Here is a 56,339-nt window from a genome sequence, read left to right on the forward strand (position 1 = left end):
TGACCCGTATCAGGCCCTGGCGGTCACTACGCCCGGCTTTGCACGCATCACCGCCGAGATTGCCCGGCTCGGGCTTCCCACCGTACTCGTGCAGGAAGGCGGCTATCTGTCAGAGGATCTCGGGCCAAACCTGTCCAGCGCCCTGCGCGGCTTCGTGAGCGCGGCATGAGTGCGGTCATCATTGCACCCGCCGAGTGTGGGCATGCAAAGGCCCCGGCATCGGCAGTGCTGAACGCCACCTCGCCCGCTGCGCCGCTGGAATGGGCGCATGCGTTGCTGGCGCGTCATTGGGGCATGTCGGGCGAATTGCGCGCACTGACAGGCGAGCGCGACCGCAACTTCCTGCTGACGCCGGCCGGCGATGCGGCGCAGCCGCGCTACATGCTAAAGATCTCCCACCCGGCCGAAACCCCGCTCGTGGCGGACTTTCAGACGCGGGCGCTACTGCATATCGAACGCAGCGACCACACCCTGCCAGTGCAGCGCGTCCTGCCGACAACCAGGGGCGAGGCCTCGGTGCTGGCCCAGGCGCCCGATGGCAGCATGCGAGTGACGCGTCTGTTCAGCTATCTGGAAGGCGAGCCGCTACCGAAGGCGCGACGGTCCACGGCGCAGGCCACGGCGTTGGCAACCACGCTGGCACGGCTGGATCTGGCGCTACGCGATTTCCGTCATCCGGCCGGCGCATTGGAGTTGCCGTGGGACATCCAGCGTGCCGACAGTGTCGCTCCGCTGCTTGACAGCATCGCCGATCCCGCGCGGCACGCGCTGGCGCAACGGGCACTGGACCGCTTCGTCAGGCATGTGAAGCCCCGGCTGCATGCCTTGCGCACACAGCCCGTCCACAACGACTTCAACATCTTCAACCTGCTGGTGGACCCGCACGATCACGATCGCATCGCGGGAATTCTCGATTTTGGCGACATGGTGCATGCGCCACTGGTCAACGACCTCGCGGTGGCTGCGGCCTATCAGGTTGATGCCGATGGCGACACGCTCGATGCGCTGTCGCGCTTTGTGGCCGCCTATCACGCGGTGTTGCCACTGGAGCCGCAGGAAGTGGAACTGCTGTTCGACCTGGTACAGGCGCGCCTGTTGATGGTGGTGGCCATCAGCGGCTGGCGCGCGGCGCGCGAACCGGCCAACGCCGATTACCTGCTGCGCAACAACGCCATCTCGTGGGCACGGCTGGCCGCCTGCGATGCAATCGACCGTCAACGCGCCATTGCGGCGCTTTTTGCGCGAGTGCGCGCCTGACCGAGGACCCGGGCATGTCCAACGATTCCCGCAACGAGACCCTGCAGGCACGTCGAGCTCGATTGCTCGGGCCGGCCTATCGGCTCTTCTACGAAGAACCACTGCACATCGTGCGCGGCGATGGGGCGTGGCTGCATGACGCCGACGGCCGCCGCTATCTCGACGCCTACAATAACGTGGCTGCCGTGGGCCATTGCCATCCGCATGTCGTGGATGCCATTTCGCGCCAGGCTGCCGTCCTCAATACGCATACGCGGTACCTGCACGAGGCCGTGCTGGACTACGCCGAGCGCCTGCTGGCGACGATGCCCCCTGATCTAGGGCATGCCATGTTCACCTGCACCGGCAGCGAGGCCAATGACCTGGCCATGCGTATCGCGCGTGCATGCACGGGGAACGACGGACTCATCGTCACGGGCTTTGCCTATCATGGCGTCACTGAATCAATCGCCGTGGCATCGCCGTCGCTGGGGCAGTACATCACGCTCGGCCGGCATGTGAGAACGGTACCCGCCCCCGATAGCTATCACGTGCCGCCCGAGCAAATCGGTGCGACGTTTGCAGCCGGGGTGCGCGCCGCGATCGACGATTTGCGCGCGAATGACATGCGCCCTGCGGCTTTGCTGGTTGACACTGTATTCTCCAGCGACGGCATCTACACCGACCCGCCCGGGTTTCTGCGCGATGCCGTGGATGCCGTGCGTGCGGCAGGCGGCCTGTTCATTGCTGACGAAGTGCAGCCCGGTCTGGGCCGTACCGGCGACGCATTCTGGGGATTCCAGCGACATAGTTTGGTGCCTGACATCGTGACCATGGGCAAGCCCCTGGGTAACGGTCATCCACTGGCCGGGCTTGCGGTACGCCCCGACGTGCTGGCACCCTTTGCACGTCAATGCCGCTACTTCAACACGTTCGGCGGCAACCCGGTATCCATGGCGGCAGGCATGGCTGTCCTGGACGTCATCGAGCGCGAGCAGCTTGGTGCCAACGTACGCAAGGTGGGGGAGCACCTACGCACACGTCTGCGGCAACTTGCCGAGCGCGACGCGCGCATTGGCGACGTCCGTGGTGCCGGCCTGTTCGTGGGAGTGGAACTGGTCGACGATACGCGAAAGACCCCGGCCACTGCGTTTGCGCAACGCGTGGTCAATACCATGCGGCGCGAGGGCGTTCTGCTAAACGCCACTGGCCCGCATGTGAACATTCTCAAGATCCGTCCACCGATGGTCTTCAGCGAGGCGCAGGCTGACCTGCTGACCGATACCCTGAGTAGGGCGCTGGAGTTGGCCTCGACCACCTCCTGATATCTACGGGGCAGTGGTGGTCAGATCTAGAAGTCTGCTCAGTCCAGGTTGGGATTCTGTCTGGTGCCTTTCTTGAAACGAGCGTCGGACGTACACGAACTCGTTCCGAACGCATCGCGCCATCCGAGAGGTAGATCGCCGATTACCACACCACGACTGCGGGCCATGCTGCGGTGCTTCCGCACGCTCGCGCCAATGAGATCGAGCCGGAGCATCCTTCATTGGCTGACAAACTCCGGCGTGCGACACCCCACTGGCTACGCCACACGCACGCGACCCAGCGCTCGTCCAGGGGTCATCGCTGACCACCGTACGCGACAATCTTCGACACGCGTCCATTACGACGACCACCCGTTATCTGTACGACGACGAAGTGCAACGCGCCGATCAACTCGAAAAAGTCCTTTCCCAGCGAAAGAGTATGGCCGTGCCAGTAGCGCATTGACGTCTCGCTCCACCCGAACTGCCCGCACCATGGCGGCCGGTTGGAGATGAGCGATTACTTCCAGAAGCCGGCGTGCGGGCGGGCGGCTTCGTCCTCCAGCATCGGACCCGCCACCTTCACCTTGCGTTGGCCGCGTTTGAACACTTCCCGGCAGGGCAGCGAGAACGTCGGATTTTCGGGGTGATCTCCGGTGAGGCCAAGGAGGGAATGCTCCGACAGTGCGTAGACAACGCGACCGATTCCTGTCCAGTAGATCGCGCCCGCACACATGCAGCACGGCTCCGCGCTCGTGTACAGCGTGCAGCGCGCGAGTTGTTCCGGCGTCAGCACGCGTGCCGCTGCGGCAGCAGCGGCCAGTTCGGCGTGCTGGGTCGGATCACCTTCCGGTGGCATCGAGTTGTTGCCTGCTGCCGCGATGATGTTGCCGTTCTCGTCGGCAACCAGCGCAGCGAAAGGATGGCGGCCGCGCTGTCTGGACGCATATGACTCGGCAATAGACCGGCGCAGCAGGTCGAGATCGAGCGCTGACACTTCTTGGGAAGCTTCTTCAATGTTCAAGGTGGTCATGTAGTTCCCCAGGGGAATAGGACGATAGGACTCTTCTTCAGGCGCGCTTCTTGGCATCGACTGCCACGGAAACCAGTACGGACAACTCGGTGGCTTCATCACGCTGCTCGTCCTCCTGCTGTGCCTTTCCATTGAGCAGCACGTTGAGGAGGATCGCGGTGATGCCTCCGAGGAATATGCCACGCTCGAGCACCACCTTCAGCGTTCCGCTGACGTGCTCGAACAGCGCTGGAAATGACATGGGCAGGACTCCGACGCTGATCGACACCGCGACGACATGCCGAAATCTGATGCACCGGGGTTTCCGCCACCGAGCCAGATCGCGGCCGCCGGCATCACCACCTTCAACGCACCAACAGAGGGCGCGGCATCACGCGACACCCGGTCTGTTGCCTGTAGGGGCATCGCTGCGGCATCATCCATCGAAGCTATCCCCAAAACAAATGAGCAACCATCGATTTTTTCGATGGAAATGGAACATGCGCTTTTCCCTGGAACAAATTCAGATGTTTATCGTGGTCGTGGAAGCCGGATCGTTTTCCGCAGCCGCCCGACGGCTGGGGAAAACGCAGTCGACGATCAGCAGCGCCATCGGGAATCTCGAAATCGACCTCGGCGTATCGCTATTCGATCGGACGAGCAAGATCCCCGTCGTCACGGAAGCGGGACGAACGCTGCTTGCAGAAGCCACCGCCGTGCTGGAGCGGTGCCGGTCGCTGGAGGCGCATGCGGCCAGCCTGGCTGACGCGAATCCAGGCGAACTGACGCTGGCGATCGAGATACCGTACAACACGGTCATGCCGGCGCTGATCGATTTCGAACGGGAGTTTCCATACGTCGACCTGACCATTCGCAACCCGGTCTATGGCGACGTCAGCGACCTGGTGCTCAAGGGTGAGGCGGCACTTGGCATCGCGTTTGCGCAACCAGACTACCCGCCTGAACTGGACTTCCTGCAGCTCGGCAAACTGATCATGGTGCATGTCGCCCATCCATCGCACCCGCTCGCGTCGCTGGACAGCGTGTCGTTCGCCGACCTGCATGCCTATCGGCGCCTTGCATTCAGCGCGCATGCCAACAAGCTTCCAACGACCGAGTACCTTCGCGCTACACGTACGTGGCTGGCGGAAAGCTATCTCGCCCTGATGGAGATGGTCGGCAGCGGTCTTGGCTGGGCGACATTACCCCGGCAATTGATACGCAACGAGCTGGACAAAGGCGAACTGGTCGAACTGCAATTGAGTGCCTACCCGCACACCGACTGGCTTGTCGGGGTCGATCTTCTTTGGAGGAAATCGGCCAGTCGCGGACGCGCCGATCGATGGCTGCACAATCGGCTGCAGCAGCACATGGTTTTCGAAGTCGGAAGAGGCGGACAACGGACAACGCGATAGCCGCCAAAAAGTAAGGGCAAGTGTCCGCCAACGGCGCAGCTTCGGTCATCTGGTTCACCAAAGCTGAGCGGCTGAATTGGGTTTGCGGACATCGCCGCTGCCTTCGGCGAGCCCTGGGGGGGCTCCGACCCCGGTTCGTTTATGTCAAAGGAACGACTATGAAGATAAGCCTTCTTATCACAATAGCATGGATGACTACGCGAACTGCGGCACGGTAATTTCAGTCTCGGCTGTTACCCGGGGCAAGGCGCCTGCCTCGCGGTTTCAGTCAAAGATTGTCGTGAATCCACTCACTGAACGAGAAAGCAACCCGAGCGTCTGCAATCAGGCGGTCCAGCATGCCGACGTCCGGGGCGACAGGCCGGGCTGCATCTCTTAGCATCGATTCCCAGCTGCCTGCGATCAAATTGGCTGTCACCTGAACCCACTCCCTGGCCGCCTCGGCATTCATGCCGAAATGGCTGGCGGCGTCAACCAACTGCCTCACCCCGGTTCGAGCGGATCCGTCCGCGCTAGTGGCCATGGAAAGGATGGGCCCATCGGCAAGCGGTTGCGGACCGACCGAGATGACAGGCGTGATATCAAATGCGGGAGCCAGGCGCCAGCCGCGCTGGCCCTTGCCTTCGTGCAGCAGCCCGTGGTTGAGGGGATGATCGTCGGTATTGCCGACCAACGCGTTGAACGCCATACGCCGCCACAATTCGCAAAGCTGGAGGCTCAAGTCCTCGCGCCCCTTGCACCAGATTCGCAACGCGTCACCAAAGTTCAGATACGAGCGACGCGGATCGCCTCGGACGGCGTCCAGCGGCAGTCTGAGCACCGTATGCGCACTTGCGAAAAGGCGCCGTTGCGGCCGATAAGGATCTCCGGTACGGTCGAATCGCTCGACGAGCAAAACCTGATGTGAACTGAACGTGTGCAGTACCACGGGAGCGGCATCGAGGCCTGCCATCTTGGCCAAGGTCATGGTGACGAACTCGCGAGCAGGCATGGCGATCCGGTCGCCACGATCCTGCATCTTCGCTAGCCACAGACGGCCAGCGTGCACGAGCGTCGCCTTTGGTCGCTCGCCCCCGGCGCTCGTATCGAGATCCTCGTTCAGACGCCGTAGCGCCCGACTTGCAGGCGCGATGTGATCCAACGCTTCTGCGAGCGGTTTAAGATCGTCTAATTCCTTTGGAACCCAAGCCAGCTTGCGCTCGATGTCCGCGCAGACCTCCAGCGCCCCCACACCATCCGGGACACCGCGTTCGAGTAGTTCAAGTGGGCTAAGGTCCTTTCCAGCGTGAGCGTTCAGCCTGTCTGCTCCATAGCCAGCAGGCTTGGCGTCCCTGATGACCCCGGGGAGCCCGTCTGCCGCAGACACGGCAATCCCACGCACGCTGCGCACGAGACGCAGCTGGACCGGATCGAGAGGGATGGCCTCCGGGTGATCCAGATACTCTTTTCGATAGTTGAACCTGGCGGCGCGCTCAATAGTGAGCTCGGCGATATGCGAGGGAGCGTCGTGGCCGGGGAGCCAGGCCCACACGGGTACGGTCGGCATCAGCGTCTGCCGACTTGTCGTTCGGCAAAGTTCACGGCTTCCGGGTCCAGCCGCGGATCGAGCAACCCCTCCATTTGCTCAAGCAGCTGCAGTCCCTGCAGCACTTTGAGAAAGTTGCCGATGGAAACGCCGTCGCTCCCGTCTTCCAAAGACCTCAGCGTTGACGGAGACACATCTGAAAGTGATGCGAGCTGCTCCTGAGTCATCTCCCGCAGCTTTCGCGCAATGATTAGGCGCTGGCCGAGGCGCTCAAGACAGCCTTTCACCAGGATGGGCGTGTGTTTAGGAGGACGACGTGGCGGCATGTCCCTACACTAGGGGTAATTCGCCATAATGTCAACAAAAAATGCCGACTAATCCTGATTCGTATGGCGCTAAGAAGGTTCGCTCGGCGGACCTGGAGGATTCAGGATATCGCCTGGGTGGTGCCGCGCCCTGCCCTGCGGTCCGATGCGGTGCGTTGCGGTGCGGGGCGGCGTCAAGCCTTGTGTTTGGGGAACTGAAGCGCGAATTCGGTGAACTCATGCTCGACCGAATGGCAGGAAATGGAAGCCCCCCAACTGCGCAAGACGTCCCTGCAAAAAGCCAGTCCGATACCCGTTCCCCGATGCGCGGGATAGGAAAAGAATGGCTGGAACATCCGGGCCAGGACATGCGCAGGAACCCCCGGCCCCGTATCCCGGAACAGGACGTAAACGTCGCTGCCTCGCATCTCACAGCGGATCAGAATCCTGCCCTTGCCTGCCCGCTTGATCGCCTCGAGCGCATTCTTGGTCAGATTGGTAATGACCAATTCGAACAGTTGAGCGTTGCCCAGCACGTGCAGAGGTGCAGACGCATCGATCGTGACGATATCGTGATGCGTAGGTTCGAACGGAAACCGGTCAATACTCTGGCGCACGGCGTGCACCAGGTCGAACACCTCCTGCCTGGCCGCCTTCGGGTCCTTGGAGTTCGCCACCAGCAGATCGATGCTGCTGCTGACATGCGCAAGATCGGCCTGCAAACGGCCAATGGCCTGCAGAAGCCCCTCACGATGCGCGGCCTGGGGATCCAGTGCCGCCGGCAACCGGCTCTTGAGTCCCGCAGCGGTCATCGTCAAACTCGTGAGCGGCGTGCGCAATTCATGCGCGACCGTTGCCAGGGCGACGGCCATCCCCCGTCGCTTTTCCTCGACCAGCAGTTGGCGATCCAGCTTGATCACGACGAGCACGGCGATGACGAACGCAATGATCGGCAGCTGCAAAAGCAAAGGTTGCCAGGGGATGCCTGCAATGGAGTGACCGGCGACCACAAACAATGCGAATGCGCCGGCCGCTCCCGAGAGCAAGGCCATCGTCGCAAACGCCGAACTAAAGTGGTATAGGACCACCACTGCGATGATGACCGACTCCGCCCATACCAGAGAGCCGTGGTTCTCAAGGTAGAAGAAGATAAAAGCGAAGGGCATCCCGACGGTGATGGCAAATAGCGCATAGGTCGGCAGCCATCGCTTGTGCGACAGTGCAGAGGCGAATAACAGCGGCACGAATAGCGCCGTGCAAATCAGTCGCAGCCACAGGTTTTCGTAAGCCTGGGGAAAGACATAGGACCAGATGACGTAGTAAAGCGGATGGCCGATGACCCCCAGCGCGCCCACCATCTGAATGCGACGCAGGCGCACGACGCTTTCCTCGTCGAGCAAGGTGGTCCGTGAGGCCGTTTCAAATACGGCACGCCGGGCATCCTTGACGAGCCGAATCCACAACGATTCGTGCCTTGATTGCGCTTGCGTGGCTTCCATCTCTAGCGTCTGACCCCTGCAAGATTATGGCGCTGTGCTGCCTGGTGAACAGGTACGGCCGCGCTGCGCGCGTCGCGTCGATGACCACTCCGCCAGCCGGACCTCGTCCCGAATCTTCGCGAGAACGTCGATCAGCCGGTCCGTGTCGGAGGGGGTGAGTTTCGCATGCAGCGTAAGGCGCATCAATGCCCTATTCTTGGGGGTAGCAGGCGAGCAAAATACGGCCCCGAAGATGCCATGCCGCTGCAGCGCGTTGCGCAGAACCATGACTTGGGGTTCCGTTCCAGCCTCCAATCCGATGATCTGCTCGCTCCCATCGCTGATGTTGTAGCCAAGTTCGGCGATGGCTGCGCGCGTGGTCCGGGTGATGGCATGCAGGCATTCCCTTCGATCATCTGCGCGCGCAATGAAATCTGTCGCGGCATCGAACCAGGCGATTTCATGGCGCAGCAGGCCGGAACTGAAAATGGCCGGGCGGGCCTCCACCGCGAAGAAATCCTTGAACTGGGTCGAACAGGCTACGAACCCCGCGCGGCCGGCGAACGCCTTGGCCAGCGAAGCGGTCCGGAAATGGACCCGTTCGGAAAGCCCGAGCGCCGGGACAAGTCCACCGCCCGCCGGTCCATGCGTACCCAACGAATGTGACTCATCAACCACCAAAACGCTGCCTGTCGCTTCCGCCATCTGTACGTACGCTTCCAATGGCGCCACGCTGCCAGTGGTGCTATAGACGGAATCCACCAGAATGACGCCTGGGCCAATACGCTCGATCTGGCGCGCGGCGTGAGCGAAGTCGTTGTGGCGCACTGGCACGGCCTGTGCCCCCGCCGCGCTGATGCCTTCCCATAGGGACGCATGACCGTTCATGTCGATGTAAACAGGCACCCCCGGCCCTGCAATGCATTGCACCAGTCCGACGTTCGCCGCCCATCCTGACTGGGCGATCAGGCCATCTTCTGCCTGCATAAGGGCGGCGAGCTTGCGTTCAACCTGGTATTGCGGCGTGTCGCCATGCCGAAACACGGAAGACATCAACAATTCAGGCGCCTCGTCGAGTAGCGCCCTCGCCTGCGCCTGGACTAGCGCCGATTCCCCCAACAGGCATAGATAGTCGTTACTGCTCAGGTGCAAGGCATCTGGCCCCGGAACACGTCCGTGCAGCAGGTGATTTCCGCCCCAGAGTTTTTCCATTCTGTCGACGAAATGGGTAGCCATCCGATCCGAGATCCACGCCGGTAACGGCGCGGATTGAAAGCGACTGACAGATTTTGTCGGTTGGGAATGAAGATTGGCGGGCGACATCGGTGTTCCTCCAAAGAAATGAGCGCCAAAATCAAAAGGGAATGACTCGAAAACTTGAGGCGTGCAGCGGGACGCCTGCCCGCAAAGGCATCACAGTTTGCGTCATCTATTCGACGCTGGTAGGAACGCCCGCGCTATTGCCGGATACCCAAAACCGACCGCCTCTGGCATGAGAAAGTCATGCCAGCGACTTTCTTGTGGCAACACGCCACCATTCGCAGTGTTAAGGAAATGGTGATGACGGCCGCGACGGAACGGCGTGCGCAACGATCCCAGAACGAATGGCGGAATCTAGGCTGTTTTTCCTGGCAACACGCGCAGCATTATTTTGGGCATGGCGAACGCAGTGATAAGGCTGCGGCCTCTCAACGCGCGAACGGTCGGCTCGGATGCCATCCAAGAGGCCGATATGCGCGTGGAACTGAATTGCGTATGAATCCTGACATCGCTCTGCCGAGCCAGCCGGCCGAGACTTATATGCATCGGAAGACACTAAGACTCCGTGACGCTTTTAATTCGTGGCGGTTAATTGTCTTTTGTGGGAAATGCGACGGCTAACCGCATATCCACGTGACTGGGACGAAGTGCGATAAAGCACTCAACGTGAGATTCCAGGACCAGGATACCTAGGTAAGTCTTTGTTTTTGCGACGTTTCTATTGGAAAGGCAGAATGCTTTATATTGATATGTTATTTATCAAGCACTTTTCGTAGTGAGGTCCGGGCCGCGCGTCAGCGGCCATCTTCGCAGGATTCAGGCGCGTCCCCACATTCGCCGGCCAAGTCGGGGGCGCGCCGGCAGGCGCGCAAGCCCCATCATCCAAAGACTTGGCCCATTTGACCCATTTGGCCCTGGCCAAGCCGTTGACTCGTCATTACCCTTGGCTCGGGTGTAGACATCTAGTTTTGCGCCCGCTCAGAACTGCTACCAACCCGCCCTGCCCCACAGCGGCGGGTTCTTTTTGGCGCTCGTCAAGAAGCGGCTGGCGCGAACGCTCACATTTGGGTGTCCGGCGGGCGTTAGATGAACACCGACGTTTCCGTCAAAAATCGCCAGCGTCAAGAACAATGCGGCCGTCGTTTGGCATGGCGCTTCGGCGGGCAGCCACGTTTCGTATCCGTTGCCAACCCCCGAGAAACGCCTCATGCAGCGCCGCGTCGCGCTGGTCTTCGTGGAGCCCAGTCACATTAAGGTTGAAGTGGACTTCCAACGCTTGCCGCGTCACCAGGAAAGCCTGGCTGCTGCCCGCAATCAAATAGTCGAACTGAATGCCAACATCGTCACCGATGTCAGCCACCCTGGGTCCGATAGGGTAGACCATCACTGTGCTCCGAAACGTTGTTTCGTCGGCACTAGGATACACGCGAAGCCACCCTGTGCTCTCCGTTGCTACGACCCGGGAGCTGCCCGTTGACGGCGGACATGGATGAAAGGGGCTGCCTTGAGCGGAACCATATGCCGTAGTGGCCCGGCACAGCTGCTCGGCGTTTTGTGCGTAGCGCCGGTTCCATTAAGATGGCCGTCGATTTTCCAACGCGTCGCAATTTCCGAGTTCTGTCATGGCCCGTCTCAAGCTTGATCTCCCGCTCCACCAACTTTGCTACTCGACCCATCTCACGGTACGTGTCACTGATATCAACTCGGCGAATCATCTTGCTAACGATTCCATGATCTCCATGATCTCGGAGGCGCGCGCCCGCTTCCTTTTCGAGCATGGCGGCGGGGAATTGATTGGTGGCGCCCGCATTATCGTGACGGACCTGGCTACCATGTATTGCAAAGAGGCCCACGCGCGCGACCACCTGTTGTTCGAAGCAGGGGTGATGGATTTCAACAAATACGGGGGTGACATCATCTTTCGCATCACGCGGCCGGCCGATGGCGCGCTGATCGCCATGGCCAAGTCAGGGTTCGTCTTCTTCGATTACGAGCGAAAGTGCGTAGTGCCGATGCCAGAGAGTTTCGCCGCCGCGTTTCCGGCGGTGAACTGGGTCAGTTGAACTTGAGCCCCCTCCCAAGAACATGCATACCGACGTGAATACGGTAAGCGTTCTGGCTGCGGATGTTCCCTACACGTGTCCTCGCGCGCTTTCTAGCAGGGTGGCTTCCGCAGCGCAAGGGTTAGCAGCGATAATGAGGCACAACTGACCGAATCAAGAGGCACAAGGAATGCATAAGCAGGGCTTTACGACCGCTATTGTTCACGGCGACAGAAACACAGGCACCGAGCATGGTGGCGTTCACCAGCCGATTCATACCTCTGTGCAGTATGGTTTCGATCGTGTCGAGGACCTGATTGGCGTATTCCAGGGCACGAAGAAAGGTGGCTTCAACTACGCCCGCCAGGGAACGCCAACGACCGCGGCGCTCGAGCGCAAGATCACGAGCCTGGAAGAAGGCATCGGCACGATCTGCTTCAGCACTGGCATGGCCGCGATCACGGCAACGTTTCTCACACTCTTGCGTGCCGGAGATCATCTCGTTGCGAGCCGTTACGTGTTCGGGAACACCAATAGCCTGTTCGGCACGCTGCGTACGCTCGGCATCGACGTCACGACTGTTGACGCGTGCAACGTCGAAGACGTCAAGCAGGCCATCCGTCCGAACACCCGTATGGTGTTCGTCGAAACCATTGCGAATCCCGGCACTCAAGTTCCTGATCTGCAAGGCATCGGAAACGTGTGCCGCGAGCACGGTATCGCATATGTCGTCGATAACACGATAACCTCGCCGGCGTTGTTCAGGCCGAAGGCGGTCGGGGCAAGCCTCGTCATTAACTCGCTGACGAAGACGATTGCCGGTCATGGCACAGCACTCGGGGGTGCCGTGACCGATACTGGATTGTTCGATTGGAGCGCATATCCCAACATTGCCGAGGAATATCGGCGTGCAGTGGCCAAGGAGCAGGGGCTGCTGCAAATCCGCAAGAAGGGCCTGCGCGACATGGGCGCGGCATTGTCGTCCGAGCAGGCGCATGCGATCGCCATCGGGGCCGAAACGCTCGCGCTGCGCGTGAAGCAAAGCAGCGACAACGCGCTAGCGCTCGCGCAGTTTCTGGAGCGGCATCCCGCTGTCGGAAGAGTGTTCTACCCTGGCCTGACGAGCCATCCGCAGTATGAAATCGCGCAATCGCTTTTTTCAGGCGCGTCGTGGCTCCTGTCGTTCGAACTGCAGAACGCGGACCGCATGATCGACGTCGTCAACGCGCTTGAGCTGCCAATCAAGGCAACCGGCCTTGGAGACACGCGTACGCTGATCATTCCCGTAGCCCCTACGATCTTCTTCGAAGCCGGCCCTGAGACCCGCAAGGCAATGGGGATTTCCGATGGCATGCTGCGGCTGTCGGCCGGCATTGAGGATATCGATGATCTGATCGCAGACTTCTCGCAGGCCCTGAAACTGGCCGCCTAAACGGCCGCCGCAGAGAAAGCGGCATCGCTCCTGCATGATGGGCGTTGCGTGATCGGTTCGGGCTCACCAAGCGGTGAGCCCCGGTGTCATCAACGTGCCCGGGCCTGCGGTCGGGCTTTTCCTCGTAGGCTCACCGGCCGAACCGCCATACGAGTTAGTTGAAGGGCGTCTGCAAGATGCCCATGACGGTCTGGATGCCATCGCGGTAGTTCCCAAGCCGCATGTTCTCGTCAAAGCTGTGCTGATTATTGTCGGCATTGACCAGCGGCACGATCACGAACGGGGACTTGAGCGCCTGCACCGCGGCGCCGGTGGGGACGGTTCCGCCCATCATCCGGATCTGCACCGGCGACTTCCCGTAGGTATCGTGCATCACGCCCTGCAGCCATTTGCTGATGGGCGCGTCCAGATCGGTACGCGCCGCCGAACTCGAAGCAGACACTTCGCCAGCCGTCAGCGAGGCCAGTTTCGGATAGCGCGCACGCTCTTCCGCCGACGGCTCGCCGTTCACCAGGTGGTAGCCTTGTTTCTCGATGTGCTTGCGCAGCAACGCCACCAGCGTCTCGGGCGGCGTCTCCGGTACCGTACGCAGATCGATGTCAGCGATGGCCACTTCAGGAATGATGGTCCGCGCCTTGGGGCCGACATCTCCTGCCACAATGCCGCGAACGTTCAGGCTGGGATACTGCATCGCCTCCTGGTAATTGGCGCCGACCTTTTCCGTGCTGGCAATGCCCAGCCGGCGCTTGAGCGCCGCCTCGTCGTCAGGCACCGCGGCCATGATCTTCCGGGCGCGCTCGTCAAACTTCACCGGCGTGTAATAGCCCGGGATGGTCACGCGGCCATTGTCGTCCTTCATCGACGCCAGCAAGCTCGCCATGCGTTGCACCGGATTGGCGGAATAGTTGCCATAGTGTCCGCTGTGCAGCCCCTGGCTTGCACCGAAGACTTTCAGCTGCACGAGCTGAATGCCCCGGTTACCGAATACCAGCGTCGGCTGGTTGCTTTGGTGCATCGGGCCATCGAAGATGACCATGCCGTCATTTCGCAACAGCGCAAGATTCTGGGCGATGACCTGTCCAAGCGAGGGTGAGCCCTTTTCTTCCTCGGAATCGAGCAGCACCTTGATGTTGACGCCTGGCTCCACACCCGCCGCCTTGAGCGCGTCGAAGGCTGCCAGGAACATCACGATCGGCCCCTTGTCGTCGGATGAGGATCGTGCGAACAGGCGCCACTCTGGGTCCACCTGGCCGCCGTACAGCTTGTCGAGCGGCAGGGTCTCCCATTTACCGTCGGCGGCGCGCGCCTTGAGTGTGGCTTCCCATGGACTCTTCTGCGCCCACTGGGACGGCGTCACGGACTGTCCATCCAGATGCATATAGAACAGTACGGTCTTGCGCTGCGCTGTCGCGCCTGCACCGGGCGCCGTGTACTCGGCGTACATCATCGGCTTGTCGCCATTGGCGAGCGCCCGCGCCTGGAATCCGCGTCGGGAGAAGGCCCTGGTAAGCCAGTCCACGTTCTTTTGAATATCGGCGGGCACAGTCGAATCGTTGGGAATCGCCAGCAGCTCCACCCATTCGCGATAGCTTGCTGCTGCCGCACGGCCTGCCGACTGCTCAAGCTGCGTGCGATCCAACGTGGCGGCGCTCACCGCAGTTCCGAACGCCAGGATAAGCGACGCGACAAGCGCCAGTCTGCGGGAACGACGGTGAATTGGCGAGCGGGTGCGCATGTCTTTTTTCTCTCTTCGTTGTATGACGACATGCATTATGACGGCAGGGCCGAATCACAGGCAAACCTGCAGCCAGTGAAACGGCGCGCAACATCTGCGCGACAGACAAGCCAACGAGGTGCCGGTTAACGCTTAACGCGTCCGCTGTGCAAGACGCTCTCTGGGCGTACCTCCCGCCGGCAACAGGAAAACGGCTCCGCTACTTGGCCAGTACCGAGGATCGCTTTTCGCCAAACCCGCCATTTCCACCGCATTCTCCTCATCGATGGCGGTCCAATTCAACCGACAGCATTGAAGGGGTAGGTCCGCGAAAGCGGTGCTGGTTCGCCGCGATCGTCCGCGGGCAGGTTGTTGGCGGCGACGGAGCGGTCTCCGCCGAGATCTTCACCAGACCGAAATGCGTCCGCAGCTCGGTTTTGCTTTCGTTTTCGCGTCTCCTGGTAGGCAGCGAAGCCCACTCCGGCACCAGCTGCTGCGATATACGCGATGAGTGGCAACGCCAGGTGAACTAGTTTCCCGTTGAACATGGTCTGCTCCTGCATTGTTCCCGGGATCAGCAGCATCGAAGCTGCTGATCTGCGGCATATCCCCATCAGCATGGAACATGCCACCCGCGGACAGCCAGGATCACCGGGCCGCCGTAATCACCACCGGTTATCGGAGACGGAAAATCCGGGCCGCTGCGCGACTGGCAGACGGCAATCACAGGTTGTCAAACACTTGCGGCTCCACCTGCTTTCTACAACGTCGGCAAAAAAGAAGCGCATCGGAAATGAGCGAAGGACTGAGGAGGGGTGACTTCCTCCTCAGCAGGGCATGCCGTTTTGCAGAACGCCGCAATGCACTCGCGGCAGGACGGTGCCTACAGGTGCATGCCGCCCGATACTTCGACCCGTTCGCCGGTCATCCAACCCAAACCTGACGACAGCAGAGCGGCCACAGCACCTCCAATGTCGTCGGGCTGGCCGACACGGCCCAGCGCGGTCACGCCGGCCACTGCGGCATTGACCTGTGGATTGTCACGCACCACGCCATTTCCGAAGTCGGTGGCGATGGCGCCGGGCGCAAGCGTATTCACCCGGATGCCGCGTGGCGCCAATTCGCTCGCCATGTACCGTGACAGCACCTCGACACCGCCCTTCATGGTCGCGTAGGTCGCCTTGCCCGGCGCGCAGAACCGAGCCAGCCCGCTGGAGACATTCAGAACCTGGGCGCCATCGACGAGCAGCGGCACCAGCGCCTGGGTCAGGAAGAACACGCCTTTCAGGTGGATGTTCATCAGGTTGTCGAACTCTGCTTCCGTGGTCTCCATGAACGGTACGTTCGAGCCATTGCCGGCGTTGTTCACCAAAGCGTGCAGGCCATCGCATTCAAAGTCCTGCGCCAGCGTGGCTTGCAAGGCCTGCGCGAAGCCTCGAAAGGTATCGCTCTTCCCGGTGTCGAGCTGCATGGCGATGGCCTTGCGACCCGTTTGCTGTACCGCCTCGACAGTCTGACGCGCTGCCTCGACTCGCTCGGCGTAAGTGATCACGACGTCCCATCCCTGGGCGACCAAGTGAAGGGCGGCGGACTTGCCGAGGCCCCGGCTGCCGCCGGTGATCAGAGCGATGCGGCGGTTAGGAGAGTGCGATGCGTTCATTTGTAGCTCCTGGATAGTTGGAAAAACAATCGAGTCCCGCTACTCTACTGATCGACATTCCCTGGATAAATCCTTGCAGAGCGACAACTTAGGTCGAATTTTTCGACCAATACCGATGCAGACTACCCTTCCCTCCACCACAGACCTACGGGTATTCATACTCGTCGCCCAGCTATCGAGCTTTACGCAGGCCGCACTCCGGCTTCAGGTGCCGCGGTCCACGGTGTCCACCTCGATCCTTCGGCTCGAAAAGCAGCTCGGGGCCCGGTTGCTTCAGCGGACGACCCGACAGGTGGTACTAACGCGGGAGGGCGAGGAACTACTCGGCCGCAGCGAGCGGTTGCTGGACGACTTTGAGGAGTTGGCCCAGCTGTTCCGCACCGACAATCAGCCGTTGCAGGGACTGCTGCGTGTGGATATGCCCCTGGGCATGGCAACCGGCGTGGTCATGACGACTTTGCCAAAGTTCATGGAACGCCATCCCCGCTTGCAGATCGATGTGTCGAGCACCGACCGGCGGGTCGATGTGGTCGCCGACGGCTTCGACTGCGTGGTACGCGCGGGGAGCGTGGTGGACGAAACCCTGGCTTGTCGGCCGCTTGGGCGGCTGGCCCTTGTCAATGTCGCAAGCCGCGAATACGTACAGGCTCACGGAACGCCGGACAGCCTTGCAGATCTTGACGAACACTGGCTCGTCAACTACGTGCCCAATCCCTCGACCACGGCGATTGCCTTTGAATACTGGGATGGTGTCAAAGTCGTCAGCGTACCCATGAAGCATCGGATAACGGTCAACAACAGTGCCGCGTACAGCGCCGCCTGTCGAGCCGGTTTCGGCGTTGCGCAAATCCCCACGGCAACTGCCACGCCAGATCTGCGCTCTGGCGTGCTAGTCGAAGTGATGAAGAAATATCCGCCCCCTCCCATGCCAATCAACCTGCTTTACCCCCATCGCCGCAACGTTCCGGCACGCGTGCGGAAATTTGGCGACTGGCTCGGCGAAGTGCTGGGGGCGACTTCCGCCTGAAGCGCCCGGAACGACCACGGCGCGCCGAGACACGGCTGCGTTGGCACCGTAGTCGTGTCCTCGCACCGCAGCCGCGCAGCACTCGCCAACTAAGGCGTGCGCGCGGCAGGCCGCTGGTCTTGAGCCGTGTTGGGCGCAGGATAGACTTCATCGCTGCGGGTAAATGACTCTCGCGGCGGCGGCGGCGTCGCGGTGGTATCCCTGGGAACGCCCTCGCATCCTCCCATCGTCGTGGCAAGCAGAGCAACGACCAAGCCGGTCGCCATACCGCGAAACCACGCGCGTCCAACGCCAGATCTCAGTGTGTCGAACATAGACCGGTTCCCAGAACACTTTTTTAAAGCATAGGTGTCTTCGGCTGGCGCGCAAAATAAGAAAAGCGGGTCGGCAATACCTCCGTCGGGCGTAGGCGACCGTTCAGTGCGATGGATCCTGCGTCCCAAGTGGTACGGGCTGTGTCAGCGTTTCAGGTCGAAGAATGCGGTCCAGCTCCTCTTTCGATAGCAAGCCCTTTCGCAGCACGATCTCATAGACGCTACCACCGGTGGCATGCGCCTCCTGCGCGACCGCGGTCGCATTGGCGTATCCGATGTATGGGTTCAGCGCCGTCACGATACCGATGGAATTCTCCACGATCGCGCGAAGCCTTTCCTCGTTCGCGGTAATGCCCTTGACACAACGTTCCGCGAGCGTCAGACAGCCATTCCGCAGGTGACTCACGCTTTTGAAGAGGCTGTGGGCAATGATGGGCTCGAACGCATTGAGTTGGAGTTGCCCAGCCTCCGCCGCAAAGGTCACGGTAACGTCATTACCAATGACTTCAAAGGCGATCTGATTGACGACCTCTGGAATAACCGGATTCACCTTGCCAGGCATGATGCTGGAACCGGCCTGCATCGGTGGCAGGTTAATCTCATTGAGGCCTGCCCGCGGACCGCTCGACAGAAGTCGCAGGTCGTTACACGTCTTCGATAGTTTCACCGCTACACGCTTGAGGACTCCCGAGAGTTGCACGAAGGCGCCGCAGTCTTGCGTTGCCTCGATCAGATTTGGCGCTGTCTGCAGCGGGATGCCAGTAATGTCCCGGAGCCGCTGCAATACGAGCGGCGCGTATGCAGGATGCGCGGTGATGCCGGTGCCGATCGCGGTGGCACCCAGATTGATTTCGCAGATGAGCATTGATGCTTCACGCAAACGCTGCTCGTCCTCACCCAACATCACCGCATACGTACTGAACTCCTGGCCCAGCGTCATCGGCACGGCGTCCTGCAGTTGGGTACGCCCCATCTTGATAATGTGCGCGAACTCCGCCGCCTTTGCTTCGAACGCGTTGCGCAGTGTGGCCATCGCGTCAATCAGTCCGGCAATACCAAACCAGGTGGCCACCTTGAGCGAACTCGGATAGACATCGTTGGTGCTTTGGCCAATGTTGACGTGCTCGTTGGGATGAAGATGCCCGTATTCGCCCTTATTGTGGCCAAGCAATTCCAGCGCGCGATTGGCGATGACCTCGTTGGCATTCATGTTCGTCGAGGTGCCAGCGCCGCCTTGAATGACGTCCACAACGAACTGGTCGTGCAGATGACCAGCGATGATTTCCTTGCAAGCACCCACGATCGCGTTGCATCGTGGCTCATCCAGGAGCCCCAACTCATGGTTCGCAAGGGCAGCCGCCTGCTTGATCGCCGCCAGCGCCTTGATTAACTCTGGGTAGATCGAAATGGGTGTGCCGGTGATAGGAAAATTTTCTACGGCCCGCAGGGTGTGGACGCCATAGTATGCATCCGAAGGCACTTCTTTATCCCCAATAAGGTCGTGTTCGGTGCGAAACGGTGTGTCGGCCATGGCTGGTCTCCCTCCGCGACATGCGTATCGTGAAGTGTATGAAGTTACATCGGCTTCGTGGGTCTTATGCAAAGAGAGTATGACGCCCACCACGACGGCCCCCGTTATGCAACCAGAACATCGGGTGTCAGACATCACCCCTGGTCCAAGGTGGATGCAACTGGCAGACGTGTCCGCGCAGAGAAGCGTACTATCTGCGAACGCCTGCCTGATGATTGGGCCGCGTCGGTGCAGGCATCTGAACGGCGCCCATCTTCGGAGATACCCCTCATGAGCAAGACGCTATTCTCTTCCCTGGTTATTGCCATCGCGGCGGCTGGCGCGACGCACGCTGTCTACGCACAACAGAAACCGGTTGACCCTTACACCCAGGGCGCCAAGACCGGAAAGCCTGATCCGTACACCGATGGCGCGAAAGCGGGAAAGTTCGATGCGTACACCGATGGCGCAAAGTCCTCAACGCGTTCCGATCTCGCTCCGAAGAAGGCTGACCCGTACACAGACGGAGCAAAAGTGGGTAAAGCCGATCCGTACACGGACGGCGCAAAGACCGGCAAACCCGATCCCTATACAGACGGCGCCAGGAAATAGTAGCCAGGCGGCATCGCCGGGCCTCATCACGTCTTCGAGCGCCCGGTTACGAGCACGCTGTCAAGCCAGGCAGCGCGGACACGTCCTTCGATACGAAGTCCGGTCGGTATCCGTCGTTACTATCGGTTAGTCGTCCGCAGGAATTCGCATATCGTTCAACGACGGGCAGCAGTATCGACATGCGGTATTCGTACTTCGCCACGCGTCCCGGATTGATTAGGCTGGGAGGTTCCATCGTGACGATCCTCGACGACATCCATGTCCCTACGCACTGGTCAATTGAGCCTGGGAGCCTTCCTCTACCCGTCTGGCCATCACATCGCCGCATGGCGGCATCCCCAGGCGCAGGCCGATGGCGGCACCGACCTGCGCTTCTATGCCGACCTGGCCCGCGCTGCAGAAGCCGCCAGGTTCGACCTGATCTTCCTTGCCGATGGCGTCGGTACGCGGGGAGACAACGTTGACTTCCTGAGCCGGGTGGCACACAACTACCAGGCGCAGTTCGAGCCGATCACGCTGCTGTCGGCGCTGTCGACCATCACGGAGCGAATCGGGCTGGTGGCAACCGCTTCGACTTCCTTCAACGAGCCGTACCATATCGCGCGTAAATTCGCCTCGCTCGACCACTTGTCCGGCGGCCGCGCCGGCTGGAACGTGGTGACGACGGGCAACGACCACGAGGCCCGCAATTTCAACCGCGACAACAACCTGCTGCATGCCGATCGCTACGCACGCGCCACCGAGTTTGTGGACGTTGTCACCGGCCTCTGGGACAGCTGGGAGGACGATGCCTTCGTGCGCGACAAGGCGGCCGGCATCTACTTCGAGCGTGAAAAGCGCCATGTCTTGCACCACAAGGGCGAGCACTTCCAGGTGCAAGGGCCGCTCAATGTCTCGCGGCCGCCGCAGGGACATCCGGTAGTGGTGCAGGCCGGATCGTCCGAGGCTGGCAAGGAGCTGGCCGCGCGTTGCGGCGAAGTCGTATTCACAGCCCAGCAAACGCTGGACGAGGCGGTCGCCTTCTATGCCGACCTCAAGTCGCGCCTGGCGCGCCACGGCCGGACAGCCGATGATCTCAAGATCATGCCGGGGGTATTCCCGGTCGTGGGTGCATCCCAGGCCGAGGCGCAGGAGAAGTTCGAGCAGTTGCAGGCGCTGATCGATCCCGTGGTGGGTCTGACGCTGGTGTCCAATCTGACCGGCGGCGTCGATCTGTCCGCCTATCCGCTTGATGGCCCGATTCCCGACCTTCCCGAAACCAATGGCACCAAGAGCCGCCAGCGGCTCGTGGTAGATCTGGCCCGCCGCGAGAACCTGTCCATCCGCCAGCTCTACCAGCGCGTAGCCGGCGCTCGCGGCCATTGGCAACTGGTGGGTACCCCAACGCAGATCGCCGACGCCCTCGAAGAGCGCTTCCGGCGCTACGGTGCCGATGGCTACAACATCATGGCACCGTACCTGCCAGGTGGACTGCACGACTTTATCCGTCTGGTGTTGCCGGAACTGCGCCGTCGAGGCCTGTTCCGCACCGAATACACCGGGAAGACGCTACGCGACCACCTGGGCCTGAAGCGGCCCCCGCACCCGGCGGCCGTCGCCCGGCAGGCGTCCGACGCTGCCATCGCCTGACACCCTTCGACTCTGCAACCCAACCATGCCCATCGACCTGTATGGCACGCTTTACCCGCGCCTGTTCTCGGAAGTCATTCCAGCGCAAGGGCCGGCCTTCGACACCGCACACATCGAGCAGCGCGCGATGGAGCACGAGGCGGCGGGCTTTGACGGCGTGTTACTGCCACACAATTCCGGCTGGGCCGACAACTTCCTGACGACCGCCCGCGCGGCCGGCGTGACAAAACGACTGAAGTTCCTGCTCGCGCATCGTCCGGGGTTCATCTCGCCCACACTGGCGGCCCGCAAGCTTGCCACGCTCGACCACTACACGGGCGGCCGGCTGCTGCTCCACATCATCACTGGCGGCCGTAACGCAGAGCAACGGCGCGACGGCGACTACCTCGAACATGACGAGCGCTACGCCCGTACGGACGAGTACCTTGAAATCCTCCGCAACGTCTGGACAAGTCACGAACCCTTCAGCCACGACGGTTCCTGCTACCGCTTCGAGAACGCATTCTCTGAACTCAAGCCCCTGCAGGCGTCCGGCATCCCAATCTCCTTCGGCGGTGCGTCGTCCCCAGCCATCGCCGTTGCCGCACGGCGCGCCGATATCTTCGCGCTGTGGGGGGAGTCGCTCGATGGCGCAAGGGAGCTGGCCGCCAGCGTGCTGGACGCGGCCCGCCCGTTGGGCCGTCGTCCGACATTCAGCATCTCCATTCGGGTGATCCTCGGTGCGACGGAAGACGAGGCGTGGCGGCGCGCGTACGAGATCGAGCGTCAGACCCGTGAAGTCGGGCTCTGGAGTCCCGCCTCCCCTGTCTTCGGCGGCCACACACCGCCGCCCGCCGCGGAGAATGAAGGCTCGCGACGTCTGCTTCGCCAGGTGGCCCAAGGGGACGTGCTGGACCAGCGGCTGTTCATGGGGGTGGCAAGGGCCACCAATGCGCCCGGCAACACCACCGCGATCGTCGGCACGCCTGCTCAGGTCGCGGACGCGCTGCTGGCGTACTACCGCGCCGGCATCGCCGGCTTCCTGTTCCGCGGTTTCGACCCACGCACCGATGCCGTCGAATTTGGCCGCGAGCTGATTCCCTTGCTGCGAGACGGCGCACGGCAGATTGACACGCAGCGGCAGGGTCACGCGGCCTGACCCCGGCGCCAGGCACTTATCACCGGAGCGGCTAACGACATGACGAATCGGCAGTTCCGGCGCTGCGGGTATCGACCTAGGATGACCGGTCTGCCTCCTTGCATCCACTCCTTCTCTGTCCCTTGCCGACTGTCATGCGTTTCCGTGTCTTCCCCGCGCCTGTGCGCGCCATCATCGCCGCGTCTGCCGCCATCGCCTCACTCCACGCCACGACCATGGAGGCGTTAGCACAGCAGGCCTTCCCGTCCAAGCCGATCACCTATGTGGTGCCCTATACGCCCGGCGGCACCAATGACAATGTCGCTCGCATCATCACCAAGCGTCTGGCCGAGAAAGCCGGGCAACCGGTGGTAATTGAGTACAAGGCCGGCGCCGGCGGCACGCTCGGCGCCGGCTTCGTGGCGACGTCCCCGGCAGACGGTTACACCCTGCTGAATACCTCGATCGGCAACGTGGCCATTGCGCCGCAGCTGGTGACCGTGAAGTTCGATCCATTCCACGACCTCGTGCCCGTGGCCTATATCGGCAACTCGCTGGCAACCGTTGCCATCAACCCTTCGCTGCCGATCCGGACGCTGCCCGAACTGATTGCCTATGCGCGCGCCAACCCCGGAAAGCTCACGTTTGCCAGTTCCGGCAACGGCACGCCTGGGCATCTGGCCGGCGAGTTGCTCAAGCGCCAGACCGGCATCGACATCCGTCACGTGCCCTACAAAGGCAGCGCGCCGGCCGTGGCCGACGTGGTAGCCGGCCATGTCGACCTCGTGTTCGACCCACTTAGCACGCAGTTCATCAAGCAGGGCAAGCTGCGGGCGCTGGCCTACTTCGGCGGCGCACGTTCGCCCGATCTTCCCAACGTGCCGAGCGTGCGTGAGGCGGGCGTCAAGGGCTGGGAGGATTCGCTGGCCGGCGCGTTCTTCATCACCGCGCCACGCAACGTGCCGCCGGAGGTGCTGGCGAAGCTGCGCCAGTGGATCGGCGAGATCCTGGCCGAACCCGACACTGTGGCAGCCCTGAGCCGCGTACAGGTGGACGTCCAGACGTTGACACCAGAGCAGACCGCGCAGCGCATCCGCCAGGTGCACGAGATTGCCGCACGTGTGGTCAAGGACGGCACCGTTCAAGGCAACTGACCGGACGCCATCATGAAACTTGGATTGTTCCTGCTGGCGGCCGGGCACCACGCGGCCGGATGGCGATACCCGGGCGCCGAATCTGGCACCGAGAACATTGACCTGGTCGTGCGCATGACCCAGGCCGCCGAACGCGCAAAGTTTGACATGGTGTTCTTCGGCGACCGGCTGCTTACGTCGGCCGACGCCCACCCGTCGATGATCACCCGCCCCGATCCCCTGGCCATGCTGGCCGCGTTGTCGATGGTGACCACGCATGTCGGGCTGGCCGCTACCGCCTCTACCACGTATAGCGAGCCGTTCAACCTGGCACGAACGCTGGCGACGGTCGACAAGCTGTCGCACGGCCGTGCCGCGTGGAACATCGTGACTACTTTTGCCGATGGATCGGTGAATTTCAGCCGTAGCCGCCATCCCGATCACGACGAACGCTATGCCATAGCTGAGGAGTTCGTTTCAGTGGTGAAGGGGCTCTGGCGCTCCTGGGACCCGCAGCCGTATGTCCAGGACAAGGCGCGCGGCATCTATATCGACGTCGGGAAAATGCACGCGCTGAACCACGAGGGGCAGCATTTCTCGGTGGCGGGCCCACTCAACGTCACAAACAGCGAGCAAGGCCAACCCGTGCTGATCCAGGCGGGCTCCTCCGGACCGGGACAGCAACTGGCCGCGCGTCATGCCGAGGTTGTCTTCACCGCGCAACAGGACATCGGCGCCGCACTTGCGTTCGCCACCGGCCTGCGCAAACAGGTGGCCGACACAGGACGTGATCCGCGCCATTGCCTGATCATGCCGGGCCTGATGCCGATCATCGGCGCAACCGAAGCCGAGGCGCACGACAAGCTCGCGCAATTGCAATCCTTCACCGACCAGTCGAATGCACTGGCCATCCTGGCCGAGCAACTGGCCGTTGACGTGTCGGGCTTCGCGCTCGACGCGCCGCTGCCGCCCTTGCCCACCGACGTCGTCGTGCATAGCCGCAGCGCGCTGCTGATCCGGCTGGCGCACGAGCGGGGCCTGACGCTGCGCCAGCTCTATCATCTGGTGGCCAGTGCGCGGGGCCATCAGATCGTCGTCGGCACAGCCGCGCAGGTGGCCGACCATATGGTCGAATGGGTACGTGCCGGCGCCGCCGATGGCTTCAACATCATGCCGGCCTACTTTCCCGGCGGCTTCGAGGACTTCACACGCGAGGTTGTGCCGATTCTGCAAGAGCGCGGTGCGTTCCGGCACGACTATGAAGGGCGCACGCTGCGGGATCATCTCGGACTACCGCTTCCCCCGGGACGATAACGACGCCGCCCTCAACCCAGCTTGCCATACCCCAGCCGGTGAGCGTCCAGCGCCATGGCGGCGATTGGCAGGTACGCCGCCGCAGTCGTCCGCACCACATCTTCCATATGAAGCCGCGTCCGCAGGTCAGCGTCATCGCGCAGCGCCTCGCGCAAGGCGACGCGCACCTGCCTGACAAGGGACGTGCGGGCGCGCCGCGAGGCAATGAAGGGCAGCCCGGGCACGGCCCGCGTCACGCCGATCTGGCGCATGCCCGCCACCAGTGCCGGATGATGCTCGGACGCGAATGCCAAGGTCACGCAATCAATGGCCGCCACATCGGCCCGGCCTTCTCCGACCGCCGCCAGCGATGCGAGATGCGAACCCGTGTGCACCACGTCGCCAAAAAATCGCCCGTCCCTGGCCAGCGGCGCAACCACGTGCCGCAGTGCGTTCATGCCGCTGTGCGAGTCGAGCCCGTTGCACGCGGCTCGCGCGCCCCGGCAGGCCTCGATCGTCGTGGGCCCATCGTCCGCACGCACGACGATCGCACTGCGGTAGGTCTGCCGATGGCAGCCGGACACCGCAAAACGCGGCGTGCCGATCAGCCGGACATGCGGGGCCAACCCGTGCACCAGCGGATACCCGCACGTCTGCGACAGCAGCAGGTCGTCGCGGCGCCAGAAGGCGTGCAGCGCATCGGCGCCTTCGCCGGGGTCTACCGCCGTGAGCTTCACCGGGGCCCGCGCGCGCGCCAGCAACTGGCCTACCCGGTCGATGAGCAGCAGCCAGTCGTCGCGCAACGACGCGGCGACGTTGTACATGGGCAGCGCCGCCACCCAGCGCTCAGGCCTTGCCATGATCGCCCGATGTCTCGATACGAAGCGCAAGCATGCCGTCGAACCGTGGATGAACGACAGGTGCCACCATGCGCCATGCATAACGCACAAGCCACTCGCGGTAGCCCCGGACAAAGAAACCATCGTTGCGCGCGAGGTAGTCGTGCGCCCTTCGGCGATAGACCCAGGCCAGCGCAAACCACGGCAGGTGTGGCAGATCGTGATGCACGAGGTGGAAGTTGTTGTTCAGGAACAGGAGGCGCCAGCCCAGGCCGGCGTCATTGATGACACTGCGCGATGCATCGGCTCCCGTCGCGCGATGCTCCTGGAAGGAACGGATCGCCGCCAGGGACAGCGCGGGATATGCAACGCCCGCCAGCATCAGCCAGGCCGGCATGCCGCAATCGCGCTGCAGCCACGCCAGCAATACCGTCAGGGCGGCCAGATGCGCCGCCCACACTGGGAGATCGCGCCAGTCTCCAGACCGTACCCGCCCGAGGGCATCGCCGACGACCGACGCGATGGAGAATGCCGGCTGCAGCAGGATGCGTCCGGCCATCGTATTGCGTGCCGTATAGAGGCGACGCAGGACCAGCGGCGCGGACCGCCATGCACCAAAGTCGAGGAAGTAGCTTTCAGGATCGGTATGCGGATGCGTGAGTTCGGCCTCATGGTGCTGCAGATGCGCCCGGCGGTATAGCGAATAGGGCAGCCATACCCCCAGCGGCGCCGCGCCAAGCAGCGCGTTCAGCCATGGCAGACGCGTCGGATGCCCGTGCAGCAGCTCGTGCTGCAGCGACAGGTACCACGTGGTGCACAGCGTCAGCAGTACGCAGGTCAGCGGCAGGCCGAGCTGCCTGGCATGGGTGGCCACGCCAAACCAGGAACCATACACGGCCGCGACGAGCATCCAGGTGGGCAGCTCGGTGCGCCACAGCCAATGCCGCGCCGCCTGCGCAAGTTCGAGGCGCTGCTGATCGTCGAGATAAGTGGTCATCGGCGCTGGGTCCGTGAAAGAGAGAGAACGACGCCGCAGCATACGGGCGCCGGTGCACGCTCAGGAACGAACAATTGCCGATAACGATATGTGCCGCGCCCGCTTCGCGTCACATACGTGGGCGCCTGCGACATTCACCGGATTTGCATAATCGGAATACTTCGTTGACGTACCGGGCGTCTCCGTCCACAACATGGCTTGTCGACAAACACGGAGCGCCTTGCCATGACCGATCTGCTCGACTGGTTCACGGCCATCTGCGCCGTGGTCCTTGTCTACGCCGCGCTGCGCCATCCGCTGTACCCGCCCCACAAGGACGGCGAACCCCCGAAGCGGCAGCCGCCCAGTTGACCGCGCAAGTCCGCCGCGCATATCGAAGTACGAAAAGATTTGTTCGTATCGGACGCTGCGCTCCATAAGCTGACTGATCCGCGACATTGCGCGATTCCTGCCGACATCGTGTCGGCAGGCGTGTCCGGACTCATACCTGCATCCATCATGCTGCGCCGCAGACTGCTCGACTCGTTGAAACTCGCACTGGCGGCGTTTGCCTACGCCACCTGCGCTACCCCGTCCATCGCCAACACGCCGGCCGATGGATTCCCGAACAAGACCGTGCGCATCGTCGTGCCGGTGGCCGCCGGCGGCAGCGCTGACAAGCTGGCCCGCACGTTGGCTCAGAAACTCAGCGAGCGGTGGCACCAGAGCGTGGTGGTCGAGAACGTATCCGGCGCCAGCGGCACGATTGGCGCAGGCCAGGTGGCCCGCGCCACGCCAGATGGCTATACGCTGCTGCTGGGCGGCGAAGGCGTGACGCTGAACGCGTCGCTGTTCAAGCGGCTGCCCTACGATACGCGCCATGCATTCCGGGGGGTGACCAAGGCCGTGGTCAGTCCCCAGGTGCTGGTGGTCCGGCCCGATCTGGGCGTGAAGACCTTTGGCGAATACCTGGCCCTCACAAAGCGCAAGCCGGGCGAGCTTGCGCTGGGACTGCCGGGCAATGGCGGTATCGCCCATGTCGCGCACGAAATGCTGTCGCGTCAACTTGGCATCGAGGTCAACTACATCCCCTATCCGGGCGGTGGCCCCGCCACGCTCGACCTGCTGGGCGGCCATATCGATGGCACGCTGATCACGTTGGCCGCAGTCACCGACTATGTGCGCAACGGGCGCCTGACCGCACTCGCCGTAACCACGCCCTATCGTTCGAAGGCGCTGCCGCAAGTGCCAACCATGGCCGAGGCCGGCGCGCCCGGCTTCGCCGTCGAAAGCTGGCAGGGCCTGCTGGCCCCGGCCGGTACGCCAACGGACGTGATCGAGCGTATCAACCGCGATGCCACGGCCGTGCTGGCGCAACCGGGCACCCACCAGCAACTTGAAGAAGCCGGCTTCGTCGTGGTGGCGTCTTCAGCGCAGGCACTCGACGACACGCTATCGAAAGACCTGCCGCGTTACGCGGCGGTCATCGCCTCGGCAGGCATCAAGCTGAACTAGCGCCAGCGCGACGCCCCTACTCTTTCCGCAGCAAACCTGCCCCTTGCCGTGCAGCGATGCCTATCTAGGGCATCGGCTGCCTGGCGCCAACTTCACCTGCACCATGACATCCGCCTACACCCTGCGCGCCATTGCCGCGCTCGCACTGACTCTCATCGCCACCCAGCCGGCACGGGCTGATGCCACCCTCGACAAGATCAAGCAGCGCGGCAAGGTTGCCATCGGCGTGCTGGTCAACGGAGGCCCATTTGGGTCGATCGATCCGGCCACCCAGCAACTGGTTGGCTGGAACCCCGAACTCGCCCGCGACCTGGCCAAACGCCTCGGGGTGGAAGCTGAACTCGTACAGGTCAATCCGTCGAACCGCGTGCAGTTCCTGCAGGCTGGCAAGGTAGACCTGCTGATTGCCTCGATGGAATACAACCCGGATCGTGGCGAACTGCTGTCCTACGCACCTACGCCGTTCTACCGCGTCGGCGGCACCGCTGCAGTGCTCAAGACCAGCGGCATCCATCAGTGGGAGGACCTGCGCGGCAAGACCGTATGCGCGTCGCAGGGCAGCAGCTTCGTGAAGCCGCTGCAGGAACAGTATGGCGCCCAGGTGCGTGGCTTCAAGACGGCATCCGAATCCCTGCTGGCGTTGCGCGGCGGCCAATGCGTGGCGGCCGTGCATGACGCCACGTTGATCCATCCGCTGCTGCGTTCCAATACCGAGTGGGCCGGCTATGCCGCACCGATTGCGACCGAAATCCTGCCGGCGCCATCGGTGGTCTGGGCGCGCAAGGGTGAGACGGATACGGTCGCCGCCGTCGACAAGGTGGTGCAGGAATGGCATCGCACCGGGTGGTTGATCGGCACCGAAAAGCGGCTCGGCATCACGCCGCCACAGCCGGTGCTGCCCGAACTGCAGGCAAAGTTCAAGGGCTGAGGGTAGGCACGCGATGAACAAGTACCTCGCATCGGCCGCCCTGCTGCTGGCCGGGCTCGCCACGACCCATGCCGCCTGGGCCGACGCCACGCTCGACAAGATTCGCCAGCGCGGCAAGCTGTCGGTTGGCATCGATGGCCCCAGCCCCCCGTTCGGCATCCTCGATACCGCTACCGGAAAGACTGGCGGCTACCAGACGGAACTGGCAGCCGACCTGGCGCGCCGTCTGGGCGTGCAACTGGAAACCGTGCCTGTGACGGCTTCCACGCGTGTGCAGTTCCTGCAGGCGGGCAAGGTCGACCTGCTGGTGGCGAACATTCAATGGACGCAGGAGCGCAGCGAAATCCTGAGCTTCGCCCCCACGCCTTACGACCTCGTCGGCGGCGCTGCCATGGTGTCCAGGCAAAGCGGCATCAAGCGCTGGGAGGACCTGCGCGGCAAGGTGGCCTGCGTCTCCCAGGGTAGCAACTTCGCCAAGCCGCTGGCCGAGCAATATGGCGCCATCGTCAAGGGCCTGCGCGGCATTCCCGAATCGCTGCTCGCGCTCAAGGGCGGCACTTGCGCGGCATCCGTGCATATCCAGCCCGCGCTGTACCAGACGCTGAACGGCCCCAACCGCGCAGAGTGGACCGCCTTTGCGCTGGCCACCGAAGACCAGCTGATTCCCTCGCCGACTGTCGTATGGACGCGACGCGGCGAGCAGGACACAGTGGCTTTCGTCGACAAGGCCATCCGGGACTGGCATCGCACGGGATTCCTGCTCGAACAGGCACGCAAGTTTGGCGTGCCGGAGAGCGCCTATATCCGGCCGGCGCACGATCACGCGCGTCAGGGCAAGTTCGATGTGGCGCCACAGGACTTCGCGGTCTTCAAAGAAGGCCGCAAGTCATGACCGCACCGACCATCCCGCTGTCCCAGCGTGCCCGCCGCGTCCGCTTGTCCCCGATTGCGGCGGCCGGGCAGCGAGCCGCCGCGCTGATCAGCCAGGGCCGTGACGTGCTGACGCTTACCTCCGGCGAGCCGGAATTCGACACCCCGCCAGCGATCCAGCAGGCCGCCATCGCCGCCATGGCACGCGGCGAGACGCGATACACGCCGACGCCGGGCACGCAGGCATTGCGTCGCGCCGTGGCCGAACGATTTCCCGCCGACCACGCGGTCCCCATCGCCCCGGCGGAAGTATTTGTCGCCAGCGGCGGCAAGCAGGTGATCTTCGATGCGTTCGCCGCCACGCTGGACGCCGGCGACGAAGTTATCGTTCCCGCACCCTACTGGTCCTCGTTTCCGGACATCGTGCGCGTCAACGACGGCAGCCCGGTCATCGTGCCCTGCGACCAGCAAAGCGGTTTCAAGCTGAGCGCGGGCGCGCTGGAAGCAGCCATCACGCCGCGCACGCGCTGGCTGATCCTGAATTCGCCGTCGAATCCTTCCGGCGCGGTGTACACGGAGGACGAGTTGCTGGCGCTTGCCGACGTGCTGCGTCGGCATCCGCACGTGCTGGTACTGCTCGACGAAATCTACGACCACATCCGCTTTGTCCCGCCTGGGCGGCATTGGCTGACGCTGGCGCCCGACTTGCGCGGGCGCTCGCTGATCCTCAACGGCGCTTCGAAGACCTATGCGATGACCGGCTGGCGCATCGGTTGGGGCATCGCACCGGCCGAACTGGTGCAGGCGATGACAGTGATCCAGTCGCAGGTCTCTTCGGGTGCCAACTCGATCGGACAGGCCGCCGCCGCGGCGGCCCTGCTGGCCAACGACCGCGCTTTCGTCGAGCAGGCCCGCGACGCTTATGCGCGCCGGGCCACGTTGACCGTCGCGGCAATCAACCGCGTCCCAGGTTTGCGCCTGTTGCCGCCCGAGGGGGCCTTCTTCGCCTACATCCACTGCGGCGGGCTGATCGGACAGTTGCGGCCCGACGGTCAGGTGCTGTCCGCCGACAGCGACGTGGTGGACTGGCTGCTGGACAGCGCGGGTGTCGCGGTGGTGGAAGGCGCCGCCTATGGGATGTCGCCGTACTTCCGCCTGTCGTTCGCCGCTGCGGACAACGTGCTTGAAGCGGCATTGCAGCGTATCGGGCAGGCCGTAGCGACACTGCGCCCCACGTCGGTGGAGGCGCGCCCATGATTGACGCCTGGATCGTTTCCGGAATCGCCGCGCTGAAGCCGCTGGGCCTGAACTACGCCTTCGTTCTCGACACTACCGAGCGTACTGCGTTCCTGCATGGACTGGTCGTCACGCTGCAACTGTGTGCGCTCACGATTCCGTGCAGCCTGCTGGCGGGCGCCGCCCTGGCGGCAATGCTCACCTCCGGCAACAAGGCCCTGGCTACGCCGGCACGCGCGTTCGTCGAACTGACCCGTAACACGCCCACGCTGGTGCAGCTCTATTGCGGCTTCCTGGTGCTGAACATGCTGATCACCCAGCATCTGAGCAGCCTGGGCAGCAGCAACCCCTTGACGCCGTTCTTCTGGGTGGTGGCCGTCGTATCGCTGCACAAGGCGGTGTTTCATGCCGAGGCCCTGCGCGCCGGCATCGAGGCCGTCCCGCGCGTCACGCTGGAGGCCGCGCGCTCGCTGGGGTTCTCGCACCGGCAACTGCTGCTGCAGGTGGAACTGCCGCTGGCCGTCCGTTTTGCGCTACCGGCACTGGTCAACAACCTCGTCGACCTGGTCAAGATGACGGCCGTCGCGTCGGCCATCGCCGTGGGCGATGTCACGTACGAATCGATCATGATCTGGACCCAGCGGGACAACGTGCTGGAGCTGCTCCTGTTGATCCTGGCGTTCTTCGGCGCGCTGACCTGGCTGGTCAGCCGCACGGGTCGCTGGCTGGAACTGCGTTTGAGGATGCCCGGCTATGGCCAGTAACCCGCTTGCCCTGCCCTCGCGCGCCGCGCCGCCCCCCCTCAGGCACGCCCTGGCCAGCCCCTGGGTGCTGGCCGCCCTGTGCGTGCTGGCCGTCGTCGGCTTCTGGAATGCCACCGGCAGCACCCCGGCCGCGTTCCGCAACCTGTGGACGTGGTCGCCCGCGCTGCTGCGCGGCATGTGGGCGAACATCGAGATCAGCATCCTGGCGATGGCCCTTGGCACACTTTCCGGCCTGGTGATCGGGGCGCTGTCGCTGTCTACCCATCGCTGGATACGCCACCTGGCACGACTATGGGTGCAGGCGTTTCGCAACGCCCCAATCCTGGTGCTGGTGTACTTCACCACCTATGTGTTTCCGTTCGAACTTCACATTGGCCAGTGGACGGTGCCGTTTCCGGACTGGATCAAGGTCGTGCTGGGGCTTGCCCTGCCTGCGAGCGCCAACGTGGCCGAGATATTCCGGGGTGCGATCCAGTCGATTCCCAGCGCGCAATGGGAGGCTGCCCAGTCGCTGGCGTTCCGGCGCAGCCAGATTTTCCGGCTGATTGTGCTGCCGCAGTGTCTGCGGCGCATGCTGCCACCGTGGATGAACCTTTACGCCAGCATCACCATGAGCACGTCGCTGGCCTCGCTGGTTGGCGTGCATGACGTGGTCGATACCGCCCAGGTGGCCAGCAATACCGTGGCCCGCACCGATTTCACGGTGCTGGTCTATTTCACGCTGCTGGCCCTGTTCTTTGCCTATTGCTATCCGATCGCGCGCGCCACGCGCGCGCTGGAGCGTCGTCATGACCGCCACTGATTCCTTCCTGCGCAACCGCCAGACGCTGGCGTCCGCCGACTCGCCCGTCAGACCGCTGGTCGCACTGCACGACGTGCACCTGACCTTCGGGGACAACACCGTGCTCCAGGGCATCGACGTCGAGGTGCGGCGCGGCGAGGCCGTGACCATCATCGGGCCATCCGGTTCCGGCAAGAGCACGATCCTGCGCTGCATCACCGGCCTGCTGCGACCGCAGCAGGGGCAGATCCGCGTTGGCGACACCGCCGTGGAAACGCTCCGCACTGAAGACGAACTGATTGCCCTGCGCAAGCGCGTGGGCTTCGTCTTCCAGCAGTACAACCTGTTTCCGCACCTGACCGTACTGGAGAACCTTGTCATCGCCCCCACCCGGGTCATCGGCCGCAGCCGGCGCGAGGCCGAGCAGGAAGCGCATGCGCTGCTGGGCAAAGTGCGGCTGTCCGACAAAGCGCACGCGTATCCGGGCGAACTGTCGGGCGGTCAGCAGCAGCGCGTGGCCATTGCCCGGGCGCTGGCGATGCGGCCCGAGCTGATCCTGTTCGACGAGGTGACGTCGGCGCTCGACCCCGAAACCGTCGGCGAAGTCCTGACCGTGATCCGCGAACTGGTGGAAGACGGCATGACGTGCGTGCTGGTTACCCACGAGATGCGCTTTGCCGCCGAGATCAGCGATCACATCTACTTCACCGAAGCGGGCCGAATCGTCGAGCATGGGCCGCCCGAGCAGATCTTCGGCAACCCCAGCCACGAGCGCACGCGAGCCTTCTTGCGCCGGGCACTGGGCGCCATTCCGCGCCTGCCCGCCGAATTCAACGCCGCGTTCGCGCCGGCACCCGCATCCAGTCAAGGCTGACAAGGAACATCCATGAGCCAGAATCCCACGGACAGCATTCATACGCGGCTGTTGCATGCCGGTGCGCCACGACTGCACGATGGCGCCGGACCCGTCAACGTTCCCGTCGTGCGCACCAGCACCGTCCGCTTCGAAGACGTCGAGACGCTGGCCGACCGCCATCACCGCCGTTCGCACGGCGAGCGGATTGCCACCTATGGACGTCACGGCCTCGACACCCATGAGGCGCTGGAAGACGCGTTGTGCACCCTCGAAGGCGGGCATCGTGCCTTCCTGGCGCCCTCCGGGCTGTCGGCAATCACACTCGTCCTGCTGGGGCTGCTTGGGCCCGGCGACCACGCGCTGGTTTCCGACACGGTCTATGCGCCGCTTCGCCGGGTCGACCAGACGCTGTTGCAGCGGCTTGGCGTGGAAGTCGAGTATTTCTCCCCCGCGCATGACGCCATCGATGAACTGATTCGCACCAACACACGGCTCGTCTACTTAGAGTCGCCAGGATCGCTGCTGTTCGACGTCCTCGACTTGCCCGCGCTGACGGCCATTGCACGCGCCAAAGGCGTGCCCGTCGCCATCGACAACACGTGGAGCGGCGGCTGGTTCCTGCAGCCTTTACGCCTCGGTGCCAATATTTCGATCCAGGCAGCGACCAAGTACATCGCAGGCCACTCCGACGTCATGCAGGGCGCCGTAGTGGTGGACAGCCCGGCGCTGGCCGAACGCATCGCGACCACACACGAGGCGCTGGGGCTCACCATCGGGGCCGACGATGCCTATCTGGCGCTGCGCGGACTCCGCACGCTGCCCGTACGACTGGCGCAGCACCAGCGCAACGCGACGGAGGTGGCGCAATGGCTGCAGCAACAGCCGCTGGTGTCCCGAACGTTTTATCCCGCGCTTCCCGACGACCCCGGCCACACGCTGTGGAAGCGGGATTTCACGGGTGCCAGCGGTCTGGTGTCGTTCGCGCTGCGGACCAGCGACCAGACCGCCGCCGGCCGGCTGGTCAATGCCCTGCGCCTGTTTTCGATCGGCGCGTCGTGGGGCGGCTACGAGAGCCTGGCGCTGGTGGCGCCACCCGAGCGGCTCAACGCTGCACGTAGCTGGCAGGAACATGGGAACAACGCGCCGGTCATCCGGCTGCATGTCGGGCTTGAAGATCCACAAGACCTGATCGCGGATCTGCGCCAAGCATTCCAACGGACCATCGCCTAGGACTGACATGAGCGACATCGACCAATTCGCGCGAGACACCCTGCGGCTGCTGGGCCCGGCTCCCGACAACTGGGTGCCCCAACGCGACGGCATCGACCATAACGTCGTGATCGTCGGCGGCGGCCAGGGCGGCACTGCTATCGCCCATGCGCTGCGGCGGGCGGGCATCGGCGGGGTTTCGGTGATCGACGCCGCGGCGAATTCTTCGGGGACTGGCGTCTGGCGGACCCGCGCACGCATGCAAAAGCTGCGCACGCTGAAATCGCTGGTGGGGCCGGAACTCGGCATTACCGCACTGGGCTTCCAGCAATGGTTCGAGGCCCGCCACGGCCGCGACGCCTTCGCTGCACTAGACCGCATTCCGCGCCCCGACTGGGCCGCCTATATCGACTGGTTCCGCGATTTTCTCGATATCGAGATTCGCCACGGCACGCGCCTCGTCGATATCGCGCCGTGGGAAGAGGCCGGTGTGCCGGCCCTGCGGCTAACGCTGGAGGTCGGCGGTGCGAGGCATTTCCAGACGACACGCAAGCTCATCCTCGCCAACGGCGTGGCCGGCAACGGTGCGCCGTTCGTGCCGGCCTACCTTCGTGCAGCGGTGCAGGCGGGACTCGCCGCACATACGGCCGATGCCATCGACTTTGCGGCGTTACGCGGCAAGACCGTGGCGGTGATCGGCGCGGCCGCTTCGGCATTCGATGCGGCGGCAGTGGCCCTGGAAGCGGGCGCGCAGGCGGTACGGCTGTTCTCCCGGCGTGATCACATTGCGGCTCGGGCCGTTGCCAAGCCGCGCATGTACCCCGGTTTCTTCGAGAACTACGCCAGCCTGTCCGATGCGCAGCGCTGGCAGCACGCCGTACGCTACCGCCGCGCCGGCTCGACGCCTCCGGCCGATGCCGTCAAGCGCGCCACCGCGCATGCGAACTTCCATCTGCATCTATCATCGCCGTGGCAGGCTGCCACGCTGCGCGATGGCAGCGTCGAAGCCCATGTGATGGACCGAAACTTTGCGTTCAACTTCGTGATCGCCGGCACGGGATACACGACCGACCCTGGCGACCGCGCCGAACTGGCCAGCATCGCACCATTGATTGCACGCTGGCGCGACCGGCATGAGCCGCTACCGGGCGAGCGCGATGACGCGCTTGGCGCTTCCCCTTATCTGGGCGCCGGTCTCGAATACACCGAGAAGCATCGCGGTGCTGCCCCCTGGCTTGGCGCGATCCACGTGTTCAATCCGGCCGGGTACGCCAGTACCGGTGTCCCGCTGGGCGATATCCCGAGCATGCGGCGCGACATCCCCCGGATCGTATCGCGCGTGAGCCAGGATCTGTTCACCGCAGACCTTGAATTGCACCAGGCCCGAGCGCTTGCCGAGGTGTCGCCTGACTTCCGGCCGGACTTGTACGAACATGCCGTCTGGCGCGGCTGACCGAAACAGGGGGCATAACACCCCCTGTCCTGCCGGCTGTTACGACCGTTCGGCTCAGCTTGCCGCCGCGGCGGCCCCGATCAACCGGAAGCCAATATCACCCTCGCGCCCGAGCTGCTCCACCAGATTGACCTCCCAGTCGAGATATGCCTGGAAGCCGGCATTGCGCTGGGCCACGTCGGCATACTGATACGGGCTGAACCAGTAGTCGTCGTCACCTGTCAGCACCCGCTCGCCGCCCGTGCCCACGGGTAGACCCGCAGCCACCCACGCCTGCGTGCCGCCAGTCACGTAGCGGACATCGCGGCCCGAACGCGCGGCGAGTTCCGAAGCCACCACGCGGGCGAGCACGCCATCCGAAGAGGTGATCAGAATGGCGTGCCCGGCTGGAATGTCAGCGATCAGCGCTTCGAGCCGGTCGGGGACGGCGAAGTACGCTCCGGCCGCATGACGCTTCTCGTAGGCTGACCTTCGCTCCACGTCGAACAGCCTTGCCGTGCCGGCGCCCAGCTTCTGTGCGGCCTGCTGTGATGACACCGACGCAGCGGCCGGACGCGACGCCAGCACACGGACCGGCTCCGGGCCGGTCACGAGAGCCGCGTCGGCCGACGGTGCGTAGACGAAGACATCATGCCCGCCAAGCTGCGCCAGCCAGGCGGCCGTCGTCAGCGCGCGCACGCCGTCGAAATCAGCCAGCACAATGCGGGCACGACGCGTGGCCAGATACTCGTCGGTGGCCTGGACCAGTTGGCCGCCGGGCGCCCAGCGCCAGCCTGGCAGATGGCCTGCTTCATACTCGCTGCGCGTGCGCACCTCGAAACGGTACAGGGTATGCGTCTGCGACGATGCTTCCAGTTGTTGCAGGCCGCCAGCATCGATCCGGCGAACGCCCGCCTGCGCTGCCACATTTTCGGCGCGGTTTCGTACACCGTCGAGCGTCGCGGCCGGCGGTTCCGGCAGCGGTGTCACCCGCCCGTGTGCCAGCGTCCGGCCTGAAAGCAGCCAGGCCATGGTGCCGTCCTTGAGCGACGCCACCGGGTTGGGGATGCCCGCATCGATCAGCGTCTGCGCGCCCACAATACTGCGCGTGCGGCCGGCGCAATTGACCACCACGAGTGTGTCGGGATTCGGTGCCAGCTCACCGATCCGGTAGACCAGCTCCGCGCCCGGCAGGCTGTGCGCGAACGGCAGGCTGAAATCGGCAAACTCCTCTGTGGTGCGGCTATCCACCACGACGATATCTTCGCCCTTTTCGATACGGCGGTGCAGTTCGTCGACGTCGATCCACGGCGTGTGTTTCTCGTGCTCGATGATCTCGCCAAAGGCCTTGCTTGGCACGTTGCTGCCCGTGAACAGCTCATTGCCGGCCGCCACCCAGGCTGCGACACCGCCGTCAAGCACCGACACATTGCCCCAACCCAGGCGCACCAGCTTCGCCGCGGCTTGATGTGCGAGCGCGTCGGCATTGTCGCCGCCATCGAGCAGCACAATGCGCGTATCCCGCCGGGGCACCAGGCGATCGATCAGGAGTTCCAGGCGCCACAGGGGCGCTGACGCCGCCAGCAGCGGATGGCCCTTTGCATGGACGCCGGTCTCGCGTACATCGAGCAGCGCGATTTCCTGACCGTCTGACAGCGCTACCTTCAGCCCTTCAACCCCAATCACGGGAGCCGCAAGCCGGCGCGGCGGCCCGAAGTGGCGATAGCTGCCACCTGCCTTGCTCTCGAACACGACGCGGCCCGCGAGGCGATCCAGTGCGAGGCCATAAAAATGCAGATGCAGCCCGTTCTCCTCGCCGATCAGTTCAATCGTATGCACGTCGTCGGGCAACAATGTCACAGAGGTGCCTGCCACGACATCGGATTCGGCGATCTCCCGCAGATTGTCGCGCGCCGGATCATCCGTTCGCTCGCGTACGTAGAAGTTGTTCCGCTCGCGGCCGGTGATGCCGGCGATGATCGCCCAAGTGGTGTGGTCGTGCGGCGGCTGTGCCTTGCCCGGGAGTCCGGCCGAGACGTACAGCGCAAACTGGCCATCGAGATCCTCGGCCAGCCGGTAGACCTGTGCCGGATTGCTGGCAGACACGGGAAAATGTTCGTCCGGAAACAGTTCGCGTTGCTTGCCGAGTGCCTCCAGCGCACGTGCGACGGGTTCGAGCCGGGCCTTGTCGGCCAAGGCGTCGGTGCCGAGCAGGTGGCGCGTCTCGGCGATAAAGCGGGCCACGGCCTGGTGGCGGCGGCTGGCGACGTCGGTTCCTGCGGCAGCAGGCGAAGAGGTGCGGGATGCGGTCATGGCGGAGCCCTGGAGGGCGCGATGGGGACAGGCTACAGACTCTAGAGGCTGCCGCGTGCGTAAGGAACGAACAAACTCGCACAAGGTTATGCATGGATGGCGCTTATGCCGCAGAAGTATTGACTCGGAAAGCGGGCGGGCTTTAACAGGCCATTGATCTGTTGCGCAATGGCCGGTGGCAGAATCTTCCAAGCTCTCTTCGGCTCGCTATAATTTCCGCCCGCTCTCCCACTATTCCTGCTCGATGGTCTCACGCCCGCCACCAGCGCCGCCGCTCTACCTTCAGATTCGCGACACGCTGCGAACCGCCATCCTGAATGGAGAGATGGCGCCGCATAGCCAGATCGAGTCGGAAAGCGAGCTACAGGCCCGGTTCGGGGTGAGCCGCATTACGGTTCGCCAGGCCTTGAGTCATCTGGAGAAGGAAGGCCTGATCTTCAAGAAGCACGGAAAAGGCTCTTTTGTCTCGCAACCAAAGGCTTTTCAGAACGTATCGGCGCTCGAAGGCTTTGCCGAGGCGATGTCCCGCATGGGGCACGAGATCTCGAACCGGATCGTGACGTTCCGGTTCGTGCCAGCCCCTGCTGACGTGGCGCGCCGGCTGGCCGTGGAGCCGGGCACGACGGTGACCGAGATCCATCGTGTACGGCTGCTCAATCGCCAGCCCGTGTCGTACGAGGTGACATTCGTACCCGAGTCGCTCGGTCAACAGCTCCAGCACGCCGATCTGGTCACGCGCGACATTTTCCTGATTCTGGAGAACGACTGCGGCGTACCGCTTGGGTCGGCCGACCTGGCGATCGATGCGGTCCTGGCCGATACCGCCATCGCCAAGGCACTGGGCACGCCGAAAGGCGCCCCACTCCTGCGCATCGAACGGCTGACGCACGACGCGCAAGGCCAGCCGGTGGATTTCGAGTTTCTGTATTTCCGCAGCGACACCTTCCAGTACCGGCTTCGCATTGACCGGCAACCCCCCCCCCGCAGCAACGAAGGTCATAAGCTAATCCGAAACCATTCATTGGCCGTCAGCCATCCCGCTCCTACAATCGGTCCTAACTTGTTATAACAAGTTGCCGGATATCACGTACCGGCACCCAACAGGACCATGCAAACACACGAACTCGAGTACGACATCGTCGTGGTAGGCGGCGGCACCGCCGGCCCGATGGCCGCCATCAAGGCAAAACAACGCAACCCTGCCCTGCGTGTGCTGTTGCTGGACAAGGCGCATGTCAAGCGAAGTGGCGCCATATCAATGGGCATGGATGGGCTCAACAACGCCATCATTCCCGGCCACGCCACCCCGGAGCAATACACGCGGGAAATCACGGTCGCCAACGACGGCATCGTGAATCAGGCGACGGTCCTGGCTTACGCGCGCCACAGCTTCAAAACCATCGAGGAACTGGATCGATGGGGCGTGCGATTCGAACGCGACGACACGGGCGACTATTCCGTGCGCAAAGTCCACCACATGGGCGCCTACGTGCTACCCATGCCGGAAGGCCACGACGTCAAGAAAGTCCTCTACCGCCAGCTAAAGCGGGCGCGGGTCGACATCACCAACCGGATCGTCACGACGCGGGTGCTGACCGGCCCCAACGGCGAAGCGGCAGGCGTGATGGGTTTCGACTGTCGGACGGCCGATTTCCATGTCATCCGCGCAAAGGCCGTCATCCTGTGCTGTGGCGCGGCAGGCCGCCTCGGGCTGCCGGCATCCGGCTACCTGATGGGCACCTACGAGAATCCGACCAACGCTGGCGATGGCTACGCCATGGCGTATCACGCGGGCGCCGAGTTGGCCAATCTGGAGTGTTTCCAGATCAACCCGCTCATCAAGGACTACAACGGTCCGGCGTGCGCCTACGTCACGGGGCCGATGGGAGGATATACCGCCAACGGCCGGGGCGAGCGCTTCATCGAATGCGATTACTGGAGCGGCCAGATGATGTGGGAGTTCTATCAGGAGCTCCAGAGCGGCAACGGACCGGTGTTCCTGAAGCTCGATCATTTGGCGGAAGAGACCATCCAGGCCATCGAGACGATTCTGCATACGAACGAACGTCCGAGCCGCGGCCGGTTCCATGCGCGACGCGGCAACGACTACCGCACCCGCATGATCGAGATGCATATCTCCGAGATCGGCTTCTGCAGCGGCCACAGTGCGTCCGGGGTGTGGGTCAACGAACATGCGGCCACATCCGTCCCGGGCCTTTATGCGGCAGGCGACATGGCCGCCGTGCCACACAACTACATGCTCGGCGCATTCACCTATGGCTGGTTCGCAGGGGAAAGCGCCGCGACCCTTGCCGGAGAGATCGCCTTGCCAGCGATCGACACACAACAGGTGGACGTCGAACGCAAGCGCGTGCTCGCACCGCTGCACCGCGCACACGGCCTGGCGCCCGCGCAAGTCGAGTACAAGCTGCGCCGATTCGTCAACGACTACCTGCAACCGCCCAAGGTGACACGCCGCATGGAAATCGGCCTGCAACGTTTCGCGGAGATTCGCGAGGATCTGGACCAGCTTGCCGCGGCCAATCCCCATGAGCTGATGCGTGCGGCCGAGGTCAGCGTGATTCTCGACTGCGCGGAGATGGCCGCGCGCGCATCGCTGTTCCGCGCGGAGAGCCGATGGGGGCTGTATCACTACCGCGTGGACCACCCGGCGCGCAACGATGTCGACTGGTTCTGCCATGCCCACCTGAAAAAGGACGACCACGGCGAGATGACGTCCTTCAAGAAACCCGTGGAGCCGTATGTCGTGCCGGTAGACGGCATCGAGCGCGAAGCCTACGCAAGGTTGCGCGTGGCGCCCGCACCCGCCGCTGCGGTTCCGCAAGCCGAAACCGTCTAGGGAGATCACAACACATGACCCTCGTACCCCGCGATGCGCATGCGCGTTCCAGCGTGCCCGTGACCATCGATGAGGACAAGTGCATTGCCGACAAGGGCTGCACCGTCTGCATCGATGTCTGCCCGATGGACCTGCTTGCCTTGGACCCTGTCACCGGCAAGGCCTTCATGAAGTTTGACGAATGCTGGTACTGCATGCCGTGCGAGCGCGATTGCCCCACAGGCGCCGTGCACGTCGACATTCCCTACCTGCTGCGCTGAAAGTGCCTGGCGCCGACGACGCGCCCCCCAAACCAACCGTACACGCCCCGTTCTTGCAAGCCATGAAGGAAAGCCAGATGAAGAAATCGCTGTTTTGCGCCCTATTCCTCCTTCCTGCGGTATCCACGCTCGCGGCCGGACGCGCTGATGCGGAAACGATCCGCGTGGCCATCGGCACCCAGGACACCACGATCAACACCGCCACCGGCGGGTCACTGATTCGTGAACTGAAATTACTCGACAAGTACCTGCCGCGCGATGGCAAGTACAAGAATGTGACCTATGACGTTCAGTGGAAGAACTTCACCAGCGGGGCGCCGATCACCAACGAAATGGTGGCCGGCAAGCTGGACTTCGGCTCCATGGCTGACTTCCCCGGTGTGCTGAACGGCGTGGCCAACCGCAAGGCTGGCAAGGAGAGCATCTTCATCAGCGTGCTGTCCGGCAGCACCACCGGTAGCGGAAATGGCGTTGTGGTACCGGTCAATTCACCGGTCCAATCGCTGGCGGAACTCAAGGGCAAGACCATCACGGTACCCTATGCTTCCACCGCGCATGGCATGCTGCTGCGGGCGATTGCAGCACAGGGCTGGGATCCCGAGCGCGACGTCAACATCGTGACGCAGGCGCCCGAGGTGGCGGGCCCGGCGCTACAGGCCGGCAAGGTCGAGGCCCACGCGGACTTCGTCCCGTTTGCCGAACTGTTCCCGTACCGTGGATTTGCCCGCAAGATCTACGATGGCTCGCAGGCCAAGGCGCCCACCTTGCACGGCACACTCGTGGAAAAGGACTATGCACAGAAGTACCCGGAAATCGTGGTGGCCTATCTGCGAGCCGTCATCGAGGCCAACCGGCTGGTATCGGCGGAACCGGAGAAGTACAGCGAACTGATCGCCAGGATCACGGGTATCGAACCCGAGGTCAACTACCTGTTCCACGGTCCGCTCGGGCTTCAGACCCGTGACCTGACCTGGAAGCCCGAATACCGCCAGGCCGTTCAGACCTCGTTCGACACGCTAAAGCTGCTCAAGCGCGCCGACGGCGACCTGGATGCCGGTCAGTTCATCGACGACCGCTACCTGCGCGCGGCGTTCCAGGCGGAGAAGCTCGATTACGAGGCCGCACTGCGGAACTACGCGCCACTGCCGCTCAAGGCCAACGACGCCGCGACCGGCAAGGCAATTGGCAACGTCGAGCGCGTGGCCCAGATCTGGGTGCGCGGCGAATCTCGCGTGCGGCACTATGCTTCCCCCGAATCCGCCTTGCAGGCCCTTGGCGCGTTGCAGCGCGAGGGCAAGGAGGTCCGCGCGTTCTATGCCCAGGACAGGGAATCTGGCATCAAGCTGCTTGGCAATCAGGCATGGTTCGCGCGCGACAAGGACGGCCGACTGAATGCGTTTCTCCTCAAGGCGCGCGCCCAGGCGTGGGCCAGCCAGCATGGCGGGGAAGTGCTGGACTACGCGAGTGCGCGGAATCCCTCCGCGCTGGCTGCACGCTGAGGGGTCATCATGTCGACCATTGCATTGTCGAACGCCCCGTCGGCGCCGCGATCGTGGCTGCGCAATCCCGGCCGGCAGGCCCTGCGCGCGGCGTCGCTTGCGCTGTGCCTGCTGCTTTGGCATCTGGCCACTACCTACAAGGCCAATCTTGGCGTGGTGACTTTCCAGAACGTGCCGACGCCGGCCGAAACCGTGGCTGCGGGATGGGCGTTGCTGCAATCGCCGAAACTCGTCCAGCACCTGGGCAGCAGTGTTGCCCGCGTGGGGTATGGCTTCGGCTTCGCCGCCGTGCTTGCCATCCCGCTGGGACTGTTGATCGGCCGCTCGCAATGGGCGCGGCACGCCCTGCTGACCCCGCTCGAAGTGCTGCGTCCGATACCGGCGGTCGCCTGGATTCCGCTGGCGATCCTGATGTTTCCATCCTCCGAGTTATCGATGATCTTCATCACCTTCACCGGGGCGTTCTTTCCAATTCTGCTCGGCGCCATTCACGGTGCGGAATCCGTGGACCAGCGGCTGGTGGCATCGGCCCGCAGCCTTGGCGCAGGCCCATTGCAGGTGCTGCGCGAGGTGGTGTTGCCCGGTGCGGCGCCCGCCGTCGTGACGGGCCTTGCCATCGGCATGGGCACGTCGTGGTTCTGCCTGGTCACCGCGGAAATGATCTCGGGGCAGTTCGGCATTGGCTATTACACGTGGGAGGCGTACACCGTGCAGCGCTACCCCAACATCGTCGTTGGCATGCTGTTGATCGGCTTGCTGGGGATGGGTAGCAGCGCACTGGTGCGATACGCCGGACGCCGCGCCACGCCCTGGTTGTCTATCGGAGGCGGAAAATGAGCGCGGCCACCATCACATCCGGCGCAGGCGTCGCGGGACGGGTCGATATGCAGTCCCTGACGATTGCGCTCGGACGGGGTGCGCAGCGTTTCACCGCCGTGCGGGACTTCAGCACGGTGATCGAACCGGGCGAGTTCGTCTGCATCCTTGGGCCTTCCGGTTGCGGAAAGTCCACGTTGCTTGGCGTTCTCGCCGGGCATATCGCACCGGCGGGCGGCCATGCGCTGCTCGATGGCCGCCGCATCGACGGGCCACATCCCGAACGCGGCATCGTCTTTCAGCATCACACGCTATTTCCCTGGCGTCGGACTGTCGACAACGTCGCCTTCGGGCTCAAGATGCGTGGCGTGAGCAAGGCGGCACGTCTGCACCGCGCAAGCGCGCTGCTGGAGCGGGTTGGCCTGGCCGCGTTCGCCGACCGCTACCCCTCCCAGTTATCGGGCGGCATGCAGCAGCGGGCCGAGATCGCGCGGGTCATGATCAACCGCCCACGCATGCTCCTGATGGACGAGCCCTTCGGCGCACTGGACGCTCAGACGCGCGCCATGATGCAGGCGCTGTTGCTAGACGTATGGAGCGAAGAGCGGCCCACCGTGGCATTCGTCACGCACGATATCGACGAGGCGCTGTTCCTGGCCGACCGCATCCTCGTCATGAGTCCCGGGCCAGGCACGCTGATCGAGGACCTGCGCGTGCCGTTTGCCCGTCCGCGCGCACGCGGCGAACACGAAGACTTGACGACCCAGCCGGCATTCATCGACATCAAGCGCCACCTGCTGGCTTTGCTGCGGCACCGGGCACCTGCGCTGCCCGCTCCGCGCCTGAGTCCGCTCGGCGATCCGCGCCCCGCGCCATCCTCCATCCCCTCTACCTGACCTTGATGACTGCTTCCCTTTTGCTGACCAATGCCTTGCCGGACGACATCCGCCTGCAGTCCCCCGATGCCGCCGTGCGCAGGCTGGCACTGATCGACGCCGCTGAAACCGAGGACGCGGCCTGTGTTCCGCTGCTCGTGCGAGCGCTGCGTGACGACGCCGATACCGGCGTACGCCGCACGGCTGCGGAAAGCCTGGGTGCATGGGAGACACCGGAAGCGGTCGATGCCCTGTGCGATGGCCTCTATGACAGCGATGCCTCCGTCCGGTCGATGGCTGCCGAAAGCCTGGCTTGCCTGAAACAGCCGGCACTTGGCGCCCGGCTGCTGACGCGCCTGACAGATCCCGACGCCGATGTTCGCGCGGCGCTGCTGCGGGCGCTACGGGAACTGCGCTTGCCACAGAGCGCCGCGCCAGCCCGTCAGCACCTGGCGGACCCGTCCGCGGCGGTAAGACGGGAAGCCATTGGTGTCCTTGGCTGGTTGCGTCATACCCCCGCGCTATCCGATCTATCCACGCTCGCGCAACAGGACCCCGAGCCGGACGTGCGCCGCGCCGCCATGGGCGCGCTGGCATTCGCCAACGACGATGGCGTGCTGCGCACACTCGTCGATGGTTTGGCGGACAGCGACTGGCAGGTACGGGAAGAAGCCGCCGCCACGCTCGGCAAGCTGCGTTTCGCTGCCGCCCGCCCGGCGCTCGAGGCCGCGCTTGACGACGCATATTGGCAGGTCGCCTTGCAGGCGGTGCGCGCGCTGGGCCGGCTAGGGGATCCGCTAAGCGGTCGCCCGGTGGCCATGTTGTTGACGTATGCGGTGAGTAACGTACGCAAGGAAGCGGCGCTGGCGCTGGGCGAGGTCGGCACACTCGCCGAGCTTGCCGTGCTTGGCGTCTCGCTGCAGGACGATGATCCGGAGGTCCGAAAGGCCGCCCGCATCGGCATCGCGCAGATCGAAGCACGCCACCGGTCAGCCTGAGGGGTATCCTGGCTTGGCTGCAAACCCGTCGAGCGGCTCGCCTGCCACAACGCCGCCGACCGCAGCCAACACGCACTGCCCCGCTAGAGCAATGCCAGATGGCGGCGCGCTTCGTCCCGCACGAGATGGAGCGCGTGGGCCTTGATGTTGCGATAGACCGGGTCAGCGGCCAGCACCTCGGCGTCTCGCGGACCCGCGGCGACCGGGACGTCGATCTGTTCCCGGATGCGTCCGGGCCGCGCCGACATGACCAGGATGCGCGTGCCGAGCAGGATGGCTTCGTCGACATCGTGCGTGACGAAAACTACGGTCGTGCGCAGGCGCTGCCATGTTTCGAGCAGCAATTCCTGCATCAGAGACCGTGTCTGGGCGTCCAGCGCGCCGAACGGTTCATCCATCAGCAGAACTTCCGGCCGCATGATCCAGGCCCGGGCCAGCGCCACACGTTGCTTCATGCCGCCAGAGAGTTCCCACGGACTGGCGTCGTGATGTCGTTGCAGCCCCATCTGCAGGAGCAGAGCCGTCGCGCGGGGACGCCAATCCGCTTCCGGCAATCCCAGCATCCGGGGGCCAAACGTCACGTTTTCAAAGACAGAAAGCCACGGGTACAGCATCGGCTGCTGGAACACCATGCCGCGCGTCGGCGAGGGCCCGGTGACGACGCGACCCTGGCTCAGGATACGGCCATGCCGGGGGGTCTCGAAGCCGGCAATCAGGTTCAGGATCGTCGATTTCCCACAGCCGGAAGGGCCAAGCAATACAACGAATTCGCCAGGCTCCACCTGCAGACTCACATCCTGCAACACAGGAGGCTGCGCCGTTTGCGGCGATCCGAAATCGAACGTCACGCGTTCGAGCACAATGTCTGCCATATCAACTCTTGCCCGTCCACGGCACGATGACCCGTTGCAGCGCCACCAGCACCACATCCAGGGCGTATCCGATCAGTCCGAGAATGACGATGCCGATCATCACGACATCGGTACGCAGGTAAGACCCCGCGTTGATGATCATCCAGCCCACGCCGGACGTGGATGCCACGAGTTCCGCCGCCACCAGCGCGGTCCAGCCGATGCCCACCGAAAGCCGGATGGTCGTGAACAGATCCGCCGCGCAATGCGGAAACACCACGCGCCAGAAGATCTGCCATCGGCGAAGACCCAGTGTTTGCGCCACGCGTACATAGCCATGCGGCACCCCCTGCACGGCGGCAGTGGCGCCCACCAGCACGTTCAGAAACGTGGCAATGAAGATCAGGAAGAACTTCGACGCTTCGTCGATGCCAAGCCAGACAATCGTCAGCGGAATCAGTGCGATCTTGGGCAGCGGGCGCAGGAACTGAACAAACGGATTCAGCGCCGCGTTGAGCCCGCCGTGCAGCCCCATCGCCAGCCCTAGCGGCACCCCGATTCCCACGGCCACCACGAACGCCGACAATGCGCGTGCCAGGCTGATACCGATATGGCGCGCGAGCGAAATCTGCCCATATCCGTTCTGCCACAGCCCGGCCAGCGTCCCCAGCAATTCACTAGGCGGCGGCAGGAACAGTGTGTCAACCCAGCCAGACCCGCCCGCAACCTGCCAGAGCCCCAGGACGGCAACTACCGCCAGGGCGCTGACCGCACCCTGGCGCGTACGACGCGAGGCCACGACTACTTCGCCGCCTTCAGTTGTTCAGCCAGCTTCAGATAGCGGAGGTTGATCGACGTCGAGAACGACGCCGGAATATCGGTGCGGCGGATCTGGTCAATACTGCCCAGGAATTCGGCCGTCTTGCGCACGGCGCCAGCCAACACCGTGTGGTCGGTATTGCTGCCATCGCCAAACCATTGAGGCTTCAGTTGCTCTTCAATGGACGGATAGTTGTTGCCGTTGATGGATTCCTTGACTGCCCCCGGCGTGGCGCCCAGCTCCTTGGCGATAGCTTCGGCGACGGCATCAGGATTGCGCCGATAGTTGGCCACTTGCTGCTCCAGCACCAGCAACAGTTTGGCTACCAGCTCCGGGGGCTTCTCGCCGAACGCCTTGCTCACCGAAATACCGTTGAAGATCAGGTAGCCGTCTTTCTTGAGATCTCTGGTGAAGAATACCGGCTGACCGCCATTGGCCTCCAGCGTGGAATTGAACGGGGCCCACACATAGCCGGCGTCGATGTCGCCACGCCGCCACGCCGCCACCAATTCGTCGGGCTTGAGCGGTACGAACCGCACCTTCGATCGATCAATCTTGTTGAGTTGGATAGCCGTGTCCAGCGCATACTGCGCCGTGGAGTTCGGCGGATAGCCCACTGTGTGGCCGGCCAGGTCCTGCAGCGTCTGGATATTCTTGCCTTTGCGCGCCACCAGGCGCTCATACGTGGCGATATCCGCGGAAGTGCCCGCCAGCTCGATCGGAAGCTTGCGGACGATGGCCGAGACCGTCGGACTCGATCCGAAGTTGGCAATGTCCACGCTATTGCTGGCGAACAGGTTCAGTACATCGCCCCCGGTACCGAACTGCACCCACTTGACCGGCACGCCAAACGCTTTTTCCAGCGACCCATCGACCTTGGCATTGACGATAAGCTGTGCCCCGCCGCTATAGGCGATGCGCACTTCCTTTGGCAGAGGCTCTGCCGCGTTGCCAATGGAAATAGCCAATGCCAGGCCCGAAAACAGGAGTGCTCGTAAGGATTTGCGCATCGCGGTTGAAGGATTCGGTAGACAGGACGGCCATGTTAGACGGCAACACCTGCGACGCAAACAACCAATAACGGATATGAAAAATCCACCCTGACGTATTTGCAAGTGGTGAAATCTGCGGCCGACTTGCGACTCGCTTGCTAAGCGGCCGCTTCGATGTGGCGATTCACGGCAGCCTCCACCGGGCATGCAGAATCGTCGTCAGAGGCACCCCATGCCGTGCAACGTCGCCTCAATGGCACGATCGAGCGGCGTGTGCGGTTCCTCTCCGAGCACGGATTTCAGCTTGTCGTTGGTCATGCGCACCGGCTCCCGCCACAGGTAACGCATCTCGCGCATCTCCCGGAAAGTGCTGACGAAGGGCGAGATGACGCTGAGCAGCCACCACGGGAACGGGCGCAGCTTTGGCGCACGGCCCCCACGGCGAACCACGACACGGTGAATGGCTTCGGCCATCTGCATGCCGTCCGCGTCCCAATGCCCTGCCATGTGGAACGCCGCAATCGGCTCCAGCGATTCTCGCCGCGCGAGCAGTTCCACCATCGTGCGCGCCACATCGGGCAAATACGACCACTGATGCCCAATGCCCTTTTTGCCTGGAAGGCTGACGACGGTAACCGCCCCGCCTGGCTTGACCATTCCTTGCGAGAACCAACTGTTGCCGGGTTTCGGGCCAAAGAAGTCGCCCGCACGAACCACTATCGTGCGCACGCCGTCGGCCGTGGCTAAACGCAGACGCCGTTCCAACTCGACCCGGATACCTCCCTTGCGCGTCAGCGGACGCTGGGGCGAGCCTTCATGCGGCTCCGGGAATGCGTCGGGGCCAAAGTTATATACGGTGCCGGGCAGCATGATGGTGGCGCCCTGTTTTGTCGCCGCGGCAATCGTATTGTCGAGCATGGGCAGCACCAGCTCTGCCCAGCGGCGGTAACCCGCCGGATTGACCGCATGCACGATTACCGAGCACCCCTGCGCGGCCGCCATGACATCGTCTGGACGCATAGCATCGCCGGCGATCCAGTGGATGCCCTCATCAACCACAGGGGCGCGTTGGCTGCGCGTGAGTCCGCGCACGCTCCAGCCCGCGCCCAGAAGCTGCCGAGCGACTTCACCACCGATGCCGCCTGTAGCACCGAGAACCAAGGCTGTTTTGCTGGTTTGCATATCGCATCTCCCCTGAACATGGGAGCATTTTCAAGGTTCCGCCGTTGTAATAAAATTGCCTAACATCGCATGGTCGCTATATATTTTTGTATGGCCACGGAACCTGGCTGGGAACTCTATCGCTCTTACCTGAGTGTGCTGCAGGAAGGCTCGCTGTCTGGCGCTGCACGCGCTCTGGGAATGGCCCAACCGACAGTGGGTCGCCATGTCGAGGCACTGGAGAAGTCCCTTGGGCTGAACCTCTTCACCCGCTCGCAGACGGGGCTGCTTCCAACGCCGGCCGCGTTGGAACTCAAGCCCTACGCCGAGGCCATGAATAGTTCCGCAGCGGCACTCATGCGCGCTGCGGAAAGCCAGGGCGGCGTCAAGGGAACCGTGCGCATCAGCGCGAGCGAAGTCATAGGCGCCGAGGTACTGCCCCCAATCGTGGCGCAACTGCAGGCGACCCACCCGGGACTCAAGGTTGAACTGGCGCTGACAAACCGCGTGCAGGACCTGCTGCTTCGCGAAGCCGACATCGCCGTTCGCATGACGCGCCCCAATCAGGACGCCTTGCTGGCCCGGCGCATTGGCATCGTCGAGCTGGGCCTCCATGCGCACCGGGAATATTTGTGCGAACGAGGCATTCCCGAGAAGCCTGCCGATCTGGCAAAGCATGCGTTGATCGGCTTCGACGAGGAAACACCGTTCCTGCGGGCGGGAAGCAAGACATTGCCCGGATGGCGTCGCGATGCCTTCACAGTGCGCACGGACAGCGACCTGGCGCAATTCGCACTGATCCGCGCAGGGGCAGGCATTGGCGTCTGCCAGGTTGCGCTGGCTCGGCGCTATCCGGACCTCGTGCGCGTGCTGCCCGGCGACTTCACGTTTCCTCTGGAAATGTGGGTCGCGATGCACGAAGACCTGCGCCACAGCGCGCGCTGCAAGGTACCATTCGACGCACTGTGTGCGGGCCTGGAACGCCACGCGGCCTGAAGGCGTCTGGCTTCCCAATGATTGCGGGCATCGCAGATAGAGCTTCCTCAGGCTCGCCACATTCGCATAGGATGCCGCCTGCCTCACGGTTCTGATCGCCTTACGATGAGTCCGGCTCCCAGAGCGAGAGATACTCCGATGGCGAACGACGCGACGGCAAAACCGAGTCGCACGTCCGGAGCATCTGCGCCATTGGGCGCGATCGCGAAAAATAGCCCGCCAAAGACGGCTACGCTTACCGCCGCGCTGATCTGCAAGGTGCCGCTTACCAAGCCCGAGGCCAGCCCTGCCCAACGGCTATCCACGTGGTCCACGTTCAAGCGGACCAACGCGGGAAGCGCAATGCCCTGTCCCGCGCCGATCAGGAACAAGGGCGCTGCGAGCCAGGTTGGCGCATCTGCAAAAGCCAGCGCCGCGACCATGAGCAGACCAATCACCTCGAGGAGCATGCCAAAGGCGGCGGTGCGCACGCCAAACCGTCGCGCAATGTGTGGGCTGCCGAGCGGCCCGAGGAAGAAGCCAATGCCAAGCGGCAGGATCGCCAAACCGGCTCCTAGTGCATCGTTGCCCAGGCCAGCCTGTTCGTACACAGCGAACACCAGGAAGAACGCGGCGAGCGAATAAAAAAAGAATGTCGATGCCAAGCTGCGTCGTAACCCGCGCACGGCCAGCAACGAAGGCTGCACCAAAGGCGTCCTGCCAGCAAAGGCTTGTGCCTTTTCGTGCTGCCAGAAGACCCACAATAGCGGCGGACTCAGGATCAGCAGCGCAATCGACCACCACGGCCAGTGGTGCGCCCGCCCTTCGATGAGTGGCACGACAAAGGCCAACAGCCCAGCAGCGAGCAGCACCGCCCCCCACACATCCAGGCGGACCGAGCCCTCGGCCCTGCTTTCCCGCAGCAGCACCCATGCGGCCGGAACGGCCAGCAGGATGATCGGAATGTTGATCAGGAAGACGCTCCGCCATCCCAAACCCCACGGACTGCTGGAAATGAGGACACCTCCCAGCAGTTGACCGCCGACGGATGCCAAGCCAAATGTCGCCCCATATAGGCTGAGTGCGCGGTTCTTCTCGCCTGCTGGAAAGATGGCGTGTATCGATGCCAATGATTGTGGCGCCATGATCGCCGCGGATATCCCTTGCAACAACCGGCCCACGACGAGCATGCCCGGTGACGGCGCCAGGCCGCACCATGCCGATGCGATGCCAAAACCGAGCATGCCGCTTACGAATACGCGCTTCCGGCCGTACAGGTCCCCCAACCGGCCGCCAAGGATCAGGGTGACGGCATAGGCCGCGGCATACACGGAAATCACCAGCTGCGAGACGTCCGAGGACGCCTCGAGGCCCGCCCGGATGGCCGGTAACGCCACGTTGACGATGAAAAAATCCAGGGGCGGCAAAAGCGTGCCGGTCAAGAGGACAACGAGGGCGAGCCAGCGGCGGGAATCAGGCGCTGACGCCCCACTCGCTTGAGTGAACGTAGTCATGATGTCGTGACTCAGAGTGCGACTGCGCGAAAGCGCCGAGGCGCCAGGGCGGTGTATCGCGGCCCATCGGCCATCACCGCCGAGGCTTCTGGCGAAGCCAAAGCGGCTTCGACTGCGTCCTCATCTCGAAAGATGCACTGACAGAGGGCGACCGTTCCGTCCCGCGCCGGAGTGGGAAAGAGTGCGGTCACGCTAAGCAGGCCGTACGATCCCCACGCCTTCCTGACCAGCGGGAGGTGAACCGCAACGTAGTAATCCCGATCGAAGCGGTCTTGTGGGGTGCCCTGATAGGTCACATAGACCACAACGGAGGCAGCTGAAGTGTTCATGGCTAAGGTTCCAGAGTCGAGGGGTCCGAATGTGTTCACCGTCGGTCCGCACGGGACATTCGAATAGGAGCGCCATGGTCGCACCCACAATATTGTTTGGGGACTGTCAATTCTGTATATTTCTCGTACATTTTTGAACGAATGTACGTGGCATGGAATGGAACGACGTTCGCATCTTTCTGACTGTCGCCCGGGCTCGATCCTTTGGCGAGGCGGCCCGGCGTCTGGACGTCAGCCACCCCACAGTCGGTCGTCGCATAAAGGTGCTCGAAGAGGAAGCCCGGCAACCGCTATTTCGTCGGACCCCGGAAGGACTGGTGCTGACCGATGCCGGAGACACCTTGCTGGCGCTGGCGGAATCGATGGAGGAATCCGCGCTGTCCATGGAACGGCGTCTGGCGGGCAACCACAACCGCCTGGAAGGCGTCCTTCGGATTTCGTCCGCGGACTGGTTTGGCGCCTATGTCCTTGCCCCCGTCCTGATCGAGCTGACCCGCCGTCATCCCGCTGTCGTCCCGGAGGTCATTGCAAGCTACCGACTGCTAGACCTTTCCCGGCGCGAGACGGACGTGGCTTTTCGCATCGTGCCTTTCAGCGAACCGGATATCGTCCAGCGTCGCCTGATGCGGATGCCATATGGTCTCTACGCATCGGCCGACACCGCGCAGGCAATGCAGGACGACCCCGCCTCCGTGGGGCTCATTCTCATGAATACCGCGCAATCGCACTTTCCCGACGTGGCCTGGCTATTGAACAGGTTTCCACTCTGCCGACGTGTCTTCACAAGTACGAGCCGAACGGTCCAGGCGCAGATGTGCGTGAGGGGCATGGGAATTGCGGTGCTACCAAGGCCGCTTGGCGATGCCTTTGCCGGATTGACGCGCGTCGACACACCGGATCACCCACCGTCACGCGATATATGGGTGGGTTATCACCACGACCTGCGGCACATGGAACGCTTGAGGGCAATGCTGGATATCGCCGACATGACACTGTCGAATTCAGAATGGACGGCGGGGTGAGTTGTCTATGTCGGGAGGCCTAAACCAAAGCGTCTTACTCAAAACGACCCTCTGCGTTCCGCCTGCGCCGGTGGACGCCCATCGCCCTCTGCATGAAAGCGGAATTAAAGTCGATGGCGAGAACGCACGATGGATGCCGAAGCCTCGCAGGCGGCTGGATCGCTAACACGGCGAATGGGAACACGCGGCAAGCTTGAGGACGCATCCGCTGCCCCAGTCCGGTGATATGACGAACCGGCCGTTCCTGTCAGCGACTTGGCATCGTCCTCTCGAAATTACGGATGCCACGTCGTAGGACGGACACTCGGATCCCGGGAGCCGGAAATTGCATAGGACACTTCTTTTCCCGCGGCCAGCATCAGCTCCACATACTCCGCCAACTTATCGCGCGTCAACCGGCTAATGGGCCCCGAGATGCAAAGAGCCCCGGTCAACGTCCAGTTAATTCCAAACACCGGAACAGCCAGGCTCGAAACTTCAGGCTCTCTTTCGCCCATCGAGATGAAATAACCATCCTTGCGAATGGCCTCGTATGGCTCGCCGCTTTCGCCTGCGAATGCCCGCAACACTCTGCCCGGCGCCCCGGTGAGAGGAAGCCTTTCCCCGACGCGCACGTGGTGTCGCACCGCGCCTGGTCCTTCCACCCGCACCAGGCAGGCCCGAGTATCGCCCTCCCGGACATAAAAGGCCGCGCTTTCGCGTGTTTCGTAGCTGATTCTCCGGAGCACCGGCTCCACCGTTTCATTGACGCGAAATGCAGCCTGATAGCGCGCGCCCAGCCACCCTGCGGCCGCGCCGAGGCGCCATTGCCCATCTTCGCGTTGGACCAGGTACTCACTTTGCGCCAGTGTCCGCGCCGTGCGCAGAACGGTCGATTTGCCCATGCCGACTCGTCGGCTCAACTCCGACAGCGTCAACGAAGCGTCATCGGCAGAGAACGCCTCAAGAATTTGCAGGGCCCGGGTGACGGCGATGATTGTGTCTTTATCTGCACCTGCTGGCGTCTGTGCAGGCTGAGCATTCCGTTTCATGGCACATGTTCCGCTATGGACAACGCGATTGTATAGCACGGAACAGAAATCTATAGTCGAGGCACAAATACAAGGTTCGATTGGAGACACCCTTGAAGATAATCCTTCGCGTTCTGGCCGCCTGCTCCATTGCCGCGGTGCCCGGCCTTCCTGCGTATGCTGCAGACACCTATCCGGCCAAGCCCATTCGCCTCATCGTTCCATTCCCACCCGGGGGTGCGCCGGATACCTTCTCGCGCGAAATAGCCCAACAACTTAGCCGGGACCTGAAGTGGACCATCGTCGTCGACAACAGGCCAGGTGCTGGCGGCAACCTTGGCGTGGAAGCTGCGGCAAAAGCATCGCCTGATGGCTACACATTGGTGTTCGGCCAGACCAGCAATCTTGCTATCAACCCGTCGTTGTACAAAAAGCTGCCGTATGACCCAGCGAAAGATCTGACGCCCATCGGCTTGATTGCCTCCGCACCTCTCGCGATTGTTGCCAACAACAGTTCACCCTACAAAAATCTGACCGACGTACTTGCCGCCGCAAAAGCCAAGCCAGGCACGGTAACGTTCGGTACGCCGGGCAATGGCACGGTCGCACACCTCGCCATGGAACTCCTGCAAAAGCAGGCCGGGGTAAAGATGCAACACATTCCATACAAGGGTGCATCGCAGGCGCTCACCGACGTCCTGAGTGGCCAGGTAGAAATCTATATTGGCTCCGTCCCTACGGTAATGGGTCAAATCAAGATGGGCAAGCTGCGCGGAATCGCCGTGACCTCGGGTAAGCGTTCGCCGCAATTACCTAACACGCCAACCGTAGCGGAAGCCGGAGTAAAGCAATTTGAGGCCGACACATGGTTCGGCCTGCTTGCACCCGCCGGCACCCCCGCACCGATCGTCGAAAGACTCAACGCTGAATTGAATCGCGTACTCCAGGTCCCCGCCGTACGTTCCAAGATCGAGGCGGAAGGCGGTCAGGTCCTGGGCGGTAGTAGCGCTGCGTTTGCAGGCTTATTGCAAAAGGATCTTGCTCGCTGGCGAGTCGTGGTCAGCGACTCGGGCGCGACCATCGATTAATGCCTCGGCGCGCGTCTGCGCGCCAGATTCCACGTTCCCGGTTTTCACGATCCGTCAGTTGGCTTGCCAACTGCGCGGCTGGATTCACTCGTACATTTTTGGAGCAACCATGTCGCAAACCCAGCAACAGCCTGATGTCATCCGTGATTTCGAACGCGTTTCGTCCGACATCGTCAGGCAGGCGTCCGAGTACGCGTCCTCGATCTTCGCCGATGTAGCCGGTCGCCGCGGTGGCCTGCATGGGCGGATCGCACCACTGAGCCAAAAAAGCAAGTTCTGCGGTCCGGCTGTCACCGTGGAGGTTCGCCCCGGCGATAACCTCATGATTCACGCCGCGATGGCACTGGCTAAACCTGGCGACGTCATCATCGTTGACGGCAAAGGCGACCAAAACAGCGCGCTGATGGGCGCAATCATGGTCAATCAGTGCATTGCTCTCGGTGTCGCGGCCGTCGTCCTGGATGCCGCTGCGCGTGATGCCGAAGAGATCATCGAGACCGGCTTCCCGATGTACTCCGTAGGACTGAATCCC

54 protein-coding genes and 1 pseudogene (2 of these 55 cut by a window edge) are annotated in these 56,339 nt (G+C 63.2%); 34 read left to right on the forward strand and 21 right to left on the reverse strand.

All coding sequences use genetic code 11. The features are described from left to right. The 4 genes and pseudogenes from BLQ58_RS21250 to BLQ58_RS29545 form a co-directional block, all read left to right on the forward strand. Window positions 1-169: the 3' portion of a histone deacetylase family protein gene (locus BLQ58_RS21250; protein WP_092601836.1), read on the forward strand. Its footprint begins 860 nt before the window's first position; the window shows 169 of its 1,029 coding nt (coding positions 861-1,029); its start codon lies beyond the left edge, outside the window; the stop codon is at window positions 167-169. Next, complete coding sequence (locus BLQ58_RS21255; RefSeq protein WP_092601838.1) at window positions 166-1,257, forward strand: phosphotransferase; 1,092 nt, start codon at window positions 166-168, stop codon at window positions 1,255-1,257. Before BLQ58_RS21250 ends, BLQ58_RS21255 begins: the two co-directional genes overlap by 4 nt. A 14-nt stretch (window positions 1,258-1,271) precedes the next feature. Further along, window positions 1,272-2,561: an aspartate aminotransferase family protein gene (locus BLQ58_RS21260; protein ID WP_092601840.1), complete on the forward strand. Its 1,290-nt coding sequence runs from the start codon at window positions 1,272-1,274 to the stop codon at window positions 2,559-2,561. A 191-nt stretch (window positions 2,562-2,752) separates the two neighbouring features. Continuing rightward, window positions 2,753-3,006: pseudogene (locus tag BLQ58_RS29545) on the forward strand (site-specific integrase); the annotation flags it as partial. 54 nt (window positions 3,007-3,060) lie between these two features. On the opposite strand, the gene BLQ58_RS21270 reads toward BLQ58_RS29545, so the two are convergent. Together BLQ58_RS21270 and BLQ58_RS29335 are read right to left on the reverse strand one after the other, a co-directional pair. Next, complete coding sequence (locus BLQ58_RS21270; protein ID WP_092601842.1) at window positions 3,061-3,573, reverse strand: nucleoside deaminase; 513 nt, start codon at window positions 3,571-3,573, stop codon at window positions 3,061-3,063. A 37-nt stretch (window positions 3,574-3,610) separates the two neighbouring features. Next, window positions 3,611-3,814 carry a hypothetical protein gene (locus tag BLQ58_RS29335; protein WP_217636049.1) on the reverse strand — a complete coding sequence of 68 codons (204 nt, stop codon included), beginning with the start codon at window positions 3,812-3,814 and terminating at the stop codon, window positions 3,611-3,613. A gap of 238 nt (window positions 3,815-4,052) precedes the next feature. Between BLQ58_RS29335 and BLQ58_RS21280 the strand changes: the two genes are divergently transcribed. Continuing rightward, a complete protein-coding gene (locus BLQ58_RS21280; protein ID WP_092601846.1) occupies window positions 4,053-4,967 on the forward strand; it encodes a LysR family transcriptional regulator in 915 nt (304 codons plus the stop codon). A gap of 268 nt (window positions 4,968-5,235) precedes the next feature. Here the strand turns inward: BLQ58_RS21280 and BLQ58_RS21285 are convergent, their stop codons facing one another. From BLQ58_RS21285 to BLQ58_RS21305, 5 genes are all read right to left on the reverse strand, one after another. Next, the gene (locus tag BLQ58_RS21285) at window positions 5,236-6,513 is read right to left on the reverse strand and encodes a type II toxin-antitoxin system HipA family toxin (RefSeq protein WP_092601848.1); all 1,278 of its coding nucleotides are present in this window, start codon (window positions 6,511-6,513) and stop codon (window positions 5,236-5,238) included. Further along, window positions 6,513-6,818, reverse strand: coding sequence for a helix-turn-helix transcriptional regulator (locus BLQ58_RS21290; RefSeq protein WP_254776041.1), 306 nt, complete (start codon window positions 6,816-6,818; stop codon window positions 6,513-6,515). Before BLQ58_RS21290 ends, BLQ58_RS21285 begins: the two co-directional genes overlap by 1 nt. A gap of 173 nt (window positions 6,819-6,991) precedes the next feature. Then, window positions 6,992-8,296: a sensor histidine kinase gene (locus BLQ58_RS21295; RefSeq protein ID WP_092601850.1), complete on the reverse strand. Its 1,305-nt coding sequence runs from the start codon at window positions 8,294-8,296 to the stop codon at window positions 6,992-6,994. Between the two features lie 24 nt (window positions 8,297-8,320). Next, the gene (gene cqsA, locus BLQ58_RS21300; protein WP_092601852.1) at window positions 8,321-9,598 is read right to left on the reverse strand and encodes an alpha-hydroxyketone-type quorum-sensing autoinducer synthase; all 1,278 of its coding nucleotides are present in this window, start codon (window positions 9,596-9,598) and stop codon (window positions 8,321-8,323) included. Window positions 9,599-10,640: 1,042 nt separating this feature from the next. Next, window positions 10,641-10,919 (reverse strand): hypothetical protein, encoded by a 279-nt coding sequence (locus tag BLQ58_RS21305; RefSeq protein WP_092601854.1) that lies wholly within the window; start codon window positions 10,917-10,919, stop codon window positions 10,641-10,643. 238 nt (window positions 10,920-11,157) lie between these two features. Here BLQ58_RS21305 and BLQ58_RS21310 point away from each other — a divergent pair, with 238 nt between their 5' ends. Both BLQ58_RS21310 and BLQ58_RS21315 read left to right on the forward strand, forming a co-directional pair. After that, the gene (locus BLQ58_RS21310; RefSeq protein ID WP_092601856.1) at window positions 11,158-11,598 is read left to right on the forward strand and encodes a thioesterase family protein; all 441 of its coding nucleotides are present in this window, start codon (window positions 11,158-11,160) and stop codon (window positions 11,596-11,598) included. A gap of 169 nt (window positions 11,599-11,767) precedes the next feature. After that, window positions 11,768-13,009 carry a cystathionine gamma-synthase family protein gene (locus BLQ58_RS21315; protein ID WP_092601858.1) on the forward strand — a complete coding sequence of 414 codons (1,242 nt, stop codon included), beginning with the start codon at window positions 11,768-11,770 and terminating at the stop codon, window positions 13,007-13,009. A 154-nt stretch (window positions 13,010-13,163) separates the two neighbouring features. Here BLQ58_RS21315 and BLQ58_RS21320 read toward each other — a convergent pair whose 3' ends face one another. From BLQ58_RS21320 to BLQ58_RS21325, 3 genes are all read right to left on the reverse strand, one after another. Then, a complete protein-coding gene (locus BLQ58_RS21320) occupies window positions 13,164-14,744 on the reverse strand; it encodes a M20/M25/M40 family metallo-hydrolase (protein WP_092601860.1) in 1,581 nt (526 codons plus the stop codon). 278 nt (window positions 14,745-15,022) lie between these two features. Beyond that, window positions 15,023-15,307 (reverse strand): hypothetical protein, encoded by a 285-nt coding sequence (locus BLQ58_RS28910; protein ID WP_139186146.1) that lies wholly within the window; start codon window positions 15,305-15,307, stop codon window positions 15,023-15,025. Window positions 15,308-15,606: 299 nt separating this feature from the next. Continuing rightward, the gene (locus tag BLQ58_RS21325) at window positions 15,607-16,383 is read right to left on the reverse strand and encodes an SDR family NAD(P)-dependent oxidoreductase (RefSeq protein ID WP_092601862.1); all 777 of its coding nucleotides are present in this window, start codon (window positions 16,381-16,383) and stop codon (window positions 15,607-15,609) included. Window positions 16,384-16,456: 73 nt separating this feature from the next. Between BLQ58_RS21325 and BLQ58_RS21330 the strand changes: the two genes are divergently transcribed. Beyond that, window positions 16,457-17,410, forward strand: coding sequence for a LysR family transcriptional regulator (locus BLQ58_RS21330; RefSeq protein ID WP_254776042.1), 954 nt, complete (start codon window positions 16,457-16,459; stop codon window positions 17,408-17,410). Between the two features lie 417 nt (window positions 17,411-17,827). On the opposite strand, the gene aspA is transcribed toward BLQ58_RS21330, so the two are convergent. Next, window positions 17,828-19,255, reverse strand: coding sequence for an aspartate ammonia-lyase (gene aspA / locus BLQ58_RS21335; RefSeq protein ID WP_092601866.1), 1,428 nt, complete (start codon window positions 19,253-19,255; stop codon window positions 17,828-17,830). 270 nt (window positions 19,256-19,525) lie between these two features. Here aspA and BLQ58_RS21340 point away from each other — a divergent pair, with 270 nt between their 5' ends. The 5 genes from BLQ58_RS21340 to BLQ58_RS21360 all read left to right on the forward strand — a co-directional run bounded on the left by BLQ58_RS21340 (window position 19,526) and on the right by BLQ58_RS21360 (window position 25,039). After that, window positions 19,526-19,846: a hypothetical protein gene (locus tag BLQ58_RS21340; protein ID WP_092601868.1), complete on the forward strand. Its 321-nt coding sequence runs from the start codon at window positions 19,526-19,528 to the stop codon at window positions 19,844-19,846. A 258-nt stretch (window positions 19,847-20,104) separates the two neighbouring features. Further along, window positions 20,105-21,475, forward strand: a complete 1,371-nt coding sequence (locus BLQ58_RS21345) for an LLM class flavin-dependent oxidoreductase (protein WP_092601870.1) — start codon at window positions 20,105-20,107, stop codon at window positions 21,473-21,475. A gap of 25 nt (window positions 21,476-21,500) precedes the next feature. Next, window positions 21,501-22,613 carry an LLM class flavin-dependent oxidoreductase gene (locus tag BLQ58_RS21350; RefSeq protein ID WP_092601872.1) on the forward strand — a complete coding sequence of 371 codons (1,113 nt, stop codon included), beginning with the start codon at window positions 21,501-21,503 and terminating at the stop codon, window positions 22,611-22,613. Window positions 22,614-22,747: 134 nt separating this feature from the next. Further along, a complete protein-coding gene (locus BLQ58_RS21355; RefSeq protein WP_254776043.1) occupies window positions 22,748-23,746 on the forward strand; it encodes a Bug family tripartite tricarboxylate transporter substrate binding protein in 999 nt (332 codons plus the stop codon). A gap of 12 nt (window positions 23,747-23,758) precedes the next feature. Continuing rightward, window positions 23,759-25,039, forward strand: a complete 1,281-nt coding sequence (locus tag BLQ58_RS21360) for an LLM class flavin-dependent oxidoreductase (protein WP_092601874.1) — start codon at window positions 23,759-23,761, stop codon at window positions 25,037-25,039. An 11-nt stretch (window positions 25,040-25,050) separates the two neighbouring features. On the opposite strand, the gene BLQ58_RS21365 is transcribed toward BLQ58_RS21360, so the two are convergent. Together BLQ58_RS21365 and BLQ58_RS21370 are read right to left on the reverse strand one after the other, a co-directional pair. Further along, the gene (locus tag BLQ58_RS21365) at window positions 25,051-25,878 is read right to left on the reverse strand and encodes a phosphate/phosphite/phosphonate ABC transporter substrate-binding protein (RefSeq protein ID WP_254776044.1); all 828 of its coding nucleotides are present in this window, start codon (window positions 25,876-25,878) and stop codon (window positions 25,051-25,053) included. After that, window positions 25,865-26,854: a fatty acid desaturase gene (locus BLQ58_RS21370; protein ID WP_092601878.1), complete on the reverse strand. Its 990-nt coding sequence runs from the start codon at window positions 26,852-26,854 to the stop codon at window positions 25,865-25,867. Before BLQ58_RS21370 ends, BLQ58_RS21365 begins: the two co-directional genes overlap by 14 nt. 225 nt (window positions 26,855-27,079) lie before the next feature. On the opposite strand from BLQ58_RS21370, the gene BLQ58_RS29685 reads away from it, so the two are divergent. The 10 genes from BLQ58_RS29685 to BLQ58_RS21415 all read left to right on the forward strand — a co-directional run bounded on the left by BLQ58_RS29685 (window position 27,080) and on the right by BLQ58_RS21415 (window position 36,445). Then, complete coding sequence (locus BLQ58_RS29685; RefSeq protein ID WP_302847656.1) at window positions 27,080-27,205, forward strand: hypothetical protein; 126 nt, start codon at window positions 27,080-27,082, stop codon at window positions 27,203-27,205. A gap of 147 nt (window positions 27,206-27,352) precedes the next feature. Then, on the forward strand, window positions 27,353-28,348 hold the full coding sequence (locus tag BLQ58_RS21375) for a tripartite tricarboxylate transporter substrate binding protein (RefSeq protein ID WP_092601880.1): 996 nt from the start codon (window positions 27,353-27,355) through the stop codon (window positions 28,346-28,348). A gap of 103 nt (window positions 28,349-28,451) precedes the next feature. Continuing rightward, window positions 28,452-29,276, forward strand: a complete 825-nt coding sequence (locus BLQ58_RS21380; protein WP_092602030.1) for a transporter substrate-binding domain-containing protein — start codon at window positions 28,452-28,454, stop codon at window positions 29,274-29,276. 13 nt (window positions 29,277-29,289) lie between these two features. Continuing rightward, on the forward strand, window positions 29,290-30,168 hold the full coding sequence (locus BLQ58_RS21385) for a transporter substrate-binding domain-containing protein (protein WP_092601882.1): 879 nt from the start codon (window positions 29,290-29,292) through the stop codon (window positions 30,166-30,168). Further along, window positions 30,165-31,403, forward strand: a complete 1,239-nt coding sequence (locus tag BLQ58_RS21390) for an aminotransferase class I/II-fold pyridoxal phosphate-dependent enzyme (RefSeq protein WP_092601884.1) — start codon at window positions 30,165-30,167, stop codon at window positions 31,401-31,403. Before BLQ58_RS21385 ends, BLQ58_RS21390 begins: the two co-directional genes overlap by 4 nt. Beyond that, window positions 31,400-32,146, forward strand: a complete 747-nt coding sequence (locus BLQ58_RS21395) for an amino acid ABC transporter permease (protein WP_092601886.1) — start codon at window positions 31,400-31,402, stop codon at window positions 32,144-32,146. The genes BLQ58_RS21390 and BLQ58_RS21395 overlap by 4 nt, the downstream gene beginning before the upstream one ends. Continuing rightward, complete coding sequence (locus BLQ58_RS21400; RefSeq protein ID WP_092601888.1) at window positions 32,136-32,948, forward strand: amino acid ABC transporter permease; 813 nt, start codon at window positions 32,136-32,138, stop codon at window positions 32,946-32,948. Before BLQ58_RS21395 ends, BLQ58_RS21400 begins: the two co-directional genes overlap by 11 nt. Beyond that, window positions 32,935-33,801, forward strand: a complete 867-nt coding sequence (locus BLQ58_RS21405) for an amino acid ABC transporter ATP-binding protein (RefSeq protein WP_092601890.1) — start codon at window positions 32,935-32,937, stop codon at window positions 33,799-33,801. The genes BLQ58_RS21400 and BLQ58_RS21405 overlap by 14 nt, the downstream gene beginning before the upstream one ends. Before the next feature lie 12 nt (window positions 33,802-33,813). Next, entirely contained in the window at window positions 33,814-35,013 is a 1,200-nt protein-coding gene (gene metC, locus BLQ58_RS21410) for a cystathionine beta-lyase (protein WP_092601892.1), read from the forward strand. A 7-nt stretch (window positions 35,014-35,020) separates the two neighbouring features. Then, a complete protein-coding gene (locus tag BLQ58_RS21415) occupies window positions 35,021-36,445 on the forward strand; it encodes an FAD-dependent oxidoreductase (protein WP_092601894.1) in 1,425 nt (474 codons plus the stop codon). Window positions 36,446-36,499: 54 nt separating this feature from the next. On the opposite strand, the gene BLQ58_RS21420 is transcribed toward BLQ58_RS21415, so the two are convergent. After that, a complete protein-coding gene (locus BLQ58_RS21420) occupies window positions 36,500-38,737 on the reverse strand; it encodes a rhodanese-like domain-containing protein (protein ID WP_092601896.1) in 2,238 nt (745 codons plus the stop codon). Window positions 38,738-38,981: 244 nt separating this feature from the next. Here BLQ58_RS21420 and BLQ58_RS21425 point away from each other — a divergent pair, with 244 nt between their 5' ends. From BLQ58_RS21425 to BLQ58_RS21455, 7 genes are all read left to right on the forward strand, one after another. Further along, window positions 38,982-39,806 (forward strand): GntR family transcriptional regulator, encoded by an 825-nt coding sequence (locus BLQ58_RS21425; protein ID WP_092601898.1) that lies wholly within the window; start codon window positions 38,982-38,984, stop codon window positions 39,804-39,806. Between the two features lie 39 nt (window positions 39,807-39,845). Beyond that, window positions 39,846-41,597, forward strand: a complete 1,752-nt coding sequence (locus tag BLQ58_RS21430; protein ID WP_092601900.1) for a fumarate reductase/succinate dehydrogenase flavoprotein subunit — start codon at window positions 39,846-39,848, stop codon at window positions 41,595-41,597. A 14-nt stretch (window positions 41,598-41,611) separates the two neighbouring features. After that, on the forward strand, window positions 41,612-41,857 hold the full coding sequence (locus BLQ58_RS21435) for a 4Fe-4S dicluster domain-containing protein (RefSeq protein WP_092601902.1): 246 nt from the start codon (window positions 41,612-41,614) through the stop codon (window positions 41,855-41,857). Window positions 41,858-41,934: 77 nt separating this feature from the next. Next, on the forward strand, window positions 41,935-43,356 hold the full coding sequence (locus tag BLQ58_RS21440) for an ABC transporter substrate-binding protein (RefSeq protein ID WP_092601904.1): 1,422 nt from the start codon (window positions 41,935-41,937) through the stop codon (window positions 43,354-43,356). Window positions 43,357-43,365: 9 nt separating this feature from the next. Next, entirely contained in the window at window positions 43,366-44,193 is an 828-nt protein-coding gene (locus BLQ58_RS21445; protein WP_092601906.1) for an ABC transporter permease, read from the forward strand. Further along, a complete protein-coding gene (locus tag BLQ58_RS21450) occupies window positions 44,190-45,068 on the forward strand; it encodes an ABC transporter ATP-binding protein (RefSeq protein ID WP_092601908.1) in 879 nt (292 codons plus the stop codon). The genes BLQ58_RS21445 and BLQ58_RS21450 overlap by 4 nt, the downstream gene beginning before the upstream one ends. A 5-nt stretch (window positions 45,069-45,073) precedes the next feature. Further along, entirely contained in the window at window positions 45,074-46,045 is a 972-nt protein-coding gene (locus tag BLQ58_RS21455; protein ID WP_092601910.1) for a HEAT repeat domain-containing protein, read from the forward strand. A gap of 83 nt (window positions 46,046-46,128) precedes the next feature. Here the strand turns inward: BLQ58_RS21455 and BLQ58_RS21460 are convergent, their stop codons facing one another. From BLQ58_RS21460 to BLQ58_RS21475, 4 genes are all read right to left on the reverse strand, one after another. Then, complete coding sequence (locus BLQ58_RS21460; RefSeq protein ID WP_092601912.1) at window positions 46,129-46,917, reverse strand: ABC transporter ATP-binding protein; 789 nt, start codon at window positions 46,915-46,917, stop codon at window positions 46,129-46,131. Window position 46,918: 1 nt separating this feature from the next. After that, window positions 46,919-47,695, reverse strand: a complete 777-nt coding sequence (locus BLQ58_RS21465; protein ID WP_092601914.1) for an ABC transporter permease — start codon at window positions 47,693-47,695, stop codon at window positions 46,919-46,921. A 2-nt stretch (window positions 47,696-47,697) separates the two neighbouring features. After that, window positions 47,698-48,831 carry a taurine ABC transporter substrate-binding protein gene (locus BLQ58_RS21470; protein ID WP_217636050.1) on the reverse strand — a complete coding sequence of 378 codons (1,134 nt, stop codon included), beginning with the start codon at window positions 48,829-48,831 and terminating at the stop codon, window positions 47,698-47,700. Window positions 48,832-48,927: 96 nt separating this feature from the next. Beyond that, entirely contained in the window at window positions 48,928-49,890 is a 963-nt protein-coding gene (locus BLQ58_RS21475; RefSeq protein WP_092601918.1) for an NAD-dependent epimerase/dehydratase family protein, read from the reverse strand. A 90-nt stretch (window positions 49,891-49,980) separates the two neighbouring features. On the opposite strand from BLQ58_RS21475, the gene BLQ58_RS21480 reads away from it, so the two are divergent. After that, entirely contained in the window at window positions 49,981-50,865 is an 885-nt protein-coding gene (locus BLQ58_RS21480) for a LysR family transcriptional regulator (protein ID WP_092601920.1), read from the forward strand. A gap of 83 nt (window positions 50,866-50,948) precedes the next feature. Here BLQ58_RS21480 and BLQ58_RS21485 read toward each other — a convergent pair whose 3' ends face one another. After that, window positions 50,949-52,358, reverse strand: a complete 1,410-nt coding sequence (locus BLQ58_RS21485; protein WP_092601922.1) for an MFS transporter — start codon at window positions 52,356-52,358, stop codon at window positions 50,949-50,951. An 11-nt stretch (window positions 52,359-52,369) separates the two neighbouring features. Next, a complete protein-coding gene (locus BLQ58_RS21490; protein WP_092601924.1) occupies window positions 52,370-52,687 on the reverse strand; it encodes an EthD family reductase in 318 nt (105 codons plus the stop codon). A 152-nt stretch (window positions 52,688-52,839) separates the two neighbouring features. Between BLQ58_RS21490 and BLQ58_RS21495 the strand changes: the two genes are divergently transcribed. Beyond that, on the forward strand, window positions 52,840-53,709 hold the full coding sequence (locus tag BLQ58_RS21495; protein WP_092601926.1) for a LysR family transcriptional regulator: 870 nt from the start codon (window positions 52,840-52,842) through the stop codon (window positions 53,707-53,709). Window positions 53,710-53,984: 275 nt separating this feature from the next. Here the strand turns inward: BLQ58_RS21495 and BLQ58_RS21500 are convergent, their stop codons facing one another. Further along, complete coding sequence (locus BLQ58_RS21500; protein ID WP_092601928.1) at window positions 53,985-54,740, reverse strand: IclR family transcriptional regulator; 756 nt, start codon at window positions 54,738-54,740, stop codon at window positions 53,985-53,987. Between the two features lie 92 nt (window positions 54,741-54,832). On the opposite strand from BLQ58_RS21500, the gene BLQ58_RS21505 reads away from it, so the two are divergent. Then, window positions 54,833-55,807, forward strand: a complete 975-nt coding sequence (locus BLQ58_RS21505; RefSeq protein ID WP_092601930.1) for a Bug family tripartite tricarboxylate transporter substrate binding protein — start codon at window positions 54,833-54,835, stop codon at window positions 55,805-55,807. A 109-nt stretch (window positions 55,808-55,916) separates the two neighbouring features. Next, window positions 55,917-56,339, forward strand: partial view of an RraA family protein gene (locus BLQ58_RS21510; RefSeq protein WP_092601932.1) — the 5' portion only. It continues 276 nt past the right edge of the window; only the first 423 of its 699 coding nucleotides appear in the window; the start codon lies at window positions 55,917-55,919; the stop codon falls past the right edge of the window.

The organism is Ralstonia sp. 25mfcol4.1 (assembly GCF_900104095.1).
Taxonomy (GTDB): domain Bacteria; phylum Pseudomonadota; class Gammaproteobacteria; order Burkholderiales; family Burkholderiaceae; genus Cupriavidus.

Bases quoted from the DNA above. Each gene is read 5' to 3' on its own strand.
- BLQ58_RS21485 (WP_092601922.1), bottom strand. From the start codon at position 52,358: ATGACTACGTTCACTCAAGCGAGTGGGGCGTCAGCGCCTGATTCCCGC.
- BLQ58_RS29685 (WP_302847656.1), top strand. From the start codon at position 27,080: ATGACCGATCTGCTCGACTGGTTCACGGCCATCTGCGCCGTGGTCCTT.
- BLQ58_RS21445 (WP_092601906.1), top strand. From the start codon at position 43,366: ATGTCGACCATTGCATTGTCGAACGCCCCGTCGGCGCCGCGATCGTGG.
- BLQ58_RS21340 (WP_092601868.1), top strand. From the start codon at position 19,526: ATGAGCAAGACGCTATTCTCTTCCCTGGTTATTGCCATCGCGGCGGCT.
- BLQ58_RS21440 (WP_092601904.1), top strand. From the start codon at position 41,935: ATGAAGAAATCGCTGTTTTGCGCCCTATTCCTCCTTCCTGCGGTATCC.
- BLQ58_RS21385 (WP_092601882.1), top strand. From the start codon at position 29,290: ATGAACAAGTACCTCGCATCGGCCGCCCTGCTGCTGGCCGGGCTCGCC.
- BLQ58_RS21255 (WP_092601838.1), top strand. From the start codon at position 166: ATGAGTGCGGTCATCATTGCACCCGCCGAGTGTGGGCATGCAAAGGCC.
- BLQ58_RS21405 (WP_092601890.1), top strand. From the start codon at position 32,935: ATGACCGCCACTGATTCCTTCCTGCGCAACCGCCAGACGCTGGCGTCC.
- BLQ58_RS21475 (WP_092601918.1), bottom strand. From the start codon at position 49,890: ATGCAAACCAGCAAAACAGCCTTGGTTCTCGGTGCTACAGGCGGCATC.
- BLQ58_RS21395 (WP_092601886.1), top strand. From the start codon at position 31,400: ATGATTGACGCCTGGATCGTTTCCGGAATCGCCGCGCTGAAGCCGCTG.
- BLQ58_RS21415 (WP_092601894.1), top strand. From the start codon at position 35,021: ATGAGCGACATCGACCAATTCGCGCGAGACACCCTGCGGCTGCTGGGC.
- BLQ58_RS21310 (WP_092601856.1), top strand. From the start codon at position 11,158: ATGGCCCGTCTCAAGCTTGATCTCCCGCTCCACCAACTTTGCTACTCG.
- BLQ58_RS21450 (WP_092601908.1), top strand. From the start codon at position 44,190: ATGAGCGCGGCCACCATCACATCCGGCGCAGGCGTCGCGGGACGGGTC.
- BLQ58_RS21320 (WP_092601860.1), bottom strand. From the start codon at position 14,744: ATGCGCACCCGCTCGCCAATTCACCGTCGTTCCCGCAGACTGGCGCTT.
- BLQ58_RS28910 (WP_139186146.1), bottom strand. From the start codon at position 15,307: ATGCTGCTGATCCCGGGAACAATGCAGGAGCAGACCATGTTCAACGGG.
- BLQ58_RS21290 (WP_254776041.1), bottom strand. From the start codon at position 6,818: ATGCCGCCACGTCGTCCTCCTAAACACACGCCCATCCTGGTGAAAGGC.
- BLQ58_RS21315 (WP_092601858.1), top strand. From the start codon at position 11,768: ATGCATAAGCAGGGCTTTACGACCGCTATTGTTCACGGCGACAGAAAC.
- BLQ58_RS21460 (WP_092601912.1), bottom strand. From the start codon at position 46,917: ATGGCAGACATTGTGCTCGAACGCGTGACGTTCGATTTCGGATCGCCG.
- BLQ58_RS21420 (WP_092601896.1), bottom strand. From the start codon at position 38,737: ATGACCGCATCCCGCACCTCTTCGCCTGCTGCCGCAGGAACCGACGTC.
- BLQ58_RS29335 (WP_217636049.1), bottom strand. From the start codon at position 3,814: ATGTCATTTCCAGCGCTGTTCGAGCACGTCAGCGGAACGCTGAAGGTG.
- cqsA (WP_092601852.1), bottom strand. From the start codon at position 9,598: ATGTCGCCCGCCAATCTTCATTCCCAACCGACAAAATCTGTCAGTCGC.
- BLQ58_RS21380 (WP_092602030.1), top strand. From the start codon at position 28,452: ATGACATCCGCCTACACCCTGCGCGCCATTGCCGCGCTCGCACTGACT.
- BLQ58_RS21345 (WP_092601870.1), top strand. From the start codon at position 20,105: ATGTCCCTACGCACTGGTCAATTGAGCCTGGGAGCCTTCCTCTACCCG.
- BLQ58_RS21435 (WP_092601902.1), top strand. From the start codon at position 41,612: ATGACCCTCGTACCCCGCGATGCGCATGCGCGTTCCAGCGTGCCCGTG.
- BLQ58_RS21360 (WP_092601874.1), top strand. From the start codon at position 23,759: ATGAAACTTGGATTGTTCCTGCTGGCGGCCGGGCACCACGCGGCCGGA.
- BLQ58_RS21285 (WP_092601848.1), bottom strand. From the start codon at position 6,513: ATGCCGACCGTACCCGTGTGGGCCTGGCTCCCCGGCCACGACGCTCCC.
- BLQ58_RS21350 (WP_092601872.1), top strand. From the start codon at position 21,501: ATGCCCATCGACCTGTATGGCACGCTTTACCCGCGCCTGTTCTCGGAA.
- BLQ58_RS21305 (WP_092601854.1), bottom strand. From the start codon at position 10,919: ATGGTCTACCCTATCGGACCCAGGGTGGCTGACATCGGTGACGATGTT.
- BLQ58_RS21280 (WP_092601846.1), top strand. From the start codon at position 4,053: ATGCGCTTTTCCCTGGAACAAATTCAGATGTTTATCGTGGTCGTGGAA.
- BLQ58_RS21260 (WP_092601840.1), top strand. From the start codon at position 1,272: ATGTCCAACGATTCCCGCAACGAGACCCTGCAGGCACGTCGAGCTCGA.
- BLQ58_RS21390 (WP_092601884.1), top strand. From the start codon at position 30,165: ATGACCGCACCGACCATCCCGCTGTCCCAGCGTGCCCGCCGCGTCCGC.
- BLQ58_RS21500 (WP_092601928.1), bottom strand. From the start codon at position 54,740: ATGAAACGGAATGCTCAGCCTGCACAGACGCCAGCAGGTGCAGATAAA.
- BLQ58_RS21490 (WP_092601924.1), bottom strand. From the start codon at position 52,687: ATGAACACTTCAGCTGCCTCCGTTGTGGTCTATGTGACCTATCAGGGC.
- BLQ58_RS21355 (WP_254776043.1), top strand. From the start codon at position 22,748: ATGCGTTTCCGTGTCTTCCCCGCGCCTGTGCGCGCCATCATCGCCGCG.
- BLQ58_RS21375 (WP_092601880.1), top strand. From the start codon at position 27,353: ATGCTGCGCCGCAGACTGCTCGACTCGTTGAAACTCGCACTGGCGGCG.
- aspA (WP_092601866.1), bottom strand. From the start codon at position 19,255: ATGGCCGACACACCGTTTCGCACCGAACACGACCTTATTGGGGATAAA.
- BLQ58_RS21295 (WP_092601850.1), bottom strand. From the start codon at position 8,296: ATGGAAGCCACGCAAGCGCAATCAAGGCACGAATCGTTGTGGATTCGG.
- BLQ58_RS21365 (WP_254776044.1), bottom strand. From the start codon at position 25,878: ATGGCAAGGCCTGAGCGCTGGGTGGCGGCGCTGCCCATGTACAACGTC.
- BLQ58_RS21270 (WP_092601842.1), bottom strand. From the start codon at position 3,573: ATGACCACCTTGAACATTGAAGAAGCTTCCCAAGAAGTGTCAGCGCTC.
- metC (WP_092601892.1), top strand. From the start codon at position 33,814: ATGAGCCAGAATCCCACGGACAGCATTCATACGCGGCTGTTGCATGCC.
- BLQ58_RS21455 (WP_092601910.1), top strand. From the start codon at position 45,074: ATGACTGCTTCCCTTTTGCTGACCAATGCCTTGCCGGACGACATCCGC.
- BLQ58_RS21430 (WP_092601900.1), top strand. From the start codon at position 39,846: ATGCAAACACACGAACTCGAGTACGACATCGTCGTGGTAGGCGGCGGC.
- BLQ58_RS21425 (WP_092601898.1), top strand. From the start codon at position 38,982: ATGGTCTCACGCCCGCCACCAGCGCCGCCGCTCTACCTTCAGATTCGC.
- BLQ58_RS21325 (WP_092601862.1), bottom strand. From the start codon at position 16,383: ATGAACGCATCGCACTCTCCTAACCGCCGCATCGCTCTGATCACCGGC.
- BLQ58_RS21480 (WP_092601920.1), top strand. From the start codon at position 49,981: ATGGCCACGGAACCTGGCTGGGAACTCTATCGCTCTTACCTGAGTGTG.
- BLQ58_RS21495 (WP_092601926.1), top strand. From the start codon at position 52,840: ATGGAATGGAACGACGTTCGCATCTTTCTGACTGTCGCCCGGGCTCGA.
- BLQ58_RS21400 (WP_092601888.1), top strand. From the start codon at position 32,136: ATGGCCAGTAACCCGCTTGCCCTGCCCTCGCGCGCCGCGCCGCCCCCC.
- BLQ58_RS21370 (WP_092601878.1), bottom strand. From the start codon at position 26,854: ATGACCACTTATCTCGACGATCAGCAGCGCCTCGAACTTGCGCAGGCG.